General features: G+C 74.1%; 55 protein-coding genes and 1 riboswitch (1 of these 56 cut by a window edge). Of the genes, 31 read left to right on the top strand and 24 right to left on the bottom strand.

The features are described from left to right. Positions 1–919, top strand: partial view of a matrixin family metalloprotease gene (locus tag ACI8AP_RS12185; RefSeq protein WP_456589607.1) — the 3' portion only. It extends 29 nt beyond the left edge of the window; 919 of the gene's 948 nt are visible here — the last part of the coding sequence; its start codon lies beyond the left edge, outside the window; its stop codon occupies positions 917–919. A 12-nt stretch (positions 920–931) separates the two neighbouring features. Here the strand turns inward: ACI8AP_RS12185 and ACI8AP_RS12190 are convergent, their stop codons facing one another. After that, positions 932–2203 carry an MFS transporter gene (locus ACI8AP_RS12190; protein WP_456589608.1) on the bottom strand — a complete coding sequence of 424 codons (1272 nt, stop codon included), beginning with the start codon at positions 2201–2203 and terminating at the stop codon, positions 932–934. A 333-nt stretch (positions 2204–2536) separates the two neighbouring features. Between ACI8AP_RS12190 and ACI8AP_RS12195 the strand changes: the two genes are divergently transcribed. After that, on the top strand, positions 2537–3190 hold the full coding sequence (locus ACI8AP_RS12195; RefSeq protein WP_456589609.1) for a YqgE/AlgH family protein: 654 nt from the start codon (positions 2537–2539) through the stop codon (positions 3188–3190). A 137-nt stretch (positions 3191–3327) separates the two neighbouring features. Here the strand turns inward: ACI8AP_RS12195 and ACI8AP_RS12200 are convergent, their stop codons facing one another. The 3 genes from ACI8AP_RS12200 to ACI8AP_RS12210 all read right to left on the bottom strand — a co-directional run bounded on the left by ACI8AP_RS12200 (position 3328) and on the right by ACI8AP_RS12210 (position 6092). Then, entirely contained in the window at positions 3328–4089 is a 762-nt protein-coding gene (locus ACI8AP_RS12200; RefSeq protein WP_456589610.1) for a hypothetical protein, read from the bottom strand. A gap of 192 nt (positions 4090–4281) precedes the next feature. Beyond that, positions 4282–5358 (bottom strand): inositol-3-phosphate synthase, encoded by a 1077-nt coding sequence (locus ACI8AP_RS12205; protein WP_456589611.1) that lies wholly within the window; start codon positions 5356–5358, stop codon positions 4282–4284. Between the two features lie 113 nt (positions 5359–5471). Beyond that, positions 5472–6092 carry a helix-turn-helix transcriptional regulator gene (locus tag ACI8AP_RS12210; protein WP_456589612.1) on the bottom strand — a complete coding sequence of 207 codons (621 nt, stop codon included), beginning with the start codon at positions 6090–6092 and terminating at the stop codon, positions 5472–5474. Positions 6093–6262: 170 nt separating this feature from the next. On the opposite strand from ACI8AP_RS12210, the gene ACI8AP_RS12215 reads away from it, so the two are divergent. The 3 genes from ACI8AP_RS12215 to ACI8AP_RS12225 all read left to right on the top strand — a co-directional run bounded on the left by ACI8AP_RS12215 (position 6263) and on the right by ACI8AP_RS12225 (position 10884). Further along, the gene (locus ACI8AP_RS12215) at positions 6263–6679 is read left to right on the top strand and encodes a DUF5318 family protein (protein ID WP_456589613.1); all 417 of its coding nucleotides are present in this window, start codon (positions 6263–6265) and stop codon (positions 6677–6679) included. A gap of 452 nt (positions 6680–7131) precedes the next feature. Continuing rightward, on the top strand, positions 7132–9360 hold the full coding sequence (locus tag ACI8AP_RS12220; RefSeq protein WP_456589614.1) for a transglycosylase domain-containing protein: 2229 nt from the start codon (positions 7132–7134) through the stop codon (positions 9358–9360). 114 nt (positions 9361–9474) lie between these two features. Further along, on the top strand, positions 9475–10884 hold the full coding sequence (locus tag ACI8AP_RS12225) for a glycosyltransferase family 87 protein (RefSeq protein WP_456589615.1): 1410 nt from the start codon (positions 9475–9477) through the stop codon (positions 10882–10884). Here the strand turns inward: ACI8AP_RS12225 and ACI8AP_RS12230 are convergent. Further along, positions 10864–11667 carry a deoxyribonuclease IV gene (locus ACI8AP_RS12230; protein WP_456589616.1) on the bottom strand — a complete coding sequence of 268 codons (804 nt, stop codon included), beginning with the start codon at positions 11665–11667 and terminating at the stop codon, positions 10864–10866. The two genes, ACI8AP_RS12225 and ACI8AP_RS12230, sit on opposite strands and share 21 nt — an antisense overlap. A gap of 353 nt (positions 11668–12020) precedes the next feature. Between ACI8AP_RS12230 and rpsF the strand changes: the two genes are divergently transcribed. From rpsF to ACI8AP_RS12260, 6 genes are all read left to right on the top strand, one after another. Continuing rightward, positions 12021–12308 (top strand): 30S ribosomal protein S6, encoded by a 288-nt coding sequence (rpsF, locus tag ACI8AP_RS12235; RefSeq protein ID WP_236826531.1) that lies wholly within the window; start codon positions 12021–12023, stop codon positions 12306–12308. Between the two features lie 2 nt (positions 12309–12310). Then, a complete protein-coding gene (locus ACI8AP_RS12240) occupies positions 12311–12799 on the top strand; it encodes a single-stranded DNA-binding protein (RefSeq protein ID WP_456589617.1) in 489 nt (162 codons plus the stop codon). A 99-nt stretch (positions 12800–12898) separates the two neighbouring features. After that, complete coding sequence (gene rpsR / locus ACI8AP_RS12245; RefSeq protein ID WP_073422051.1) at positions 12899–13135, top strand: 30S ribosomal protein S18; 237 nt, start codon at positions 12899–12901, stop codon at positions 13133–13135. 11 nt (positions 13136–13146) lie between these two features. Continuing rightward, positions 13147–13593, top strand: coding sequence for a 50S ribosomal protein L9 (rplI, locus tag ACI8AP_RS12250; protein ID WP_456589618.1), 447 nt, complete (start codon positions 13147–13149; stop codon positions 13591–13593). 789 nt (positions 13594–14382) lie between these two features. Beyond that, positions 14383–15753, top strand: a complete 1371-nt coding sequence (gene dnaB, locus ACI8AP_RS12255) for a replicative DNA helicase (RefSeq protein WP_456589619.1) — start codon at positions 14383–14385, stop codon at positions 15751–15753. A gap of 247 nt (positions 15754–16000) precedes the next feature. After that, positions 16001–17929, top strand: coding sequence for an Ig-like domain-containing protein (locus ACI8AP_RS12260; protein WP_456589620.1), 1929 nt, complete (start codon positions 16001–16003; stop codon positions 17927–17929). 130 nt (positions 17930–18059) lie between these two features. On the opposite strand, the gene ACI8AP_RS12265 is transcribed toward ACI8AP_RS12260, so the two are convergent. Together ACI8AP_RS12265 and ACI8AP_RS12270 are read right to left on the bottom strand one after the other, a co-directional pair. After that, positions 18060–19256 (bottom strand): fatty acid desaturase family protein, encoded by a 1197-nt coding sequence (locus ACI8AP_RS12265; RefSeq protein ID WP_456589621.1) that lies wholly within the window; start codon positions 19254–19256, stop codon positions 18060–18062. A 26-nt stretch (positions 19257–19282) separates the two neighbouring features. Further along, positions 19283–20392 (bottom strand): ferredoxin reductase, encoded by a 1110-nt coding sequence (locus ACI8AP_RS12270; RefSeq protein ID WP_456589622.1) that lies wholly within the window; start codon positions 20390–20392, stop codon positions 19283–19285. 92 nt (positions 20393–20484) lie between these two features. On the opposite strand from ACI8AP_RS12270, the gene ACI8AP_RS12275 reads away from it, so the two are divergent. After that, the gene (locus ACI8AP_RS12275; protein ID WP_456589623.1) at positions 20485–21717 is read left to right on the top strand and encodes a PucR family transcriptional regulator; all 1233 of its coding nucleotides are present in this window, start codon (positions 20485–20487) and stop codon (positions 21715–21717) included. Continuing rightward, positions 21714–23033 (top strand): CoA transferase, encoded by a 1320-nt coding sequence (locus ACI8AP_RS12280; protein WP_456589624.1) that lies wholly within the window; start codon positions 21714–21716, stop codon positions 23031–23033. Before ACI8AP_RS12275 ends, ACI8AP_RS12280 begins: the two co-directional genes overlap by 4 nt. 49 nt (positions 23034–23082) lie before the next feature. Here ACI8AP_RS12280 and ACI8AP_RS12285 read toward each other — a convergent pair whose 3' ends face one another. Together ACI8AP_RS12285 and ACI8AP_RS12290 are read right to left on the bottom strand one after the other, a co-directional pair. Then, positions 23083–23700: a class I SAM-dependent methyltransferase gene (locus tag ACI8AP_RS12285; RefSeq protein WP_456589625.1), complete on the bottom strand. Its 618-nt coding sequence runs from the start codon at positions 23698–23700 to the stop codon at positions 23083–23085. Between the two features lie 53 nt (positions 23701–23753). After that, positions 23754–25091 carry a DNA polymerase IV gene (locus ACI8AP_RS12290; protein WP_456589626.1) on the bottom strand — a complete coding sequence of 446 codons (1338 nt, stop codon included), beginning with the start codon at positions 25089–25091 and terminating at the stop codon, positions 23754–23756. A 124-nt stretch (positions 25092–25215) separates the two neighbouring features. Between ACI8AP_RS12290 and ACI8AP_RS12295 the strand changes: the two genes are divergently transcribed. Together ACI8AP_RS12295 and ACI8AP_RS12300 are read left to right on the top strand one after the other, a co-directional pair. Next, complete coding sequence (locus tag ACI8AP_RS12295) at positions 25216–25770, top strand: NfeD family protein (protein WP_456589627.1); 555 nt, start codon at positions 25216–25218, stop codon at positions 25768–25770. Continuing rightward, positions 25767–27287 (top strand): flotillin family protein, encoded by a 1521-nt coding sequence (locus ACI8AP_RS12300; RefSeq protein WP_456589628.1) that lies wholly within the window; start codon positions 25767–25769, stop codon positions 27285–27287. Before ACI8AP_RS12295 ends, ACI8AP_RS12300 begins: the two co-directional genes overlap by 4 nt. A gap of 6 nt (positions 27288–27293) precedes the next feature. Here ACI8AP_RS12300 and ACI8AP_RS12305 read toward each other — a convergent pair whose 3' ends face one another. From ACI8AP_RS12305 to thiM, 4 genes are all read right to left on the bottom strand, one after another. Then, complete coding sequence (locus ACI8AP_RS12305; RefSeq protein WP_456589629.1) at positions 27294–27965, bottom strand: TenA family protein; 672 nt, start codon at positions 27963–27965, stop codon at positions 27294–27296. Then, positions 27962–28774: a bifunctional hydroxymethylpyrimidine kinase/phosphomethylpyrimidine kinase gene (thiD, locus tag ACI8AP_RS12310; protein WP_456589630.1), complete on the bottom strand. Its 813-nt coding sequence runs from the start codon at positions 28772–28774 to the stop codon at positions 27962–27964. Before thiD ends, ACI8AP_RS12305 begins: the two co-directional genes overlap by 4 nt. Then, on the bottom strand, positions 28771–29433 hold the full coding sequence (thiE, locus tag ACI8AP_RS12315) for a thiamine phosphate synthase (protein ID WP_456589631.1): 663 nt from the start codon (positions 29431–29433) through the stop codon (positions 28771–28773). Before thiE ends, thiD begins: the two co-directional genes overlap by 4 nt. After that, complete coding sequence (thiM, locus tag ACI8AP_RS12320; protein WP_456589632.1) at positions 29433–30239, bottom strand: hydroxyethylthiazole kinase; 807 nt, start codon at positions 30237–30239, stop codon at positions 29433–29435. Before thiM ends, thiE begins: the two co-directional genes overlap by 1 nt. Next, positions 30233–30326: riboswitch (TPP riboswitch) on the bottom strand. It overlaps the preceding gene by 7 nt. Before the next feature lie 81 nt (positions 30327–30407). Here thiM and ACI8AP_RS12325 point away from each other — a divergent pair. The 3 genes from ACI8AP_RS12325 (at position 30408) to ACI8AP_RS12335 (ending at position 31919) form a co-directional block, all read left to right on the top strand. Beyond that, positions 30408–30911 (top strand): DUF3291 domain-containing protein, encoded by a 504-nt coding sequence (locus tag ACI8AP_RS12325; protein ID WP_456589633.1) that lies wholly within the window; start codon positions 30408–30410, stop codon positions 30909–30911. Further along, positions 30908–31561 (top strand): Type 1 glutamine amidotransferase-like domain-containing protein, encoded by a 654-nt coding sequence (locus ACI8AP_RS12330; protein WP_456589634.1) that lies wholly within the window; start codon positions 30908–30910, stop codon positions 31559–31561. The genes ACI8AP_RS12325 and ACI8AP_RS12330 overlap by 4 nt, the downstream gene beginning before the upstream one ends. A gap of 103 nt (positions 31562–31664) precedes the next feature. Continuing rightward, positions 31665–31919, top strand: a complete 255-nt coding sequence (locus tag ACI8AP_RS12335; RefSeq protein ID WP_456589635.1) for a hypothetical protein — start codon at positions 31665–31667, stop codon at positions 31917–31919. Positions 31920–31931: 12 nt separating this feature from the next. Here the strand turns inward: ACI8AP_RS12335 and ACI8AP_RS12340 are convergent, their stop codons facing one another. Further along, positions 31932–33515 (bottom strand): helicase, encoded by a 1584-nt coding sequence (locus tag ACI8AP_RS12340; protein WP_456589636.1) that lies wholly within the window; start codon positions 33513–33515, stop codon positions 31932–31934. Positions 33516–33887: 372 nt separating this feature from the next. Between ACI8AP_RS12340 and ACI8AP_RS12345 the strand changes: the two genes are divergently transcribed. Both ACI8AP_RS12345 and ACI8AP_RS12350 read left to right on the top strand, forming a co-directional pair. Beyond that, positions 33888–34724, top strand: coding sequence for an alpha/beta fold hydrolase (locus ACI8AP_RS12345; RefSeq protein ID WP_456589637.1), 837 nt, complete (start codon positions 33888–33890; stop codon positions 34722–34724). Beyond that, positions 34721–35056, top strand: coding sequence for a YnfA family protein (locus tag ACI8AP_RS12350; RefSeq protein ID WP_456589638.1), 336 nt, complete (start codon positions 34721–34723; stop codon positions 35054–35056). Before ACI8AP_RS12345 ends, ACI8AP_RS12350 begins: the two co-directional genes overlap by 4 nt. 23 nt (positions 35057–35079) lie before the next feature. Here ACI8AP_RS12350 and ACI8AP_RS12355 read toward each other — a convergent pair whose 3' ends face one another. Further along, on the bottom strand, positions 35080–36294 hold the full coding sequence (locus tag ACI8AP_RS12355; RefSeq protein ID WP_456589639.1) for a DUF222 domain-containing protein: 1215 nt from the start codon (positions 36292–36294) through the stop codon (positions 35080–35082). 279 nt (positions 36295–36573) lie between these two features. On the opposite strand from ACI8AP_RS12355, the gene ACI8AP_RS12360 reads away from it, so the two are divergent. The 4 genes from ACI8AP_RS12360 to pgm all read left to right on the top strand — a co-directional run bounded on the left by ACI8AP_RS12360 (position 36574) and on the right by pgm (position 40107). Then, entirely contained in the window at positions 36574–36996 is a 423-nt protein-coding gene (locus ACI8AP_RS12360; RefSeq protein WP_456589640.1) for a DUF4190 domain-containing protein, read from the top strand. A 99-nt stretch (positions 36997–37095) separates the two neighbouring features. After that, on the top strand, positions 37096–37950 hold the full coding sequence (locus ACI8AP_RS12365) for a helix-turn-helix domain-containing protein (RefSeq protein WP_456589641.1): 855 nt from the start codon (positions 37096–37098) through the stop codon (positions 37948–37950). Then, positions 37947–38375 (top strand): VOC family protein, encoded by a 429-nt coding sequence (locus tag ACI8AP_RS12370; protein ID WP_456589642.1) that lies wholly within the window; start codon positions 37947–37949, stop codon positions 38373–38375. The genes ACI8AP_RS12365 and ACI8AP_RS12370 overlap by 4 nt, the downstream gene beginning before the upstream one ends. A 97-nt stretch (positions 38376–38472) precedes the next feature. Then, a complete protein-coding gene (gene pgm / locus ACI8AP_RS12375; RefSeq protein WP_456589643.1) occupies positions 38473–40107 on the top strand; it encodes a phosphoglucomutase (alpha-D-glucose-1,6-bisphosphate-dependent) in 1635 nt (544 codons plus the stop codon). Positions 40108–40121: 14 nt separating this feature from the next. Here the strand turns inward: pgm and ACI8AP_RS12380 are convergent, their stop codons facing one another. The 6 genes from ACI8AP_RS12380 to ACI8AP_RS12405 all read right to left on the bottom strand — a co-directional run bounded on the left by ACI8AP_RS12380 (position 40122) and on the right by ACI8AP_RS12405 (position 45822). Then, positions 40122–40688: a hypothetical protein gene (locus ACI8AP_RS12380; protein ID WP_456589644.1), complete on the bottom strand. Its 567-nt coding sequence runs from the start codon at positions 40686–40688 to the stop codon at positions 40122–40124. A 10-nt stretch (positions 40689–40698) separates the two neighbouring features. Then, on the bottom strand, positions 40699–41043 hold the full coding sequence (locus ACI8AP_RS12385) for a PadR family transcriptional regulator (protein ID WP_456589645.1): 345 nt from the start codon (positions 41041–41043) through the stop codon (positions 40699–40701). Positions 41044–41161: 118 nt separating this feature from the next. Further along, positions 41162–42679: a glycerol kinase GlpK gene (glpK, locus tag ACI8AP_RS12390; RefSeq protein WP_456589646.1), complete on the bottom strand. Its 1518-nt coding sequence runs from the start codon at positions 42677–42679 to the stop codon at positions 41162–41164. A gap of 26 nt (positions 42680–42705) precedes the next feature. Continuing rightward, entirely contained in the window at positions 42706–43443 is a 738-nt protein-coding gene (locus ACI8AP_RS12395) for an MIP/aquaporin family protein (protein WP_456589647.1), read from the bottom strand. 155 nt (positions 43444–43598) lie between these two features. Further along, positions 43599–45101, bottom strand: coding sequence for a glycerol kinase GlpK (gene glpK / locus ACI8AP_RS12400; protein ID WP_456589648.1), 1503 nt, complete (start codon positions 45099–45101; stop codon positions 43599–43601). Further along, complete coding sequence (locus ACI8AP_RS12405; protein WP_456589649.1) at positions 45094–45822, bottom strand: IclR family transcriptional regulator; 729 nt, start codon at positions 45820–45822, stop codon at positions 45094–45096. The genes glpK (ACI8AP_RS12400) and ACI8AP_RS12405 overlap by 8 nt, the downstream gene beginning before the upstream one ends. A 228-nt stretch (positions 45823–46050) precedes the next feature. Here ACI8AP_RS12405 and ACI8AP_RS12410 point away from each other — a divergent pair, with 228 nt between their 5' ends. Beyond that, the gene (locus ACI8AP_RS12410) at positions 46051–47778 is read left to right on the top strand and encodes a glycerol-3-phosphate dehydrogenase/oxidase (RefSeq protein WP_456589650.1); all 1728 of its coding nucleotides are present in this window, start codon (positions 46051–46053) and stop codon (positions 47776–47778) included. Between the two features lie 36 nt (positions 47779–47814). On the opposite strand, the gene ACI8AP_RS12415 is transcribed toward ACI8AP_RS12410, so the two are convergent. Continuing rightward, positions 47815–48720, bottom strand: a complete 906-nt coding sequence (locus ACI8AP_RS12415) for a GGDEF domain-containing protein (protein WP_456589651.1) — start codon at positions 48718–48720, stop codon at positions 47815–47817. 156 nt (positions 48721–48876) lie between these two features. On the opposite strand from ACI8AP_RS12415, the gene ACI8AP_RS12420 reads away from it, so the two are divergent. Together ACI8AP_RS12420 and ACI8AP_RS12425 are read left to right on the top strand one after the other, a co-directional pair. After that, positions 48877–49812: a hydroxymethylglutaryl-CoA lyase gene (locus ACI8AP_RS12420; RefSeq protein ID WP_456589652.1), complete on the top strand. Its 936-nt coding sequence runs from the start codon at positions 48877–48879 to the stop codon at positions 49810–49812. Beyond that, positions 49812–50327: a flavin reductase family protein gene (locus ACI8AP_RS12425; protein ID WP_456589653.1), complete on the top strand. Its 516-nt coding sequence runs from the start codon at positions 49812–49814 to the stop codon at positions 50325–50327. The genes ACI8AP_RS12420 and ACI8AP_RS12425 overlap by 1 nt, the downstream gene beginning before the upstream one ends. A 50-nt stretch (positions 50328–50377) precedes the next feature. Here the strand turns inward: ACI8AP_RS12425 and ACI8AP_RS12430 are convergent, their stop codons facing one another. After that, positions 50378–50812, bottom strand: coding sequence for a hypothetical protein (locus tag ACI8AP_RS12430; protein ID WP_456589654.1), 435 nt, complete (start codon positions 50810–50812; stop codon positions 50378–50380). Beyond that, the gene (locus tag ACI8AP_RS12435; RefSeq protein ID WP_456589655.1) at positions 50805–51167 is read right to left on the bottom strand and encodes a hypothetical protein; all 363 of its coding nucleotides are present in this window, start codon (positions 51165–51167) and stop codon (positions 50805–50807) included. Before ACI8AP_RS12435 ends, ACI8AP_RS12430 begins: the two co-directional genes overlap by 8 nt. A gap of 178 nt (positions 51168–51345) precedes the next feature. On the opposite strand from ACI8AP_RS12435, the gene ACI8AP_RS12440 reads away from it, so the two are divergent. The 4 genes from ACI8AP_RS12440 to ACI8AP_RS12455 are packed head-to-tail and all read left to right on the top strand — an operon-like array spanning position 51346 to position 55069. Further along, entirely contained in the window at positions 51346–52302 is a 957-nt protein-coding gene (locus ACI8AP_RS12440) for a siderophore ABC transporter substrate-binding protein (protein ID WP_456589656.1), read from the top strand. Positions 52303–52312: 10 nt separating this feature from the next. After that, positions 52313–53305, top strand: coding sequence for an ABC transporter permease (locus tag ACI8AP_RS12445; RefSeq protein ID WP_456589657.1), 993 nt, complete (start codon positions 52313–52315; stop codon positions 53303–53305). Further along, on the top strand, positions 53302–54297 hold the full coding sequence (locus ACI8AP_RS12450; RefSeq protein ID WP_456589658.1) for an iron chelate uptake ABC transporter family permease subunit: 996 nt from the start codon (positions 53302–53304) through the stop codon (positions 54295–54297). The genes ACI8AP_RS12445 and ACI8AP_RS12450 overlap by 4 nt, the downstream gene beginning before the upstream one ends. 13 nt (positions 54298–54310) lie before the next feature. Next, entirely contained in the window at positions 54311–55069 is a 759-nt protein-coding gene (locus ACI8AP_RS12455; RefSeq protein ID WP_456589659.1) for an iron ABC transporter ATP-binding protein, read from the top strand. Positions 55070–55224: the final 155 nt, after the last annotated feature.

The following is a 55224-nucleotide window of genomic DNA, read 5'->3' on the forward strand; positions in this document are numbered from 1 at the left end:
CGACGACGCCCGGCTGCCGGCCTCCGCGACCGGCCGGACGCCGCAGTGGGTCCTCGACGAGCTGGCCGGCCCGGCCCCCGCGCCCCCTCCGGCGCCCCGCCGGCGACGCCGGGGCCGGTGGGCCGTGCCGTTCGTCGCCGTCGCAGTGGCGACGGGGATCGCCCTGACCGATCCTCCGGCGTGGCCCTGGGCGGCGGACGGCCTCCCTGCGCCGGGGACGGCCGCCCCCGCCGTCCCCGCGCGGCCGACCGACCGCCCTACGCCATCCGGGGCCACGACGCCGTTGGGTAGTCCGCCGGCACCGCCGGCAGCGGGCGGGGCGCACGCCTACGCGGCGCTGCAGGAGGACGGGGTGACGCCGGTCGCCTACGACCCCTGCCGCGAGATCCACTACGTCCTGCGCCCGGCCGCAGCGCCGCCGGGCACCGAGGAGCTGGTGCACGACGCCGTCACCGGGATCAGCGAGGTCACCGGTCTGCGGTTCGTCTTCGACGGCTACACCGACGAGCCGATGGGCGGGCAGCGGGCGCCCTTCCAGCCCGATCGCTACGGGGACCGCTGGGCGCCGGTGCTGATCGGCTGGCAGACCGAGGCAGAGGACCCCACCCTCGCCGGCGACGTGGTCGGAGCTGCCGGGAGCACCGCGGTCTCCCTCGGCGACGGACCCCGGGTGTACGTCACCGGCACCGTGAGCCTGGACGCCGGCCAGGCACCGCGCCTGCTGGCCGAACCGGGGGGCGCCGCCGCCGTCCGGTCGGTGGTGCTGCACGAGCTGGGGCACCTGGTGGGGCTCTCCCACGTGGACGACGACCGGGAACTCATGTACCCCGAGGCCCGGCGCGCGGTGGCCGAGTTCGCCGACGGGGACCGCACCGGCCTGGCCGCGCTCGGCCGGGGACCGTGCGTGCCCGAGCTCTGAGCGACGGGCGGGTCAGCGCCGGACCATGCGCGCGTGCAGCAGGGCGGTGGCGACGTAGCCCGCGCCGATGACGCCGAGCAGCGGAGGCGAGACGCCGGACGCCGGGAGGGTGAACGCCCCCGCCAGCAGCGCGGCGACGTAGCTGACGTTGAACACGGTGTCGTAGACGGAGAAGACCCGTCCCCGGTGGTCGTCGTCGATCGACTCCTGCAGCGTCGTGTCGACGCAGATCTTCACCCCCTGACCCAGGAGGCCCAGGACGAACCCGGCCGCCACGGCGGCCGGGGGCTGCACCAGCAGGCCCAGGCCGACCTGGAGTGCTCCGCCGACGGTCAGCAGGAGCCCGATCCACCGGTGCTTGCCGATGCGCCGCACGGCGGACGGCGTCACGGCTGCGGCGGTGAGCGTGCCCACGGCGATCGCGGCGACGACCTGCCCGAGCCCCACCAGGCCGCCGGGGAAGGCGCCGGCCTCGCCGACGAAGGTGTTCCGGTAGAGCAGCAGGGCCATCAGCGTCAGCAGGCCGAACCAGACGCGGTGCAGGCCGATCGCGGTGAGCGCGGCGGCGGCCGGGCGGTGCCGCCAGGCGTGCCGGGCGCCGGCGAGCATGCCGGCCAGCACCTGCGCCGCGGACAGCCGTGCCGAACGCGCCATGTGGTCGGGCCCCAGGTACCCCCGCCGGAAGCCGGCGACGACGGTCGCTGCCGCGAGGTAGGGCAGGGCCGCCGACAGGGCCACCGTGGCGTACCCGGCGTCGTCGGAGCCGGTCAGCTGGAGGAGGACGAGGGCCGCCCCGCCCCCGACCACCGTGGCCACGGCGCCCGACGTCGTCGAGAGGGCGTTGGCCGGAACCAGCGACGTGTCGTCGACCGTGTGCGGGAGCCCGGCCGAGAGCGTCGCGAGCACGAACCGGTTGACCGAGAAGACGGCGAGCCCGGCCACGTAGAAGCCCGTTCCCTGGACGCCGGCGACCACCAGCGCGGCCACCACCGCCACGAGGCCCGCCCGCAGCACGTTGGCGAGGAGGAGGACCTGGCGCCGGCTCCAGCGGTCCAGCCAGACGCCGGCGAACGGCCCGACGAAGGAGTACGGCAGCAGGAGGACGGCGAAGCCGGCGGCGATGTCGACCGGGTCGGCGGCGCGCTGGGGGTTGAACAGCACCGTGCCGGCGAGGGCGGCCTGGAAGACGCCGTCCCCGAACTGCGAGAGCAACCGTGTGCCCAGGAGTCTCCGGAAGTGCCGGCGCGCCAGGACGCCCCGCACGGTCGTCCCCGCCTCCGCCACCCGGCCACCCTAGTGAAAGGACCCCCTGCCCCCCGCCCCTCGCAGGCTCGCGGCGGGACCCTGCAGGGGGCCGCCGTCCCCCTCCCCGCTCGCAGGCTCGCGGCGAGCCTCTGGACGGGGCCGCCTGCTCCCCGCCCCTCGGAGGCTCGCGGCGGGACCCTGCAGGGGGCCGCCGTCCTCCTCCCTGCTCGCAGCTCGCGGCGAGCCTCTGGACGGGGCCGCCTGCTCCCCGCCCCTCGCAGGCAAGCGGGGGCCGGCCGGTCCCCTGCCATCCGCGCGGCCGGGAAGCGACCGTCGGCGTCGAGGTGGGGCACACTGGGGAGGATGTCGCCGGTGCCTCCCCCGCCCGAGCCCGAGTCCGGTCCGCCCTCGCGGCCCGCGACCGGTCGCCGTCGTGCCGCTGCGGTCCCCCAGCTGTCGGTCGGCTGCCTGGACGACGTCCGGGCGGGCGCCCTCCTGGTGGCGATGCCGGCGTTGACCGAACCCACGTTCGCCGGCTCGGTCGTCTACGTCCTCGACCACTCCGACACCGGCACGCTCGGTGTCGTCCTGGGGCAGCCCAGCCAGGTGGAGATCCGCGACGTGCTGCCGGGCTGGTGCGATCTCGCCGTCGCCCCCGGGGTCTTCCACGTGGGCGGGCCGTGCGAGACCGACACGGCGCTGTGCCTGGCGACCGCGGCCGCCGACGTGGTGGCGCCCGCCCTGCGTCCCGTGGCGGGTGACGTGCACCTCGTCGACCTCGACACCGACCCCGAGGAGCTCGTCGGCCGACTGCGTGGGCTGCGGGTCTTCGCCGGCTATGCGGGCTGGTCACCCGGTCAGCTGGCCGACGAGATCGCCGAGGGAGCGTGGGCCTGCGTCCCGAGCCGGCCCGGTGACGTGCTCAGCGACCTCTCGGGCCCGCAGCTCTGGCGCCGGGTGGTGGGACGGCAGACCGGTCGCCTCGCGGTGCTCTCGTCGGCGACGCCGGATCCCACCGTCAACTGACGCCCCACCTGCCACGCACCGGCAGCGCGATCAGCCGCCGTCTGGTAGGAAGGGACCCGGGAAGGGGCGGTCTGGGGAAGAGGCCGCCCCTTCCCGCTGTCTTCCGGCGGTGACGATCCCCGCCCCGGCCGGCCCGGTCAGATGCCGAACGCCTCGGCGATCTCCGGGTGGTCCGCCGCGGCTGCCGTCTCCCCCGCCGTGGGCAGCGCCAGCCGGCGGGTCCCGTGCTCCGCGAGCGTGACGGTCACCTCCATGCTGCCGTCGGCCAGCGGCGTCCGGTACTGCACGAGCGTCCGATCGGAGTCGTCGACCGCGACGGTGCGCTCGTCCCGGAGCCGGTACACCGTGGTCGGCCGGCCGTCGATCGCCTGCTCCCCGTGCCACTGGTACGGGCCGGTCAGGAAGTCCCCGGGCTCGTCGGGGCGCTCCGCGGAGAGGTTCTGCAGCACCCGGATGACCACGTCGAGCAGCGGCGGTTCCGCCTGCTCCGTCGACAGGGGCCGGCGCAGGTAGGTCGCGGCCGGCGCGCCGTCGGCGGCGAGCGCCTCGGTCAGCCCCGGCACGTCACCGGACCAGAGGTGGTCGCGGTCGAAGAAGAGGGTGCGGGTGTCCCGGTCCTCGCTGTCGACCTCGGTCACCGCCTGCACCTGGCCGACCGCGCGCTGGAAGTCGATCTGGCCGGTCAGCGTGAGCACCGCGTCATCGGAGAACGGCACCGTCACGACGAAATCCGCGCCGCCCTCCTCGTGGTTGCGGTGCAGCAGCTCCGCCAGCACGGCGGCGTCCTCCTCGGTGACCGGCTCACCGGCCTGCCGCGGCTCGGTCGTGCACCCGGCGAGGATCAGGAGTGCCAGCCCCGCCGCGCTCGCTCGGGGGACGAGGCGGGGGCGGGCAGGCATGACGGAAGCGTAGTGAAGGGACCGCCCCGCCCCCGCCACTCGCAGGCTCGCGGCGGGTCCCTGCAGGGGGGCCACCCATCCCCCGGCAGGAAACGCGACAGGGCCCGCATCCCCGGAGGGATGCGGGCCCGGTGACCGTATGGAACGGCCTCCCTGCAGGGCCCCGCCGTGAGCGGAGCGAGCGGGGGGTCCTTACGCGACGTCGCCGCGGATGAAGGCCTCGACGGCGTCGCGGGCCTCGCTGTCGCTGTACTGCACCGGCGGGCTCTTCATGAAGTAGGAGGACGCCGACAGGATCGGCCCGCCGATGCCGCGGTCCTTGGCGATCTTCGCGGCGCGGACGGCGTCGATGATGATGCCGGCCGAGTTGGGGGAGTCCCAGACCTCGAGCTTGTACTCCAGGTTCAGCGGGACGTCGCCGAACGCGCGGCCCTCGAGGCGGACGTAGGCCCACTTGCGGTCGCTCAGCCACGGCACGTGGTCCGACGGGCCGATGTGCACGTTGCCCACGCCCATGTCCCGGTCGACCTGGCTGGTGACGGCCTGGGTCTTGGAGATCTTCTTGGACTCCAGTCGCTCGCGCTCGAGCATGTTCTTGAAGTCCATGTTGCCGCCGACGTTGAGCTGCATCGTGCGGTCCAGCTGCACGCCGCGGTCCTCGAAGAGCTTGGCGAGCACCCGGTGGGTGATGGTGGCGCCGACCTGGCTCTTGATGTCGTCGCCGACGATCGGCACACCGGCGGCGGTGAACTTGTCCGCCCACTCCTTCGTGCCGGCGATGAACACCGGCAGGGCGTTGACGAACGCGACGCCGGCGTCGAGCGCGGCCTGCGCGTAGAACTCGGCGGCCTGCTGCGACCCGACGGGGAGGTAGCAGACGAGCACGTCCGCGCCGGACTCGCGCAGGGCGGCGACGACGTCGACCGGCTGCTCGTCGGACTCCTCGACCATCTCGCGGTAGTACTTGCCGAGCCCGTCGAGGGTGGTCCCGCGCTGCACGGTCACGCCCAGCGGCGGGACGTCGCAGATCTTGATCGTGTTGTTCTCGCTGGCGACGATGGCCTCGGAGAGGTCGCGGCCGACCTTCTTGGCGTCGACGTCGAACGCGGCCACGAACTCGATGTCGGAGACGTGGTACTCACCGAAACGGACGTGCATCAGGCCCGGGACGGACGTGGTCTCGTCGGCGTCGCGGTAGTAGTGCACGCCCTGCACCAGCGAGGCGGCGCAGTTACCGACGCCGACGATGGCGACCTTGACTGACCCCATGACTCTCCTTACTCCTGGACCGTGGTGGTCCCCTGGGCGCGGACCAGGTGTGGTCCGTTGCTGTCTAGGCGGGCTGGCCCGCCGATAGGTGCTGGGTGGTGCAGTGACCGTTGCTAGGTCGGGACGTGCTCCGCAGCGGCCGGCCCGTCGTCCTCGCCCGAGTGGTGACCCGGCCGGTCGCCGGATTCCGCCCGTTCGCTGTCGATGAGCTCGGAGAGCCAGCGGACCTCTCTGTCCACCGACTCCAGACCGTGGCGCTGCAGTTCGAGCGTGTAGCGGTCGAGCCGTTCGCGGGTCCGGGCCAACGAGGCCCGCAACCCTTCCCGCTGCCGCTCCACGGTGCGCCGGCGGCCTTCGAGGATCCGCAGCCGGACGTCGCGCGCCGTGTGGCGGAAGAAGGCCAGGCGGACGCCGAAGAGACCACCGTCGTCGTAGGCCTCCGGGCCGGTCTGGCTGACCAGCTCGTGGAAGCGCTCCTTGCCTTCCGCGGTGATCGTGTAGACCACCTTCCCGCGCCGGCCGGTCAGCGGCGGTGCGTCGGCCGGCAGCAGGGCACGCGGCGTGGGCTCGTCGGTGGAGATCAGCCCGGCCGCCTGCATCCGCCGCAGCGCGGGGTACAGCGAGCCGTAGGAGATGCTGCGCAGCCCGCCGAGCACCGCGGCGAGCTGCTTGCGCAGCTCGTACCCGTGCATCGGGGCCTGGTGCAGCAGGCCGAGGATGGCGAACTCGAGCACGTCGCCCTCCCCGGTCGCGCCTTCAGTCGATGTATCGGCACGATACATCGGGCGTTCCTGCTGCTCCACCCCGGAGCCGTGGGGCGCGTGTGTCACCCGAGGTGAGACCCGAGGTGAGACCCGTGTTCGGCAGTCCCACGGACGCGGGGCCGGTGCGTACATTGGCCGCCGTGCCCGGACGTCGTTCCGTCGTGGACTACTCGCTGCAGCGGCGAGCCGTCCTCGCGGGAGTACATGCGGGCCGTACCGGGTTGTTCGAGGTGTGCGACGCCAGTCCGTACCTCTCGCGGGCGGCCAAGTACCACGGAGAGCCGACCGACACCGCCTGCCCGGTGTGCCGACGGGAACGTCTCACCCTGGTGAACTACGTGTACGGCGAGCACCTCGGGCCGGTGGCCGGCCAGGCCAAGACCGAGGTCGAGCTCGCCCGCATGGACGCCGCCCAGGACGAGTTCTCGGTGTACCGGGTCGAGGTGTGCCGCGGCTGCGGCTGGAACCACCTGGACTGCTCGTACGTCCTCGGAGCTGAGCCCGAGCCGGGCCGACGGCCCCGCCGCGGCCGGCGCCGGGCGGCACCCGAGCAGTGACGGGCCGGTCGGCAGGACCCCCGTCCCACGTGCTCCACCTGGCCCGCAACGCGGCGGGCCTGCTCCGCTGCCACAGCTGAAGACGAACCGCTGCGTCCGGGCAGGTGCCCGGCGTCGCCCACGACAGTCCAGGAAGGGGTGCGCTCGTGCCCAGCCACGACGAGACCTCGCCCGTCGCACCGCGGGCCGGCTCGGTGCGCCGGCCGCCGGCCGCCCGTACCCGCAGCACCGGCGGGGGTGGCGGTTCCGGCCGACCGCCCGCGGGAAGACGTCCTCCCGCGTCGCGTGGCGGCACCGGCTCCTCGCGTGGCGGGGCCGGCTCCTCGCGCGGCGCGACCGGGGCCTCGCGCGGTGGCTCGGGACGCCCCCCGGGCCGCCCGGCCGCCAAGGGCAAGGCGTCCCGAAGCACGAAGCAGCGCCGCAATCGCCGGCTGAAGATCACCGCCGCGGTGATGGGTGGGCTGCTCGCGCTGCTCTGCGTCTTCGTCGGTGTGGTCTATGCCAGCACCGAGGTGCCGAGCCCCGACTCGGTCTCCACCAAGCAGACCACGGTCATCCACTACGCCGACGGTGTCACGGAGATGGCGCGGCTGGGTGACGAGAACCGCACCAACGTGCCGCTGGACCAGATCTCCGAGCCCGCTCAGCGCGCCGTGCTCGCCGCGGAGAACCGGAGCTTCTACACCGACCCGGGTATCTCCTTCACCGGCATCGTCCGCGCGGCGTGGAACAACCTCACCGGGGGCTCCACGCAGGGTGGCTCGACGATCACCCAGCAGTACGTGAAGAACGCCTTCCTGACGTCCGACCAGACGTTCAGCCGCAAGTTCCAGGAGCTGTTCCTGGCGATCAAGCTGGACAACAACTTCTCGAAGGAGCAGATCCTCGAGAACTACCTCAACACCATCTACTACGGCCGCGGCGCCTACGGCATCGAGGCCGCGGCGAACACCTACTTCGGCGTCTCGGCGGCCGAGCTGACCCCGCAGCAGGGCGCCGTGCTCGCCGTCCTGATCCGCAGCCCCTCCGGCAACGACCCCGAGACGAACCCCGAGGGCGCGCAGAAGCGCTGGGGCCTGGTGCTCGACGCGATGGTCGAGGAGGGCTGGCTGACGGCCGAGGAGCGGGCGGCCTCGGTCTACCCCGAGGTGCTGCCCCGGGGCGACTCCCCGCTCGGCACCCCGGAGGGCCCGGAGGGCCACATCGTCAAGGAGGTGCGGCGGGAGCTCCAGGCGCGCGGTTACGACGAGCAGGAGATCAACGCCGGCGGTCTGCAGATCACGACCACGATCAGCAAGCCGGCGCAGGATGCCGCCGTCGCGAGTGCGCGGGCGGCGCTGGACGGTCAGCCGGACAACCTCCGGTCGGCCCTGGTGTCCATCGATCCCCGCACCGGTGGGGTGATCGCCTACTACGGCGGCGAGAACGGCGTCGGGACCGACTTCGCGCAGGCCGTGCGGCAGCCCGGTTCGTCGGTGAAGCCCTACGTCCTGGCCACGGCGCTGGAGCAGGGCATCGGCATCCGGGCGCGACGCGACGGCAGCTCGCCGCAGACCTTCCCCGACCGCCCGGGCCAGCCGGTCACCAACTCCGGCGGCACCAGCTGCGCGGCCTGCACGCTCACCGAGGCGATCACCCGGTCGCTGAACACCACGTTCTACGGCCTGGCGTACGAGGTCGGCCCGGAGAACGTTCGGGAGACGATCCGCGCGGCCACGGGCCTCCCCGAGACCTGGGAGAGCGGCAACCTCGAGGGCTACACGACGCTGGCCAACGCCGACGGGCTGACCGGCTCCTCTATCGGCATCGGCGAGTACGAGATGCGCCCGATCGACCAGGCCCAGGGCTTCGCCACGCTGGCGGCGGGTGGCGTCTTCCGGGACGCGCACTTCATCTCCCGGGTCACCGACAGCGAGGGGACCGTGCTCCTGGAGAACGCCCCACCGCCCGGCGAGCAGGTGCTGCCGGCCGACGTCGTCAACGACGTGACCGTCGCGCTGGGGGACGTCGCCTCCTACTCCCGCCGGTCGCTCGACGGTGGCCGGGAGGTGGCCAGCAAGACCGGTACGCAGGGGCTGAACCGCGAGGACAACTCCGACGCCTGGATGGTCGGCTACACCCCCTCGGTCTCCACCGCGGTCTGGATGGGCACCGAGTACCGCGAGCCGATCCGGACGACCCAGGGCCAGATCATCTACGGCGCGGGGCTGCCCGGTGCCATCTGGCAGGACTACATGAACGCGGTGCACGCCGGCACCCCGGAGGAGGACCTGCCCGACCGGCCGCTCATCACCGGCGACACCGGTCAGGGCGTTCCCGAGCCGACGACCGAGGCGCCCGCGCCGGTGGACACCCCTGCGGCCCCGCCGTCCACGTCGACCCCGAGCGCACCGACCTCGAGCGCCCCGGCCACCACGACGCCGAGTACCGGCGGCACCGGTGGCACGGACGGCACCGGTGGCACGGACGGCACCGGTGGCACGGACGGCACCGGTGGCACGGACGGCACCGGTGACACGGACGGCACCGGGGGAACCGGCGGCACGGGCGGGACCGGCGGGACCGGGGGCACCGGGGGAACCGGGGGAACGGGCGGCACCGGGGGAACGGGCGGCACCGGGGGAACCGGCGGCACCGGGGAAGGCACGCCCGGCCCCGTCGTCCCGCCGCCGGTCGACTGACCGATCACGCACACTGCTGCCATGCGCAGCACGCCCACGGGCCCGTCCGCCACCGCGGACGGGCCCGTGCTCGTTCCACGTGGAACTCAGCGCGGGTCAGCGCCGGATCGCGTGGTGCCCTCCTGGACCGATCCGGTGGTCCGGCAGGCCAGCGAAGCCGTCGGGGGCCCGTGGGGCCGCTTCGCCCTCACCGGCCGTGCGCTCTTCTGGACGCCGCTGCGCGTGTGCCTGCTGTTCGCCACGCTCGCGCTGGCCGTGGCCTGGGTGAAGCAGGCACCGTGCGCCGACGGCGACTGGTCGGGCTCCGTCCAGTACACGCACTTCTGCTACTCGGACACGGTGCCGCTGTTCGGGCTGCACGGGCTCGGCGACGGCGCCCTGCCCTACCTGGACTCCGCCGTCGAGTACCCCGTGCTCACCGGTGGGTTCATGGCGCTGGCCGCCACCGTCGCCGCCGGCTACGACCGGGCCGCGGCGGCGTCCGGGCTGCTGCCCGCCGTCCCCCCGGTGCAGAGCTACTACGTGGTCACCTGTCTGCTGCTGACCGCGTGTGCCCTGCTCGTGCTGCGGGCCACTCTGGCGCTGGCCGGCCGCCGGCCGTGGGATGCGGCGATGATCGGGCTGTCCCCGCTGCTGGTGGTGCATGCCTTCACCAACTGGGACCTGTTCGCGGTGGCGCTGGCCACTCTGGGGATGTGGGCCTGGGCCCGGCGCCGCCCGGTGCTCGCCGGCGTCCTCCTCGGCCTGGGTGCCGCCGCCAAGCTCTACCCGGCCTTCCTGTTGGCAGTCCTCTTCCTGCTCTGCCTGCGGTCGGGGCGGCTGCGGGTATGGCTGCGCACCGCGGTGGCTGCCGTGCTCGCCTGGGCGGTGGTCAACGTGCCGATCGCGGTGCTGGCGCCGGAGAACTGGTCGCGCTTCTTCCGGCTGAACAGCGCGCGGCCGGCCGATCCCGACTCCCTGTGGAACCTGGCGCTGCACGTCGCCGGCGACCAGCTGCTCGACGGCCCGCTGGCCGAGGGGCAGACCCCGACGGTGCTCAACGCTGCCGTCGCGGTGGCGCTGCTGGCCGGGCTCGCGGCCGTCGCATGGCTGACCTTGGCCGCGCCAGTGCGACCGCGGGTCGCCCAGATCGCCTTCCTGCTGGTCGCGGTCTTCCTGCTCACCAACAAGGTGTGGAGCCCGCAGTACTCCCTGTGGCTGCTCCCCCTGGCCGTGCTCGCCCGGCCCCGATGGCGCTCGCTGCTGGCCTGGCAGGCCACCGAGGCGCTGCTCTGGGTGCCCCGGCTGCTCTGGTACCTGGGCACGGAGAACCGGGGGATCGACGTCGAGTGGTTCCTCCTCGCGGTGACCGTCCGCGACGCGGCCGTCGTCGTCCTCATGGCGCTGGTCGTGCGGGACGTGCTGGATCCGGACCGGGACGTCGTGCGCACCAGCTGGCCCGGGGTGGACGACCCGGCCGGTGGGCCGCTGGAGCACGCTCCCGACCGGTTCGTGCTGCGCCGGTCAGCCCAGCGCGTCGCGTAGCAGCCCGATTTCGGCCGCGTGCGCCGCAGCGTCGCCCGGGGTCTCCAGGATCACCGGGCAGCCGGCAGCGCGCGCCACCTCCACCAGCACTTCGCGGGAGATCTCCCCGCCGTCGAGCGGCGCGTGGCGGTCGCGTCCGGAGCCCGCGGCGTCCCGGCTGTTGTTCAGGTGGACCAGGTCGATCCGGCCCGTCACCGCGCGGACGGCGTCGACGGCCGCGCCGAGGTCCCAGCCGGCGGCCCAGCCGTGGCAGGTGTCCAGGACGAAGCCGGCCCCGTACTCGCCGACGGCCTCCCACAGCCGGCCGAGCGCGTCCAGGTCGCGGGCCATCGCGTTGCCGCCCCCGGCGGTGTTCTCGATCAGCACGGGCACGGGGAAGCCGCCCTGCTCGGCCTGACGGGCGAACGTCTTGCGCCAGTTGTCGACGCCCACAGCCGGGTCGTCGCCGGCCAGCACGTGCCCGCCGTGGACCACGAGGCCGCGCGCGCCCACCTCCGCCGCGGCCTGGGCGTGCTTGCCCAGCAGCGTCCGGCTGGGGATGCGGATGCGGTTGTTCGTCGTCGCCACGTTGAGCACGTAGGGGGCGTGGACGAACAGCGCGAGGCCGGACTCGCGCAGCTGCGCGGCATCGGGGCGGGGAGGTGGCGCCTTCCACCCCTGGGGATCGGCGAGGAAGACCTGCACCGCGTCGGCGCCGACCTCCGCCGCCCGGGCCAGCGGGCCGGGGACGGGTGCGTCGTCCGCTCCGGTGCCCACGTGTACGCCGATGGGGTGCACGGCCATGCTGATCTCCGGTTTCTCGACGGGATGCGGGTTCACCCGTATCGCGCACGTCACGTCATCGTCGAGGCCGTGACCGGGGTGATCCGCCGGTCGTGGTGTCGCCTCGACGTGGAGCTAGCAGAACATGGCAACGGGTCGCCTTCGTCGCTCGGCCCGCCGGGGCCGCCCCGAGCTCGCGAGGGGGTGGGGAGGGACGGGGTCCCCCACCTGCGGACAGCGCCTGGCCCGCCCTGCTCCGCCGCTGGTAGCCTGGGTGCGCGCGTTCCGGCTCCTGCCGGGGCGCGCGACGCGTGTACGACCCTCCTGCTGCAGATTCCCTGCAGCCGCGAAGACCAGAGGAGGTGGGGTTCTCCGTGCGTCACTACGAACTGATGGTCATTCTCGACCCCGACCTGGAGGAGCGCACGATCGCTCCCTCGCTCGACCGGTTCCTGACCGTCGTCACCAACTCCGGTGGCACCGTCAAGACCGAGATCTGGGGCCGTCGCCGCATGGCCTACGAGATCAAGAAGCACGTCGAGGGCATCTACGCGGTCGTGGACATCCAGGCCGAGCCGGCCGCGGTGGCCGAGCTCGACCGGCAGCTGAACCTCAACGAGTCGGTCCTGCGCACGAAGCTGATGCGGCCCGAGGTCCACTGACCATGGCCGGCGAGACCGTCATCACCGTCATCGGCAACCTCACCGCCGATCCGGAGCTGCGCTTCACGCCGTCGGGCGCTGCCGTCGCCAACTTCACCGTGGCCTCGACGCCGCGGACCTTCGACCGCCAGTCGCAGGAGTGGAAGGACGGCGAGGCGCTGTTCCTCCGCTGCAACGTGTGGCGGCAGGCCGCGGAGAACGTGGCCGAGTCGCTGACCCGTGGATCGCGGGTCATCGTCAGCGGTCGCCTCAAGCAGCGCTCGTTCGAGACGAAGGAAGGCGAGAAGCGCACCGTCGTCGAGCTCGAGGTCGACGAGATCGGCCCCTCCCTGCGCTACGCCACCGCCAAGGTCACCCGCGCCTCGCGCGGTGAGGGCGGCGGCGGCTTCAGCGGCGGCGGCGGTGGCGGCGGTGGTGGTTTCGGCGGTGGCGGCGGGGCGAGCGACCCGTGGTCGACGCCCGCCGGGCCGTCGGACGAGCCGCCCTTCTAAGAGGACCCTCCTGCCCCCCACGCCTCGCTCCGCTCGGCGTGGGCCCCTGCAGGAGGGCCACCCCAGGTCACCCACGCACTTCCCTCACTGGAGATATCAGTGCCCAAGCCCCCTGTTCGCAAGCCCAAGAAGAAGGTCTGCCAGTTCTGCAAGGACAAGGCGACCTACATCGACTACAAGGACACGACCCTGCTGCGGAAGTTCATCTCCGACCGCGGCAAGATCCGTGCCCGCCGCGTCAGCGGCAACTGCAGCCAGCACCAGCGGGACGTCGCCACGGCCGTGAAGAACAGCCGTGAGATGGCCCTGCTGCCCTACACCTCGACGGCGCGCTGATCATGAGCACGATGAAGCTGATCCTCACGCAGGAGGTCACCGGTCTCGGGTCCTCCGGTGACACCGTCGAGGTCAAGGGCGGCTACGGCCGCAACTACCTCCTGCCCCGCGGGCTGGCCATCGTCGCCACCCGGGGTGCGGAGAAGCAGGTCGAGTCGCTGCGCCGGGCGCGTGCCACCCGCGACGTCCGGTCGCTCGAGGAGGCGCAGGCCGTGGCCGGTCGCCTGTCCGGGCTGACCGTCCAGGTGCCGGCGCGCGCCGGTGACGGTGGCCGGCTGTTCGGCCGGGTCACCACCGCCGACGTCGCCGCTGCCGTGACCGCCGCCGGTGGCCCGGAGCTCGACCGTCGCCGGATCGAGCTGCCCAGCAGCATCAAGACCACGGGCCAGCACACCGTCACCGTGCGGGTGCACCCGGAGGTCAACGCTCAGCTGACCATCGAGGTCGTCGCCAGCTGATCGAGGCCCCTCTGCCGCCCGCCGCTCGCGACGGGACCGGGCAGAGGGGCGCCCCGTCCGCGCTCTCCCCGTGCTCGCTCGGGGTGAGCCATCGGACGAAGGCACCGCCCACGAGGGGCGTCGGACGCAGGTCCGGCGCCCCTCGTGGCGTCTGCGGGGCCTGGTCCCCTGACGCCTCCGCCGTGCCCCTGCCGGACCCCCCTGCTCGGCGTGGCCGGCCCGCCGGGTGCCCTGAGGACCGCTCTCGCGCCGTCCGACCGGGGCAGGGTGCCCGGGAGGGCGGGGATCAGCCGGAGCCCGCCACGGGGGCGCTGGGGCGGTCATCGCGCGCCGTCCACGAGGTGGCCGGCCGGTCACGACGCCACGTCCGGAAGGTGGCCGGCCGGCCTCGCGGAGGGGACCGGTGCACCGGTGTGGCTCCTGGTACGACACCTCGGATTTTCTTTCTGGGTTTTCTCCGTCCACACCCGGTGGGCAGCGTCCCTGCAGGTCAGCTGGCGGGTGACCGCCGGCGCGGAGCGGCTGTCCCCGTACTCCTCCACATGTCGACATGCGTCCGTCCACCGACTTGTCCACAAGTTGTGCAGATCGGTGTGCACACCGGTGGTGGACGTGGCCCGCGCTGCTTCCTAACGTCCTCTCCGGCCACCGAGCGGACGTGACTGTCAGTCCCCTCCGGTAGGCAGGAGCCGAACAGGTGTTCGGCATGGCGCCGTCCGCCGAGCTCGCGTACTTCCCCTGCGCGTGGTGGTGATGCGGGCGCGCCCGCAAGGAGATGGAGGTACCCCCGTGGCGGTGGCCGACGAGTTCAGCCGACCGTCCGCGACAGCGCCGGCGTACGACCGGCAGCCGCCGCAGGACGTCGCGGCGGAGCAGTCGGTGCTCGGCGGCATGCTGCTGAGCAAGGACGCGATCGCAGACGTCGTGGAGGTGCTGCACGGCAACGACTTCTACCGGCCGGCGCACCAGGTGATCTTCGACTGCATCCTCGACCTGTACGGGCGGGGTGAGCCGGCCGACGCGATCACCGTGGCCGCGGAGCTCAACCGCACCGACCAGCTGTCGAAGATGGGCGGCGCGGTCTACCTGCACACGCTCATCCAGTCCACGCCGACGGCGGCCAACGCCGGCTACTACGCCGCGATCGTCGCCGAGCAGGCGGTGCTGCGACGGCTGGTGGAGGCCGGTACCCGGGTCGTCCAGCTGGGCTACGGCGCAGCCGGTGGGAAGGGCGACGTCGACGACATCGTCGACCGGGCCCAGCAGGAGATCTACGACGTCACCGAGAAACGCATGAGCGAGGACTACTCGCGCCTCGAGGACGTCCTCCAGCCGACGATGGACGAGCTGGACGCCATCGCCTCCCGCGGCGGCACGGCCCGCGGTGTGCCCACGGGCATCCGCGACCTCGACGAGCTGACCAACGGCCTGCAGGCGGGCCAGATGGTCGTCATCGCGGCCCGTCCCGGCGTGGGCAAGTCGACCCTGGGGCTGGACATCGCCCGGTCGGCGACGGTGAAGCACGGGCTGCCCGCGGTCATCTTCTCGCTGGAGATGAGCAAGCACGAGATCACCATGCGTCTGCTGTCGGCGGAGGCGAAGGTGCCGCTGCACCACATGCGCGCCGGCTCCCTCTCCGACGAGGACTGGGCCAAGCTCGCGCGCCGGATGGGGGAGGTCGCCGACGCCCCGCTCTACATCGACGACTCGCCGAACATGACGATGATGGAGATCCGGGCGAAGGCGCGGCGGCTCAAGCAGCGCAACGACCTCAAGCTCGTGGTCATCGACTACCTGCAGCTGATGACGTCGGGCAAGCGCGTCGAGAGCCGCCAGCAGGAGGTCTCGGAGTTCTCCCGTGCGCTCAAGCTGCTGGCCAAGGAGCTCGAGGTCCCGGTGATCGCGATGTCGCAGCTGAACCGTGGGTCGGAGCAGCGCCAGGACAAGAAGCCGATGCTCTCGGACCTCCGCGAGTCCGGCTCGATCGAGCAGGACGCCGACATGGTGATGATGATCCACCGCGAGGACATGTACGAGAAGGAGTCCCCGCGGGCCGGCGAGGCCGACATCATGCTGGTCAAGCACCGCAACGGCCCGACCGCCAACGTCACGGTCGCCTTCCAGGGCCACTACAGCCGCTTCGTGGACATGGCGAACTGAGCCGCCCGGCTGTACGGCTGGGCGGGGCCCGGGACCGGTCGGTCCCGGGCCCCGCGGCATCTGGGGGGCACGGGGTCCGGTCGTGCTCGGCAATCCGTGCTGGTAGCCCCCGTGATGGGCTGCGAGCACCGTGCACGGACCCATCCGCGCAGCGCAGCGCCACGGTCTGCACCGATGCAGCTGGCAACCATTGTGGCTCGTGTCACCAGTGGGTTAGGAAGAGGTCCCCTCAGGCATAGGAGACCCGTTGTCCTCACATCCCTGGCGCCGGACGACCGCGTCGGTCATCAGCGCCCTGGCTGCGGCGGTGACCGTCACGGCCACCGCCTCCCCCGCGCTCGCCGCCCCCGCACCGGCCCAGCCGGTATCGGTCTTCCCCACGAACGACCTGACCGTTCCCGACCGGCAGCAGCTCACCGGCCTGCGGGTCGCCCTGCCGACGGAGAACTGCGGCACCGTCGTCACCTGCGGTCTCGTCGAGCGGCTCAACCAGCTCGACGGCTTCGACCTCGACCCGCGCATCGCCGTCCGCTTCAGCGCCCCGGTCGACCCGGCCCAGGTCGCCGAGCGGATCACCGTGCGGCAGGAGCGCGGCGGGTGGCGCACCGGCGTCGACCGCGTCGTCTGGGACCCGGCCACCAACACGCTGTACGCCCACCCCGTGGAGCAGCTCGCACCGGGCACCACGTACCGCATCGACGTGCAGGCCGGGCCGGCGAACTCGGCCACCACCGAGACCTTCACGACGCTGAGCGCCACCGACGGACTGCTCGACCTGAACCGGCAGATCCAGTCGAACCGCGCGCTGCGCGAGCTCGGGATCGCGCGCCCCGGGCTGGAGATCGACGGCGTCGTCCCGGTGACGGGCTCGACGGTCACCTTCGTCCCCGACCGGCCGGCTCCCGCCACGCCGGGGGGCACCCCGGCCGGGCCGAGCGTCCAGCCGATCAACCTCCTGCCCGCCGGCAGCACGCTGGTGTTCGGTTCCTACCAGGCACCGTCCTGGCTCACCCCCGACGGCGCCATCACCCAGACGCCGACCCGGGACGACGGTCCGGCGCCGGTCGAGGCCGACCGCCTGCCCTTCGTCGCCGTCCTCCCGCCCGGCCCCGCGCCGGACGGCGGCTGGCCCACCGCAGTCTTCGGGCACGGCTTCACCGGCTCGACGACCAGCGTGTTCCTCGCCGCCCTCACCAACGCCCGCAGCGGCATCGCGACCATCGGGACCAACGTGGTCGGGCACGGGTACGGCCCGGAGAGCAGCTGGCAGATCACCACGGCAGCGGGCGAGACCCGGACGTTCCCGAGCTACGGCCGGGGCATCGACCAGGACGGTGACGGGCTCTTCGGCAGCACCGAGGGCTCCTCGGCCACGGGGGCGGCCGGTGCGGTCTCGTCCCGGGACGCGCTCCGCCAGACCGCGGCCGACATCATGACGCTGGTCCGCTCGCTGGGCGGAACGGACGTCGACGGCGACCGGCGCGGCGACCTGTCCGGCGCGCGGGTCACCTACTTCGGGCAGAGCTTCGGTGGCATCTACGGCACCATGCTCGCCGGCGCCGACCGGGCGATTGCCCGCTCGGTGCTCAACGTGCCCGGGGGCCCGATCAGCGAGATCTCGCGCCTCTCGCCGGCCTTCCGGCCGCTCACCTTCCAGGCGCTCCAGGCCGCGGGTCTGGCGCCCAACAGCCCCGACGCCAGCCGCTGGTTCTTCGAGGAGCAGCTGCCGCTGCGCGGTGAGGGCCCGGTGACCGCGACCGCGCCCGGTGCCCTGGCCATCCAGGACTACCTGGCCAAGGCGACGTGGCTGACCCGACCCGGCAGCCCGGAGACGTTCGCGCCGCTGATCCGGCACGACCGGGTGCTGGTCCAGGTCGCGTTCGGTGACCAGACGGTGCCGAACCCGACGTCCTACACGCTGGTCGACGCCGGTGACCTGTGGTCGCGGACGAGCCTCTTCCGCAACGACGAGGCCACCACCGCCGCGCTCAACCCGCACGGCTTCCTGCTGGACGTCGCGCGGTTCCCGGTGGCCGCGATGCAGGCCCAGGGGCAGGTCGCGGCATTCCTCGGCCGCGGGGAGGTCGTCGACCCCGATCTCGACGGCCCGGTGTGGGAGGTGCCGATCAGCGACCCGACGTTGCTGTGGTCGCTGAACTTCCCCGGCCAGGGCTGATGCCCTGAGCGCCGGGGGGCGTTGCACGCGAGAGGCCCAGGACCACGACGGTCCTGGGCCTCTCCCGTTCACGGCCCTGCCCCGAGGCCCACCCTGAGCGAGCGAAGGGTGAGGTGGGCGGGGTCCTTTCTCAGGCGGCGGCGCGCATCAGCTCGCGGCGGACCTTGGGCCCGCCGGTGGTCATCTTGTACAGCTTGGCCAGCTGCGCCGGGGCGTTCTTCGGCGTCGTCTCGGCGAGCCAGCCGTTGGGCAGCGAGAGCCGGATGACCTTGTGCCACGCGCTCGCGACCTGCTTGTACAGCGGGGCGGAGTGGTAGGTCAGGTCGTAGCGGTCGAAGATCTCCTTCACCCGCGGGGCGATCTCGGCGTACCGGTTGCTCGGGAGGTCGGGGAACAGGTGGTGCTCCACCTGGTGCGACAGGTTCCCGGTCATGATGTGCATGGCCTTGCTGCCGGAGATGTTCGCCGAGCCCAGCATCTGGCGGAGGTACCACTCGCCGCGGGTCTCCCCCTCGATCGAGGTCTTCTCGAAGGTCTCCACGCCCTCGGGGAAGTGGCCGCACATGATGACCGAGTGCGACCACAGGTTCCGCACGACGTTGGCGGTGAAGTTCGCGGCCAGCGTCGGCAGGAACGACGGGCCCGACAGCAGCGGGTGGACGACGTAGTCCTTGGCGGCCTGGTTGCGGATCTTCTTCAGCACCTGCTTGGCGGCAGCCCGGAACTTCGGGTCGTTGCGCCGCTTCTTGGTTGCCAGGTTCTTGCCCAGCTCCAGGTCGTACGCGGCGATCCCGTACTCGAAGAAGCAGGCGTTGATGAAGTTCCACAGCGGCTGCGCCAGGTACAACGGGTGCCACTTCTGGTCCTCGTCGACGCGCATGATGCCGTAGCCGAGGTCGTTGTCCTTGCCGACGACGTTCGTGTACGTGTGGTGCAGCTCGTTGTGCGAGTGCTTCCACTGCGCGGCCGGGCTGGCCATGTCCCACTCCCACGTCGTGGAGTGGATCTTCGGGTCGCGCATCCAGTCCCACTGGCCGTGCAGGATGTTGTGCCCGATCTCCATGTTCTCGAGGATCTTGGCGATCGAGAGGCCGGCGGTGCCGAGCACCCACGCCGGGGGGAACTTGGAGAACAGCAGGACGGCGCGGCTGCCCAGCTCGAGCTTGCGCTGCACGTCGATGACCGTGCGGATGTACTTCGCGTCGTCCTCACCGAGGCTGTCGCGCACCTCCTGCCGGATGGTGTCGAGCTCCTTGCCGATGAGCTCGATGTCCTCGGCGGTCAGGTGGGCGATCGGGTTCTCGGGCTTCTTCTGCAGAACGGTCATGTGTCCGGCTCCTCGGTTCGGCTGGATCAGTGGTCGATGGCGCAGGCGCCGGCGGGGGCGCTGATGCAGGTCTGGACGAGAACGCCGTCGCCGACGTCCTCCGCGGTGGTGATCTCCCCGTTGCGCAGGTCGCGGACCGCGCCCTCGCGCAGGGGGAGCACGCAGCCGTAGCAGATGCCCATCCGGCAGCCGCTCGGCATGAGGACGCCGGCCTCCTCGGCGGCGTCGAGGATGGGGGTCGCGCCGTCGGCCTCGACGCTCGCGCCGTTCCTGGTGAAGGTGACGGTGCCGCCCTCGCCGGTGACGGCGATCCGCGGGCGGAAGCGCTCGGTGTAGAGCCGGTCGGCGATGCCGACCGAGGCCCAGTGCTCCTCCAGCGCCTCCAGCATGCCGACGGGGCCGCAGGCCCAGGTGGCGCGCTCGTGCAGGTCGGGCACCAGTTCGGCGATCGACCGCGCGTCGAGCATGCCGGCGCTGTCGGTGTGCTGCTCGATGAGCCGGATCCGGCCCTCGGCGGCCATCTGCCGCAGCTCGTCGCCGAAGACGACGTCGTCGGCGGTGGGCGCCGAGTGGACCAGCACGGTGTCGGCCAGGGAGTCGGCGTGGTTGCGCAGGATGCCCATGACCGGCGTGATGCCGGACCCGGCGGTGACGAACAGCGCCTTGGCCGGCACCTGCTCGGGCAGGCAGAACTCCCCGGTGGCCTGGTCGAGCTGGACGATCGTGCCCGGCTGCACGCGGTGCACCAGGTAGTTGCTGACCTTGCCGTCGGGGATGGCCTTCACCGTGATGGTGAAGCAGCCGTCGGCCCGGCCGAGGACCGAGGTGATCGAGTAGGCGCGCCACTGGCGGACCCCGTCGATGTCGACGCCGGTGCGGACGTACTGGCCGGGCGTGTGCGGCAGCCAGTCGCGGCCGGGGCGGATCACGATGCTCGCCGCGTCCCGGGTCTCCCGCTGCACGGCCTCGATCCGACCGCGCAGAGCCGCACCCGAGCGGAGCGGGTCGAACAGGTCGAGGTAGTCGACCGGCAGCAGCGGGGTGGTCACCAGCTCGGCGAGCCTGAACACCCGGTCGCGCAGCGCGCTCCGCGTCGGCGGGCGAGCCGCAGCGGGGCGAGGGGCGGTTGCTGTCATGTACTCAGCTTTCCCAGTCCGAGCACCAGATACCTGTGCTCCGGATGTGAATCCAGCGGTAGCTTCTGTTCCGGCTGAACAAAGGAGACCCGATGTCCCCGGACCCGGCACCGTTCCCGGAGACCGTCGCGGAGGCGATGCGCGCCGAGCTGACGGCTGTCGCCGAGCGGGCGGTGGAGGAGATCATCGTGGGCGTCCCCAGCTACGCGGACGCGTTCGCCGGCCCGATGGGTCGCAAGATCTCCGCCGCCGTCGAGATGGCGTTGCGGGGCTTCCTGCAGGTCGCCGCCGCCGGGGGCAACGTGGACGCCGGCACCCCCGGGGGCCCGGTCGTCGAGGCCGCGTACGCCCTGGGCCGCGGTGAGGCGCGCAGCGGCCGCTCGATGGACGCGCTGCTGGCCGCCTACCGGGTGGGTGCGCGGGTGTCATGGCGGGACATGAGCGCCACCGCCGTCCGCACGGGAATGGACCCCGAGTCGCTCGCCCGGTTCGCCGAGCTGGTGTTCGCCTACATCGACCGGCTCTCCGCGGCGAGCGTCGCCGGGCACGCCGACGAGCTGGCCTCCAGCGGGCGCGCGCGCCAGCGCCTGCTCGAGCGGCTGGCGCGCGGGCTGCTGACCGGCAGTCCGCACACGGAGCTCACCGAGCTGGCGCAGCGGGCCGACTGGACGCCGCCGCGCACGCTGACCGTCGCGCTGCTCCCCGAGGGGCGGGTCCGCGGCGCGATGGTCTCCCTCGATCCGCGCACCCTCGTCGCGACCGAGGACCTGCCCGGGCTGGACCCGGCCGGGGAGACCGCGGTGCTGCTCGTGCCGGACGCCGACGGCGCCCGACGCGGCGCCCTGCTGCGCGGCCTGGCGGGCCGCCGGGCGGTGGTCGGGCCGGCGCGCCCGTGGTGGAGCGCGCAGGCGTCCTACGGCCGCGCGGTGCGTGCCCTGCGGCTGGGCATGGCCGGGGCGGAGGACGGGCCCGTGGACACCGATGCCCGGCTGGCCGAGCTGCTGCTGCGCGCCGACGAGGAGGCGCTGGCGGATCTGCGGGCCCGGGTCCTGGCCCCGCTGGAGGCGGTGGGCGAGGCCGCCCGGGAGAAGCTCACCGAGACGCTGCGCTGCTGGCTGCTGCACCACGGCCGGCGCGACCAGGTCGCCGCGGCGCTGTTCGTGCACCCGCAGACGGTCCGCTACCGGATGACGCAGCTACGTCAGCTCTACGGGCGCGGCCTGGAGGACCCGCAGACGGTGCTGGAGCTGACGATCGCGCTCGGTATCCCGCTGGCACCACCAGCGGGTGGGGCGCCGTCCCGCGGGCCCGGTGGGCCCGGGTGACCCTCCCGCCGGGCGCGGCCCGGCTGGTCGACGAGGTGGGGACGGCGATCGGCGCCGCATGGGACGTCGGCGTTCCACTGGTGCGCGCACGCACGGGGCTGGCCGGCCGCCTGGACGTCCCGGGGCTCGCGATCGGTGCGGTCGCCGCGCAGCTGCTCGCCGCCCGTGACGTCGGCGAGGTGGCGGAACGACCGCTCCACCTCGACGCGGGGCACGTGGCCGCATCCTTCGCCGGCGAACGGCACGTGAGGTTTCACGGGAAACCAGCCGGCGGCGGGTTCGCCCCGCTGTCCCGCTTCTGGCGGACCGCCGACGGCTGGGTCCGGCTCCACGGCAACTACCCGCAGCACCGCGCTGCCGCGACGGCGGTGCTGGGTGAGGACGTGGCGTCCGCCGCGCTCCGGTGGCGTGCCGAGGAGCTGGAGACGGCGGTGGTCGAGGCAGGTGGGGCGGCGGCGGCCGTCCGCAGCGAAGCCGTCTGGGCGGCGCACCCCCAGGCGGCGGCGGTGCGCGAGCAGCCCCTCGTCGCGGTGACCCACGTCGCCGAGCATCCGGGGCGCTGCGTCGCGCTGCGCGGGATGCGCGTGCTCGACCTGACGCGGGTCATCGCCGGCCCGGTGGCCACCCGGGCGCTCGCGGCGCACGGAGCCGACGTCCTGCGGGTCGACTCCCCGCAGGCGCCCGACGACCTCGGTCTGCTGCGCGACACCGGCGCGGGGAAGCGGCACGTGCTGCTCGACCTGGCCGACCGGCACGACCGCACCCGGGTGGAGGAACTGGTCGCCGGAGCCGACGTCGTCGTCCAGGGCTACCGGCCGGGGGCGCTCGACGGCCACGGCCTCGATCCCGGGTCACTGGCCGAGCGGCACCCGCACCTCGTCGTGGTCCGGCTGTCGGCGTGGGGCACGCGCGGCCCGTGGGGGAGCCGCCGGGGCTTCGACTCGCTGGTCCAGGCGGCGACCGGCATCGCGACGGCATACGGCGAGGGCGACGTGCCGGGCGCGCTGCCGGTGCAGGCGCTCGACCACGCGACCGGCCACCTGGCCGCAGCCGCCGTCCTGGGGCTGCTCGGCCGCCAGCGCACCGAGGGCGGCGGCTGGTGCGCGGACCTCTCGCTCGCCGCGACGGCCCACTGGCTGCTGGACGCCCGCCCCGGGGACGAGCGGCCGGGACCCCCGATCGATCCCGGGCCATGGTTGGTCGAGCTGCCGTCGCCGGCCGGGCCCGTCACGGTCGTCGCCCCGCCGGGGCGTCCTCCGTGGACGGCGGGAGCGCTGCTGCCGCCGAGCACCCGGCCGCGGTGGCTGCCCCGCTGACACCGTCCGACCCGTGGGACGAGGGGCACGACGGCGCCCGGGCGGCTGCTCAGGCGGGGCGCAGCACCGCCACCAGGAAGTCGGAGTCGGGGGTGAACGGCCGCAGGTCCCACGTGGAGAGCAGCAGGTCCGGCTCCCAACCCGCCGCACGGGCGTCGGCGAGGAAGTCGTCGAACGCGTAGCCGCGGCCCGCGCCGAAGCCGATGACGGCCCGGCCGTCCGGCGCGATGTGGGCGCGCAGCCGGCGCAGCACCGCGCCGCGGGTGGACGGCGCGAGGAACGCCATCACGTTCCCGGCGCTCACGATGGCGTCGAAGGGCTCGTCGATGCCCTGCTGCGCGGGGAGGTCCAGCTCGGCGAGGTCGCCGACCAGCCACCGCGGACCCGGGTGGTCCTCCTCGGCCGCGGCGATCAGCACCGGGTCGACGTCGACGCCCACCACCTGGTGTCCAACCTCGTGCAGGTGGGCGCCGACCCGTCCGGGGCCGCAGCCTGCGTCCAGGACCCGCGATCCGCGCGGCAGCATCGCGTCCACGAGCCGCGCCTCCCCCACCAGGTCCATCCCCTGCTCCGCGAGGGTGCGGAACCGCTGGACGTACGCGGCGGAGTGCTCGGGGTCCTCCTGGGTCATGCGGGTCCAGGCGCTGGGTTCGGGACGACCGGTCATGGAGCCGTTCTACACGGGCGCCGGCCGCACCCGGAGCGCGCCGCCCGTCGCGGTCAGCCGGGTGCCCTCCAGTCGGGTGGCTCGGCGGGGTGCAGTGCCGGGTCGTCGGCGGCCAGCGTGCGCACCGGGCCCGGCGGCGTCAACGGGCCCTCGAACCGCACCGTCACCCGGCCCAGCCCGCGGCCCCACACCCAGCCGGCCCCCAGCTCCTCGTGCCGCACGTCCTGCCCCGGCCACCAGCGCTTCTCGACCGGCAGCTCCGGCTCCGCGGCCGCCTCCGGCTCGGGCGCCGCGGCCTCGTCGGGCGCGTCGTCCTCGGTCGCGAACAGGTCGCCCTGCGCGTAGAGGGACAGCCCCGACACACCCACCCCGAGCAGGCGCAAGCCCCCACCGGTCCCCGCCTCGGTGAGCAGGCGGCGGGCCGTGGCGGCGATCAGCCGGGCGTCGTCGGTGGGCTGGGCCAGGGTCTGGGACCGGGTGATCGTGGTGAAATCGTACCGGCGCAGCTTGAGGGTCACGGTGCGGCCGGAGTGCGCCGAGGCGCGCAACCGGCTGCCGACCCGCGCCGCCATCGAGTCGATCTCCCGATTCAGCACGGCGAGGTCGGTGAGGTCGCGCTCGAACGTCTCCTCGTGCGACACCGATTTCACCCCCCGGTCGGGGACGACGGCGCGGTCGTCCTCGGCGCGGGCCAGGGCGTGCAAGCCGGCGCCGTGGGCGCGGCCGGCGAGCGCCACGAGGTCGGGCAGCGACTTGGCGGCCAGGTCGCCGACCGTGCGCACGCCGACCTGGTGCAGCCGCTCCGCCGTCGCCGGGCCGACGCCACCGAGCCGCGTGACCGGCAGCGGGTGCAGGAGGTCGAGCTCGCCGCCCGGCGGGACGACGACGAGGCCGTCGGGCTTCTGCAGGTCCGAGCCGATCTTCGCCATCAGCTTCGAGCTGCCCACGCCGACCGACCCGGTGACGCCCCCCGTGGCAACGGCGATGCGCTCCTTGAGCCCCCTGGCTAGTTCCGTCACACCGGAAACGGAGAGGTCGTGCCCGGGCCCGGCGGCGAGGTCGACGTACGCCTCGTCGATCGAGACGGGTTCCACCAACGGGGAGAGCTCGCGGAGCAGGTCCATGACGACGTCGGAGGTGCGGCGGTAGGCGGGGAACCGGCCACCGAGGAACGCCGTCCCCGGAGGGCACCGCCGGCGCGCCTCCGCGGTGGACATCGCCGACCGCGCCCCGTACGCCCGGGCCTCGTAGGAGGCGGTGGCGACGACGCCGCGACCGCCGACGCCACCGACCACGACCGGCCGGCCGCGCAGCGAGGGCTTGTCGCGCTGTTCGACGGCGGCGAAGAAGGCGTCCAGGTCCAGGTGCAGGATGCTCGCCTCCCGCCTCATGCCCCCGATGATCGCCCGCCCCGCGCAGGCGGGGGTCGCCGGGCTCCCCCGGGCGAGCGACTTCCTTGCCCGGGCGGTCACGGAACTGCCAGGCTCCCCGACGACGACACGCGGAGGGAGCTGGGTGGACACGACGACGGTGACGTTCCTCGTCGTCGGCGCGCTCGGCCTCGTCGTGCTGCTGCTGGCGACGGTCGTGGGGGAGATCGGCGACCTCGGCGGCGACGTCGACGGTCCCTTCTCGGTCCCGGCCATCGCCGCACTGCTGGGCGGCATCGGTTTCGGCGGCGCCGCCGCGACCGCGCTGCTGCCCGCCGGGCTCCCGACCGGCGTCACCGCCCTGCTCGCCGCCGTGGCCGGGCTGGTGGTCGCCCTGCCCCTGGCCTGGGGCGCGGTGCGCCTGTCCCGGGCGCTGCGCGACATGCCGACGCAGGAGACGCTGACCCGCCACCACCTCGCCGGGGCGCAGGGCGTCGTCGTCTCGGCCGTCCCCGCCGGCGGCTTCGGCGAGGTCCGGCTGGCGCTGGCCGGCCAGCCCCTCAAGTTCTCTGCCCGCAGCGACACCTCGCTGCCGGCCGGCACCCCCGTCTACGTCGTCGAGGCACTCAGCGAGACCGCCGTCCAGGTCGTCTCCACCGCGACGGATCCCCTCACCGAGCCCGGAGGCACCCACCCGTGACGCTGCTCTACGCGATCGGCGGCATCGTCGCCCTGATCATCCTGCTCGTCCTGCTGGTGCTGTCCCGGATCAAGGTGGCCGGCCCCAACCAGGCGTTCATCGTCACCGGGCGCCAGGGTCGCCAGGTCACCGACACCAGCGGCGTCGTCTCCCGCGACCAGTCCGGCCAGAAGGTCGTGATGGGCGCGAGCGTCTTCGTGCTCCCGGTCGTGCAGAAGCTGCACACGATGGACCTCTCCAGCCGCCGGATCCCGGTCGGTATCCGCGGTGCGGTCAGCAAGCAGGGCGTGAAGTGCGACCTCGAGGGCGTCGCCATCGTGAAGGTCGGCGGCACCGAGAGCTCGATCCGCGCGGCCGCCCAGCGCTTCCTCAACCAGCAGGAGGGCATCGACACCTTCACGTCGGAGGTGCTCGCCGGTGCGCTGCGCTCGATCGTCGGCCGGCTGACCATCGAGGAGATCATCCGCGACCGGGCCGCCTTCGCCTCCGCCGTCGCCGAGGAGGCCGAGTCCTCGCTCACCGGCCAGGGTCTCGTGCTGGACACCTTCCAGCTGCAGGACATCCAGGCGGAGGGGTCCTACCTGGCCGACCTGGGCCGCCCGGAGGCCGCCCGGGTGCTCAAGGAGGCGAGCATCGCCGAGGCGCGCGCCCGGCAGGCCGCGCAGCAGGAGCAGTTGCTGGCCGACGAGGCGATCGCGATCGCCCAGCGCCAGCTGGCGCTCAAGCAGGCGGAGATCACCGCCGAGACCGACGCCGCGAAGGCCCGCGCGGCGGCCGCCGGGCCGCTGGCGCAGGCCGCGCAGGACCAGGCGGTCCTCATGGAGCAGGAGAAGGTCGCCGAGCGGACGGCGGCGCTGACCGAGCGCCAGCTCGACACCCAGGTCCGCCGCCCGGCCGACGCCGAGCGCTACCGGGTCGAGCAGGAGGCCGAGGGGCGCAAGAACTCCGCCATCCTCACCGCCGAGGCGGAGCGCCAGGCCACCATCGCCGCCGCCCAGGCCGCCGCCGAGCAGGCCCGGCTCTCCGGGGAGGGCGAGCGGGCGCGGCGCTCGGCGCTCGCCGAGGCGGAAGCGATCGAGGGCGCCAAGCGCGGTGAGGCCGAGAAGCAGCGCCGCCAGGCGATCGCCGACGCGGTCGAGCGCGAGGGCGCCGCCGAGGCGGCCGCGATCCTCGCCCGCGGTCAGGCCGAGGCCGAGGCGCTCGATGCGCGCTCCGACGCCTTCGCCAAGTACGGCGAGGCGGCGATCCTGGAGATGCTGGTCAAGGTGCTGCCCGAGGTCGTGGGTGCGGCGGCCGCCCCGCTGTCCAGCGTGGACAAGATGACCGTCATCTCCTCCGACGGGGCGGGCTCGCTGGGGAAGTCGGTCGCGGCGAACGTCGCCCAGGGGCTGCAGCTGTCCGGTGACCTCACCGGCATCGACGTGGCAGCGCTGCTGCGCCGGCTCAGCGGCTCGGCGGCGCAGGGCGTGACCACCGTGCCGATCTCGTCGGACGGGGACGGCGCCTCCCGGGGCTGACGCCGGTCAGATCGCGACGGCCCACGCCTCGCCGGCGTGGGCCGCGCGCCAGGACTCCAGCTCGTACCGGGTGGCGATGGCGAACGCGGTGAGCATGGCGGCCTCCTGGTCGGGCGCGGTGCGCGCCGCGGCGTCGGTCAGCCGTCGGGCGGCGGCCGCGGCCTCCTGGAACGGGGCGGCGTCGTAGGTGGCCACCCACCGGCGGTACGGGTGGTCGGCGGCGGCCCGCGCGGCGGGGGCCAGCCGGGCGCCGACGTCGGCGTACACCCAGTAGCAGGGCAGGACGGCCGCGGCGGCGACCGGGTACGGCGCGGTCGCCGCCGTCGCCACGAGGTAGGAGGTGTACGCCAGGCAGGTCGGCGACGGCTCCGGCGGGGCGCCGGCCTCCCCCAGCAGCTCCGAGCCGAGCAGGTCGGCGTGCAGCTGCGTCTCCACGACCGCGCAGTTCTGCGCCGAGCCGGCCCAGAACGCGGCCGCCTCCGGGTCCGGGGCGCGGGCCGCCAGCAGCGCCAGCGCGCGGGCGTAGCCGCCCAGGTACAGGGTGTCCTGCTCCAGGTAGTGGCGGAACGCCTCGGGTGCCAGGGTGCCGGCGGCCAGCTCGGCGAGGAAGGGCAGCTCGTCGATCGCCCGGCGGAGGTCGGCGGTCGCCGCCCAGGCCCGGTCGCCGAAGCCCCTCACGCGGGCCAGATCCCGGCGAAGTGGTGCACCGGGCCGTGGCCGGACCCGATCCCCAGCGCGCCGCCCCCGGCCAGGGCCCGCTGCAGGTAGTCGCGGGCGGGCTCCACCAGGGCTGCCCAGTCCGGGGGCGCACCGGCGCGGGCCGCCAGCGCGGTCAACGCCGACGAGAGGGTGCAGCCGGTCCCGTGCGTCGCCGTCGTGGTCACCCGGGGGCGGCGGGTCTCCGTCGTCCCGGCGGACGTGGCCAGCACGTCGACGCTGTCGGGGCCGCCGAGGTGGCCGCCCTTCAGCAGCACCGCGCCGGGCCCGAGGTCGAGCAGTGCCCGCGCCTGCTCGTGCAGCCCGTCCACGTCGGTGGCCGGCTCGCCGTCGAGCAGCGCGGCGGCTTCGGGCACGTTCGGGGTGATCAGGTCCGCGAGCGGCAGCAGCTCGGTGCGGACGGCGGCCACCGCGTCGTCGTCGATGAGCCGGTGCCCGCTGGTCGCCACCATCACCGGGTCGCAGACGACCGGGCCGGGGCGCCGCTCGGCCAGCACGCCCGCCACCGCCCGCACCACGTCGGCGCTGCCCAGCATGCCGAGCTTGGTGGCGTGCACGTCGACGTCGTCGAGCAGGGTGTGCAGCTGCTGGGCCACGAAGTCGGCTGGCACCGGGTGGACCCCGGTGACTCCCCGGGTGTTCTGCGCCGTGAGCGCGGTGAGCACCGCCGTGCCGTACGCGCCGAGCGCGCTGAAGGTCTTCAGGTCGGCCTGGATGCCCGCTCCGCCGCTGGGGTCGCTGCCAGCCACGGTGAGCGCCGTGGGCGTCATCGCGCACCCACCGGGGCGAGCTCGGCACGGAGCGCCGCGGCCGCAGCGCGTGGGTCGGGGGCGGCGCAGACCGCGGAGACCACGCAGACGCCGTCCACCCCGGTGGCGGCCACGGCGGCGGCCCGGGCGGCGTCGATGCCGCCGATCGCCACGGCCGGCAACCCGCCCGCGTGCGCCGCGCCCGTCAGCTCCCGCACCGCGTCGAGGCCCAGCCCGGGGCCCGCCTCCGGCTTCGTCGGCGTCGCCCACACCGGGCTCAGGCCCACGTGGTCGACGGTGCCCGGCGGCAGCCGCAGGGCGGCGGTCAGGTCGGCGGTGCTCTCCACGGAGAGGCCGAGCAACCGGTCGGGTCCGAGCGCCGCCCGCACCTCGGCCGCCGGCAGGTCCTCCTGCCCGATGTGCACGCCGGAGGCGCCGGCCAGCAGGGCGACGTCGAGGGCGTCGTTCACCAGCACGGCCACGTCCGGCCGGTCGGCGAGCGCGGCCTGCACCGAGCGGGTCAGCGCCAGCAGGTCCCGGCGGGAGGCGTGCTTGTCGCGCACCTGGACGGCGGTGACCCCACCGGCCACCGCCGCGCGGACCACGTCGGCCACCGACCGTGGCCGGCACAGCTCCGTGTCGGTGACCAGGTAGAGCGTCGGGTCGAACGCCGGTCGCATCAGTCGCTCCGCACGTCCGCGCCCGCGAGGTCGTCGGGGCCGACGGCGTCCAGGGCGTCGAGCCAGGCGGGCGCGAACGTGCCGGGCCCCGTGGCGGTCTCGGCGGCCCGCTCCGCGGCGAGCGCGACGTGCGCGTGCCCTGCCACCGCACCGGTCAGGGCGTCGCCGGTCGCGGCGACGTAGGCCGCCACCAGGGCGCCGAGCGCGCACCCGGCACCCGTGGTGCGGGTCAGCAGCGGTGAGCCGCCGCCCACCCGGATGGTCCGCGCGCCGTCGGTGATCAGGTCCACCGCGCCGCTGACGGCCACCACACCCCCGGTGCGTGCCGCGAGCTGTGCGGCGGCGGTCGCCGCGTCATCGGCGCCGGCGGTGCTGTCGACCCCGCGGCCGCCGGCGCCGGCGCCGGCCAGCGCCATGACCTCCGAGGCGTTGCCGCGCACCACGACCGGCGAGAGCTCGACCAGCTCGCCGGCGAGCGCCGTGCGGTAGGCCAGCGGACCCACGGCCACCGGGTCGAGCACCCAGGGGGTGCCCGCCGCGCCGGCCGAGCGGGCGGCCAGCCGCATCGCCGCGGCGGTGCGCTGGTGCACGGTGCCCACGTTGACCAGGACGGCGGAGGCGACGGCGGCGAAGTCCTCGGCCTCCTCCGGGGCGTCGACCATCGCCGGCGCCGCGCCGACGGCCAGCAGGGCATTGGCGGTGAGCGTCTGCACCACCGTGTTGGTCAGGCAGTGGACGAGCGGTGCGTTCTCGCGCAGCGCCGCGCGGGCGGCGCGCAGGTCGACGACTTCCACAGCATCGGACATGCCGGTGACATCCCTTCGCCAGTGCGAACTGGAGCAGGTTCGACGGGTGTGTTCTCAGTCCCGGGCGGGACACCCCGTGCCACGTACGGGCTCGAACCTAGCGCAGCGGGCCGGGGGCCGTCACCACCGACCTCGTCGACGGACGGGCGGGTGCCCTACGGTCGGCCCGTGGACCACCACCTCGCCCAGGTCAACGTCTCCCGCCTGCTCGCCCCGCTCGACAGCCCCGTGCTGGCCGATTTCATGGCCGCCCTGGACGAGGTCAACGCCGAGGCCGACCGGGCGCCCGGCTTCGTCTGGCGGCTGCAGACCGAGGACGGCAACGCCACCTCGGTGCAGGCGTTCGGCTGGGACGCCGCCGGCAGCCACGGCGTGATCGTGAACCTCACCGTCTGGCGGGACGTCGAGTCGCTGGCCGCCTACGTCTTCGGCGGGCGGCACGTGCAGATCATGCGGCGGCGCCGGGAGTGGTTCTCCCGCGCCGCCGAGGCGACGACCGCGCTGTGGTGGATCCCGGCGGGCACCCTGCCGACCACCGACGACGCGGAGGCGCGCATCCGGCACCTGCGAGCGCACGGCCCGACCCCCGAGGCGTTCACCTTCCGCACGCACTTCCCGCCGCTGGAGGGAGCCGTGGCGCCGTCGTCGGACGACTGGCTCTGCCCGGCATGAGGCTGCTGCTCACCTCCGCCGGCCTCTGCGACCCGACGCTGGTCGCGGCGACGGAGGAGCTGGCCGGACGCCCGCTGAGCGGGCTGCGGGCCGCCGTCGTCCCCACGGCGGCCAACGTCATCGCGGGCGACAAGGGCTGGCTGATCGCCGACTTCGTGAACTTGCAGCGCGCCGGGTTCGCCGAGGTCGACATCGTCGACGTCTCGGCGCTGGAGGCCGAGGTGTGGGAGCCGCGACTGGAGGCGGCCGACGTCCTGGTGCTCACCGGTGGGGACACCACGCACCTGCTGCGGTGGCTGCGCCGCTCGGGCCTGGCCGACCGGCTGCCCGATCTGCTCGGTGAGCGGCTGCTGATCGGGATCAGCGCCGGCAGCATGGTGCTCGGGCCGCACCTCGCGCTGAGCCAGTCGGAGCAGCCGCGACCGGAGGACACCGTGGGCCTCGGCCTGGTCGACGTCCTGGTCGTGCCGCACCTGGGCTCGCCGTACTTCCCGAACGCGTCGGAGGAGGCCCTCCGGGAAGCGGCGCGCGACCTGGGGCACCGCGTGTTCGGGCTGGCGGACGGCACCGCGCTGGCCGTCGACGGCGACCGCGTGGCGGTCGTCGGCGCGGGTCCGCACCTGGAGCTCGAGCCGGCCGCGTCGCGATGAGCGCAGCCGCCACGGAGCCCGCCCGCGCGGTGCGTCGCGGTCTGCCGGATCGGGTCGGTGGTGGTCCCTTGCCCGCTCGTCGGTCGCCCGCCACGCTGGGCGGATGGTGCAGAGCGGAACGAGCGTGGGCACGGTCGTCCGGTGGGACGGCGACGAGGGGGGCGGCCTCGTCGAGTCGCCGGACCTCCCCGGCCACTGCTGGGTCGAGGTGGGAGCGCTGCATCCCAGCGCCCGTGGCTCCCTTCGCGCGGGGCAGGTCGTGGAGGTCTCCTGGACCGAGACGGGCGTCGGCGACCATCCCGTCCGGGCCGACCTGGTGACGCCTCGCGACGACCTGCAGGCCACGCCGGGAGCCTGAGCCCGGTGGAGCTCAGGCCTCGGTGAGGGCGGTGCTGGGCAGCCAGTCGGCGTCGAGCAGCTCGGCGATCTCCCGCAGCGCCGAGGTGTCCGCCCCGGCCGTGGAGCCGCTGACCGCCAGCCGCTCGACCATCATCCGGGCCACTTGCTCCTCGACCGTGTCGGCCGCGAACGCCACCCGCCACGGAGAGGCCTTCCCGTCGCGGTGGGTGCGCCCGGTGACCTGCCGGGCCTGGATGCCGGAGAACCGCGGCTGGTGGAACAACCCCACGCGGGGCGCCTCCGACGCCGTCGACCCGTCGGGCAGCAGCTCACCGGCGTGCAGGCTGATCGACGCGGTCACCGTGAAGACGCACACCGCCGCGTCGCCGCGCTGGAACCGCAGCCGCTCGGCCTCGACGTCGAAGCGGTCGCGCCCGTAGATGCCGGCCACCGGGATGCCGGCGTCCAGCAGCGCCTCGCGGATCGGATCAGCCGCCGTCTCCACGAACTCGACCGAGACCGCGACCTGCCGCTCCGCCTCCACCTGCGCCTTGATCCAGTCGACCGTCGCCTGCACGCGGATCAGCCCGGCCTTCTGCCGGAACCGCAGCAGGGCCGCGCGACCGCGGGCGGACTGCCGGCCGCGCCGGGCCAGTTGCATCTCTGCGCGGAACTCCGACCACTCGGCCTCGTACTGCGCCCGCTCGGCCGGGCTGAGCAGCACCGGCGTCCCCGTCACCGACACCGGTCCCCACGGGGCCGGGCGGTGCAGCGTCGCCGGTGGATCGGCGTCGGCGAGCCAGGACTGCAACCGGGCGAGGTCGGCCCGGCGCTCGTCGGCGTCCTCGGTCCACTGCCAGCCGTAGCGGCCACGTTCCACGTGGAACGTGTGCCGCTCGAGCGCCTTCGGCAGGTCGGCCCAGTCCTTGATCGACTCCTCGTGCCGGGCGGCGAACTCCGGCGCCAGGTAGGGCAGCTCCAGGGGGGTGTGCGCCGGCGTCGCGGTCGCGGCCAGGACGTACGGGGTGTCCTTGACCCGCGCGGCGCCGGAGACGGCCTTCCAGTGCTTCCACCGCTGCGTCGTCGTGTGCCGCACCATGTGCGCCTCGTCGGCGACGACGACGTCGAAGCGCAGCTTCGCCACCTTGCCCAGCCGGTCCCAGGTGGTCACGCACCAGCGCAGGCCACCGTCGCCGAAGCCGGCGATCGAGCGCGCCCAGTGCGGGATGGTGATGGCGGCCGGCCGGTCGGCGATGACCAGCGCGGTGCGGACGTCGCGCTGCTCGGCGATCGCCTTGACCGCCAGGATCGCGGTTCCGGTCTTGCCGACGCCGGGATCGTCACCGAGGAGGAAGACCCTGCCCCCGGCGGCCGCATGGGCCGCCACCACGTCGGCGCCGTCGCACTGCTGGTCCCGTGGCGTGAGCGGCCGGGCCTCGGGAAGGGGGCGGGGCGCCTCGTTGAGCTCGTCCTCGAGGAAGCGCTCGAGGCTGTAGGGCGGCGGGTCGTAGGGCGCGAGCTCGGGCGGCAGGGACCGGCCCACCCACACGTGGGCCTGCAGGCCCGGGTGCCAGACCGCTCCCGGCGCGGGCGCGCGGAACGGCACGGCCAGCACCCACACCCTCTCCCCCGGGCCCGCGCTGGGCAGCTCGGGCGCGGCCTTCTTCGGCGTGGGCTTCCGCGCTGCCGGCTTCCGTGGCGCGGCCTTCCTCGTGGTCCCCGTCGACCGTCGAGTGCTGGTCGCGCTCCGGCGTCGTCCTGGCATCTGCTCCCCCTCGTGGACCTCCCGGCACGGTAGAGGCGGGAAGCGACGCCGCCCCGCAGGAGCCGAGCGCGCCGCCGTCGGATCGTCGTGGACGTGTCGTCCCCGGATGGCGACCCCGCCACGTCGACGGCGGGTGCCTCGCGCTGGACGGCGACACCGGCGAGACGGAGGTGGTGCTGGACTGAGCGGGGCGCGGCGCCGGGCGTCTGGTGGAATCGCCGGGTGACGTTGAACCCCGAGGAGGCCCTCGCCGCCCGGACGCTGGGCGAGGCCGGACCGCGCGTCGTCTTCGTGCACGGGCTCTTCGGCCAGGGGAAGAACTGGACGACGATCGCCAGGGGGCTGGCCGACGACCACCGGGTGACCCTGCTCGACCTGCCCAACCACGGTCACTCGCCGTGGACCGAGCGTGTCGACTACGTGGACATGGCCGAGATGGTCGCCGCCGAGCTGGAGTCCTTCGGCGAGCCGGCCACCCTCGTCGGTCACTCCATGGGCGGCAAGGTCGCGATGCAGCTGGCGCTGCGCCGGCCGGAGCTGCTGCGCGCACTCGTGGTCGTCGACATCGCCCCGGTCGAGTACCCGCTGCAGGGCGGGCGGACCGAGGACCCCGACGAGGAGGCCTCGCCGTTCGCGGCCTTCATCGCCGCGATGCGGGCGATCGACCTGGGTGCGCTGGAGTCCCGTTCCGACGCCGACGCCGCCCTCCGCACCGCCGTGCCCAGCCGGATGGTGCGCAGCTTCCTGCTGCAGAGCCTCGGCCGGGAGGAGTCGGGGGACGGCTGGCAGTGGCGGCTGAACCTGGAGTTGCTCGAGCGAGACCTCGGCGAGCTGCGCGGCTTCCCCGATCCCCCGCCCGGTGCCGTGTTCGACGGGCCGGTGCTGTGGATCGCGGGGGCGAACTCCCACTACGTGCTCCCCGAGGACCGGCCGCACATGGACGCGCTCTTCCCGTCCACCCGGCTCGTGCGGATCAAGAACGCCGGCCACTGGGTGCACTCGGAGCAGCCCGAGGTGTTCCTCGAGACCCTCCGCCGGTTCCTGGCGGCCGTCGAGTGACCGTCGCCCGGTCCCTGGTCCTCTTCGCCCTCGCGGCCGTCGCCGAGATCGGCGGTGCCTGGTTGGTGTGGCAGGGGGTCCGGGAACACCGCGGCTGGGCCTGGATCGGCGCCGGCGTCATCGCGCTCGGGCTGTACGGGTTCGCCGCCACGCTCCAGCCGGACGCGAACTTCGGCCGGATCCTCGCCGCCTACGGCGGGGTCTTCGTGGCCGGCTCGCTGGCCTGGGGCATGGTCGTCGACGGCTTCCGGCCGGACCGGTACGACGTCGCCGGCGCACTGATCTGCCTCGTCGGCGTCGCGGTGATCATGTACGCCCCGCGCGGGGTGTGAGCCGAGCGGCGTCGCCGCAGCGGTCACGGGCCGGCGCGGCTCAGGATCTCCGTGCCGTCGGGCCGGTAGGTGCGCCAGCGGCCGGTGCCGGGATCTCGTCGAATCGTGAACCCGCCCTCGTGGCAGGACGTGTGGTGCCGCTCGCAGAGCAGGGCGCCGTTGTCGCAGCTCGTCGGCCCGCCGTGTGCCCAGTGCACGACGTGGTGGACGTCGCACCACTCCGGCGGTGCATCGCAGCCGGCGAAGACGCAGTGCGCGTCGCGAACCTCGATGGCCCGGCGGATCGCCGCGGATGAAGTCCGCTGCGCTCGGCCGACGTCCAGGGGCAGCCCGTCCGGGCCGGTGATGACGCGGGCGATACTGGCGTCGCAGGCCAGCCGGCGTGCCGTCTCGGGGTTGATGGGACCGGACCAGCCCAAGGAACCACCAGCGACACCGGGAGCGCCGCGCGCGGCGCACAGGGCGAACCAGTCGATCGTCACGCGCACGTGTGGCCGCTCCCCGCGGACGTCGGGGAGCGAGCCGCCGTCGAGAGCCCCGCGAGCCAGCGCGACCAGCGCGTCGGCCTGCCGCTCGGCGTGGGACCGGAGGTCACCGGCAGGGCGGTCGCCGTTCATGAGAGCGGCGAGCGCGGTGTGCAGGTACTCGCCGCCGACGGCATCGAGGTCACCGCGCAGGTGCACCCGGCCGTCGAGCCCGGACGCCATGGTGAACCGGCGGCGCACGTCGGCGGCGTCGTCCAAGGTCCCGTCGGGGTCCACTCCGGCGACCCACTCCTTCACGCCCCGCGCGGTCTCGTGCGGGGCTGTGGCCCGGGCCAGGTCGGCCAGGATGCCGTCGGTCTCGCCGAGGTCGATACCGATCTCGGCGGCCTTGGCGATCCGGCCGGGCGTCATGGCCTTCGTGATGACCCGAGCGTGCGCGGCACTGATCGCCCCGGCGGCGAAGGCCGCCGCTGTTTCCGGGAGCTGCTCGAGCCGCCGGCCGGTGGAGACCGTCGCGGTGGCCTGCTCGGGCGCCATGCGGCAGCTGCCCCGCAGCCAGGCCTTCATGGAGACGGCGCCGTCACGGCGGTAGGCCTCCCGGCGGTCGGCCGCACGGACCGCCGTGGTCAGCGCGGCCGCCATGCGGTTCGTCGCGGCCACCAGGCTGCCGACGAGGTCGAGCAGACCGTCGTCGGAGAACTCGGCGAGATCGGTGGCGGCCAGCTCGTCGAGGGCGGACAGCAGCTCGGACACCGTGCCCTCCTCCCGGTCCGCGACCTCGTCGTTGCACCCAGGCTAGGCCGCGGGTACGACAGAAAAGGCCAGTTCAGCGGCCGTATCGCGTCCTTGATGTGCACGGGCGCGGCGCTCGCCCGGCGACGACATGGCGGTGGCACGCCTCGCCCGTCCCTGCCTCATCGGGGTGGCCTGGACCGCGCGCCGCGTCGGCACCACCGCCGCGGCGCGTCAGGATGACGCCGACGCCTCGGGACCGGAGCCCCCGGCCGGCGCGCAGCCACCAGGAGTGAGTCGATGGCGTGCCCAGGTCCGCACCAGCCGGGCGCCGGCGACCCGTACGGCGCCCCCGGCCCCGCCACCTGGGGACAGGCGCAGGCCCCCTACGGCGGCTACCCCCAGGCCGGCGTTTACCGGGGCCCGCCGCCACCGCACGGCCCCGGCTACCCGCCCTACAGTCCGCCGTACGGCTATCCCTACGCGCTGCCCCAGCGCACCAACGGCATGGCCATCGCCTCGATGGTGCTGGGGATCCTCTGGCTGTACTGGATCGGCAGCATCCTGGCACTGGTCTTCGGCTACACGGCCAAGCGGCAGATCCAGGAGCGCGGCGAGGCCGGTGGCGGCATGGCGACGGCCGGCATCGTGCTCGGCTGGATCGGGGTCGGGTTCTTCGCCCTGTTCGTCCTCTTCGGGATCGCCTCCACCGCCGGCTACTGAGGCCGCCTCGGCGCCCCGGACCGCCGCCCTGCGCGGGTTCGGCCTGCCGGTGTCCGCAACGCCCTGGAGCCACGCCCTCGTCGCTGCGATGCTGGTCGGGTGCGGCAGGAGTCGGTGGTGCACCGCCCGCACCCGGCGCTGCGCCGGTACGTCGCGGCGGCCCTGGGCTACCGGCACGAGGGGTTCCCGCCCGGCGAGCACCTGGGCCTGCCCTCCCCCTGGCTGACCGTCGTCCTCACCCTGGACGACCCGCTGGAGATGGCCGCCCACCCCGACCCCGCCCAGTCCCCCGGCCGGTTCGACGCGCTCGTCGGCGGCCTGCACACCCGTCCGGCGCGGATCGTGCACCCCGGTCGGCAGGCCGGCATCCAGCTCTCGCTCACGCCGCTGGGGGCGCGCGCCCTGCTGGGCCTGCCCGCCGGCGAGCTGGCGTCGCTGGACGTGCCGCTGACCGACCTGCTGGGCCCGGCCGGCACCGAGCTGGTGGACGGGCTGCGGACCGCCGCGGGGTGGCCCGCACGGTTCGCCGCGCTGGACGCGGCGCTGCTGCGCCGACTCCGGGACGTCGACGGCGTCCCGGCGGAGGTCGCGGAGGCCTGGCGGCTGACGACGGCGGCCGGGGGGCGGCTGCGGGTGTCCCAGCTGGCCGCCCGGGTCGGCTGGTCCACCCGGCACCTCGAGCAGCGGTTCCGCGCCGAGACGGGGCTGGGACCCAAGGAGGCAGCCCGGGTCGTGCGCTTCGACCGGGCCCGCCGTGCGCTCGCGGGGCGGGTCTCCCGCGGCCTGCCGCCCGATCTTGCCGGGCTCGCCGTCGCCGCCGGCTTCAGCGACCAGGCGCACCTGACCCGGGAGTGGCGGGCCTTCTCCGGGCTGCCGCCCACCCGCTGGCTGGCGGCGGAGTTCGGATACGTTCAAGACACCGCCGCGCTCGCCACGGCACTGTCGTCGCCATGACGACGACGCAGCAGACCGACCAGCAGCAGACGGCGCCGGCCCCCGTGGTGTGGCCGGCCTTCCGGGCCCGGGACGCCCGCGGGCTCATCCGCTTCCTCGTGGACGTCCTCGGCTTCGAGGAGACCGTGGTGTACGGCGAGGGCGACCGGGTCGACCACGCCCAGCTCGACTGGCCCGAGGGCGGCGGGGTCATGCTCGGCTCCGTCCGGGACGACGGCGGCCAGTGGCCGGTGGAGGCGACCGGCTGCTACGTGGTCACCGCCGATCCGGACGGCGTGCACGCGCGGGCCGTCGCCGCCGGGGCGGAGATCGTGCGGGCCCCCTACACCACTGACTACGGCTCCCGGGACGTCACCATCCGCGACCCCGAGGGCAACGTCTGGCAGTTCGGCACCTACCGCGGCGAGCCGCGCCGGTCGAGCTGACCGGGGCAGGAACCGCGCACCGGCCCGGGTCGGAGCACCGGCCCGGGCCGGCGCGCACATCTCGCGCGGACCCGTCGCGCAGGCCAAGATCAATCACATGAGCGACGCCCGCGCCGGACAGCCCGCCCAGCCCGCCGACCTGATCGACGTCGCCTCGCTGGTCAGCGCGTACTACACCGTCGAGCCGGACCCGGCCGAGCCGACGCAGCAGGTCGCGTTCGGCACCTCGGGCCACCGCGGCTCGGCGTTCGACGCGGCGTTCAACGAGGCGCACATCCTCGCCACGACGCAGGCCATCTGCGAGTACCGCGCCGAACAGCGGTACGACGGGCCGCTCTTCCTCGGCCGGGACACCCACGCGCTCTCCGAGCCGGCCTGGGCGACGGCGCTGGAGGTGCTGGTGGCCAACGACGTCACCGTTCTGGTCGACGCCGGCGAGCGCTACACCCCCACCCCGGCGATCAGCCACGCGATCCTGCGGGCCAACCAGGGGAAGCGGACGGGGCTCGCGGACGGCATCGTCGTCACCCCGTCGCACAACCCGCCGCGCGACGGCGGCTTCAAGTACAACCCGCCCTCCGGCGGGCCCGCCGACACCGACGCCACGGGGTGGATCGCCGGGCGGGCCAACGACCTCCTGCGGGCCGGGCTCTCCGGCGTCCGCCGGGTACCGGTGGAGCAGGCGCGCGGGACGGCGCAGGCCTACGACTTCCTGGGCACCTACGTCGACGACCTGCCGCAGGTCATCGACCTCGACGCGATCCGCGACGCGGGCGTGCGCATCGGCGCCGACCCCCTCGGTGGTGCCAGCGTCGACTACTGGGCGGCCATCGCCGAGCGCCACCGGCTCGACCTCACCGTGGTCAACCCGCTGGTCGACCCGACGTGGCGGTTCATGACGCTGGACTGGGACGGCAAGATCCGGATGGACTGCTCCTCCCCCGCGGCGATGGCCTCGCTGGTCGACCGCCGGAACGAGTTCCAGATCGCCACCGGCAACGACGCCGACGCCGACCGGCACGGCATCGTCACCCCCGACGCCGGGCTGATGAACCCCAACCACTTCCTCGCCGTCGCGATCGCCTACCTGCTCAGCCACCGGCCCGGGTGGGCCAAGGACGTCGCCGTCGGCAAGACGCTGGTTTCCAGCTCGCTGATCGACCGGGTCGTCGCCGACCTGGACCGAAAGCTGGTCGAGGTCCCGGTCGGCTTCAAGTGGTTCGTGCCGGGGCTGCTGGACGGGTCGGTCGGCTTCGGTGGCGAGGAGTCCGCCGGCGCCTCGTTCCTGCGCCGGGACGGCGGTGTCTGGACGACGGACAAGGACGGCCTCCTGCTCGCGCTGCTGGCCGCCGAGATCCAGGCCGTGACGGGCCGGTCCCCCTCGAAGCTGCACAAGCAGCTCACCGACCACTTCGGCGAGTCCGCCTACGCCCGGATCGACGCGCCGGCGACCCGCGCGGAGAAGGCGGCGCTGGGCAAGCTCTCCCCCGAGGACGTCGCCGCCACCGAGCTGGCCGGGGAGCCGATCACCGCGAAGCTCACCCGCGCCCCCGGCAACGACGCCCCGATCGGCGGGCTGAAGGTGACCACGGAGAACGCCTGGTTCGCCGCCCGCCCCTCGGGGACCGAGGACGTCTACAAGATCTACGCCGAGTCCTTCCGCGGGCCGGAGCACCTCGCGCAGGTGCAGGAGGAGGCGCGCGCCGTCGTCGCCACCGCGCTCGGCAGCTGACGCCTCCGCCGCGGTCAGCGGGCGAGCAACCCGCCCACGGCCATGGCGGCGAGCATCAGGAACGGGAGGCCGAACAGGACGAGGCCCGCCCACCGCGGGAGCGGCACCATCTCGGCACCGGTCCGCGGGTCGACGACCTTGTCCCCGGAGGCGTCGTGCCGGACGGTGCGGACGATCCGGGCGACGCAGGCGGCGAGCACGAGCGCGGCGACCACGCAGACGGCCCACGCGGGCAGGTCGAGCACGGAGGTCTCCCCGGCACCGAGGGCCCACAGGGAGTCGGCGAGCAGGAAGCAGGCCAGCCCGATGGACGCCGCCGTTCCCAGGTCCCGCCAGGTCAGCCCCCGCAGCGTGTCCCGCCAGCCGCGGCTGGGGGCGGCCCCGAGCACGTCGGCGACCCGGTCGGCGTACTCCGTGGCCGGGCCGAACGCCTCCCGCGGGTGCTCCCCGGTCTCGGCGACGTGGCTCTGCACCTCCGCGAGCACCTCGCCGATCCGGGCACCGGGGACGTCGCGCATCCGCAGGCGCAGCAGGAGGGCGTCGTGCCAGGCCTGCTCGCTGCTGTTCAGGACCTTCCCCATGGTGGGCTCCTCAGGCGGGGACGCACGGGGACGAGAGCAGGCCGGCGGCCCGCTCGGTGAACGTGCGCCACTGGTCGGCGCGCTCGCGCAGCGCCTGCTCGCCGGCGGTGGTCAGGGTGAAGAATTTGCGGCCCGGCCCGCCGTCGCCGGCCTCCCAGGACGAGGAGACCAGCCCCTCGGTCTCCAGCCGGGTCAGGATCGGGTACAGCGTGCCGCCCTTCACCGAACCGAGGCCGGCCTCGGCCAGCCGGGCGGCGATCGCGTAGCCGTACGTCGGGCCGTCGGCCACCACGCGGAGCACGCACAGCGAGAGCACGCCGCGCATCCACTCCCCGGGCCAGCGGTCCTCCGTCACGTGCTAGACAGTACGACTGACTAGTCAGGCGCACAACCTACTGAGAGGCCCGTCCCCCTCGGCCCCGTCCGGAGGCTCGCCCCGAGCCTGCGAGGGGTGAGGAGGACGGGGTCCTTCTTCAGCTGACGTCCTCGTCGACCCAGTCCAGCGACTTGGTCACCGCCTTCTGCCAGTTGCGGTAGTTGCGCTCCCGCTCCTCGGCAGGCATCTGCGGCTCCCAGCGCTTGTCCTCGGCCCACTTGGCGGTCAGCTCGTCGAGGTCGGACCAGAAGCCGACGGCCAGGCCGGCGGCGTAGGCGGCGCCCAGCGCGGTGGTCTCGGCGATCTTCGGCCGGATCACCGGGACGTCGAGCAGGTCGGCCTGGAACTGCATGAGCAGCTCGTTGCCGACCATGCCGCCGTCGACCCGCAGCTCGGTCAGGTCGACGCCGGAGTCGGCGTTCATCGCGTCCAGCACCTCGCGGGTCTGGTAGGCGGTCGCCTCCAGCACGGCCCGGGCGAGGTGCCCCTTGTTGACGTACCGGGTGAGCCCGACGACGGCGCCGCGGGCGTCGGCGCGCCAGTGCGGCGCGAACAGCCCGGAGAACGCCGGGACGAAGTACGCCCCGCCGTTGTCGTCGACCGAGCGGGCCAGGTCCTCGATCTCCGGGGCGCTCTTGATCATGCCCAGGTTGTCCCGGACCCACTGCACCAGCGAGCCGGTCACGGCGATCGACCCCTCCAGGGCGTACACCGGCTTGGCGTCGCCGAGCTGGTAGCACAGCGTGGTGAGCAGGCCGTTCTCCGAGGGGACGGCCTCCTCCCCGGTGTTGAGCAGCATGAAGTTGCCGGTGCCGTAGGTGTTCTTGGCCATCCCGCGCTCGAAGCAGACCTGGCCGAAGGTCGCCGCCTGCTGGTCGCCGAGCGAGCCGGCGATCGGCACGCCGCCCAGGAAGCCGGCCTTGCGGCCCCTGCCGTACTCCTCGGAGTTGGAGCGGATCTCCGGGAGCATGGACGTCGGGATGCCCATCTCCTCGGCGATGGACTCGTCCCAGGCGAGCGTCCGGTAGTCCATGAGCATCGTGCGCGAGGCGTTGGAGACGTCCGTGAGGTGCTGGCCGCCGTCGGCCCCGCCGGTCATGTTCCAGATCAGCCAGGAGTCGATGGTGCCCATCAGCAGCTCGCCGCGCTCGGCCCGCTCCCGGGCGCCGTCGACGTTGTCGAGGATCCAGCGCACCTTCGGGCCGGCGAAGTAGGTGGCCAGCGGCAGCCCGACCTTGTCCTTGTACCGGTCGGCGCCGCCGCCGAGCGCGCCGAGCTCGTCGATGATCTTCGTCGTGCGGGTGTCCTGCCAGACGATGGCGTTGTAGACCGGCTGCCCGGTCGCCCGGTCCCAGACGACGGCGGTCTCGCGCTGGTTGGTGATCCCGATGGCGACGACGTCGGAGGCGCCCGCGTCGCTGCGCGCTATCGCCTGCCCGACCACCTCGCGGGTGTTCCGCCAGATCTCCAGCGCGTCGTGCTCGACCCACCCGGCCCGCGGGAAGATCTGCTGGTGCTCCTTCTGCCCGACCGACACCACCGCGCCGTCGTGGTCGAAGATCATGCAGCGGGTGCTGGTGGTGCCCTGGTCGATGGCTACGACGTACTGCGGCATGGGGAGTTCCTCTCGATCGGAAGTGGTCAGAGCGGGACGTGCGACAGGCCGCCGGCGAGGACGGCACCGAGGAGCGGGCCGACGATCGGGACCCAGGCGTACCCCCAGTTGCTGTCCCCCTTGCCCCGGATCGGCAGGACGGCGTGGGCGATGCGGGGCCCGAGGTCGCGGGCGGGGTTGATGGCGTAGCCGGTGGGGCCGCCGAGGGAGGCGCCGATGCCGACGACCAGCAGGGCGACGGCCAGCGGGCCGAGCTGGGTGGGCGTGTCCCCGAACCGCAGGATGATGTAGACCAGCACGAACGTGCCCACCATCTCGCTGATCACGTTGTCCTTGACCGTGCCGGTGGCCGGCCCGGTCGCGAAGGTGCCCAGCTGGGTGCCGGCGGCCTCGGGGTCGTTGTAGTGCCCGTAGTACGCCAGGTAGGCCACGACCGCGCCGAGGAAGGCCCCGACCAGCTGCCCGGCGAAGTAGGTGAACGTGGTGGCGACGGTGACGGGGACGCCGATGGCGTACGTGTCGGTCCCGCTGACCAGCAGGCCGACGGTGACGGCCGGGTTGATGTGGGCACCGGAGCTCGCTCCGGCGAAGACGCCGGCGAAGACGGCGAGCCCCCAGCCGAAGATGATGACGATCCAGCCGCCGCCGTTGCCGAACGTCTTGGGCAGGGCGACGTTGGCGACCACCCCGACGCCGAGCAGCAACAGGATGCCGGTGCCGAGTACTTCACTCCCGAAGACGGTCCAGAGACCGAGGGTGTCCACGTGTAGGCGCTCCTCGAGGCGGGCCCGCCGTACAGCGGACCGTGGATGTCGGGGACGCGGCGGTGGTCACCACCGCCGAGCCCGTTCTGCGGACCGTAGGAGGGCTCCTGTGACCTGGACAACAGTCGCGGTTCGACATCATCGGACGGTGACGATCACGGCGCGCCCCACGCGATGCTGAGCTGCACCGCGCGCTCCCAGCGCGGGTACTCCGCGGTCAGCGCCTGCGCCCGCCCGGGCGACGGCGTCCACTGCGCCGCGCGGTGCCAGTTGCGGCGCAGCGCGGCGACGTCGGACCAGACCCCGACCGCCAGACCCGCGGCGTACGCGGCACCGAGCGACACGGTCTCCCCGACCATCGGGCGCACCACCGGGGTGTCCAGCACGTCGGCGATGAACTGCATCAGCAGGTTGTTGGTGGTCATCCCGCCGTCCACCCGCAGCGCCGGCAGCGACAGCCCCGAGTCGGCCGCCATCGCCTGGATCACGTCCCGGGTCTGCCAGCCGGTGGCCTCCAGCACCGCCCGGGCCAGGTGCCCCTTGGTGACGTAGGAGGTCAGCCCGGCCACCAGCCCGCGGGCCTCGCCCCGCCAGTGCGGGGCCAGCAGGCCGGAGAACGCGGGGACGACGTAGCAGCCGCCGTTGTCCTCCACCGTGCGGGCCAGCGTCTCGACCTCCGGCGCGGTGCCGATCAGCCCGAGCCCGTCGCGCAGCCACTGCACCAGCGCGCCGGCGACGGCCACCGATCCCTCCAGCGCGTACCGGGGCGGCTCCCCGGCCAGCTGGTACGCCACCGTGCTGATCGAGCCCGAGCGCGTGCGCACCAGTTCCGTGCCGGTGTTCTGCAGCAGGAAGCTCCCGGTGCCGTAGGTGCACTTGGCCTCCCCCGGCGCGAAGCACGCCTGCCCGAACAGCGCCGCCTGCTGGTCGCCGAGCGCCCCGGCGATGGGCAACGGCTGCGCGAGCGCGGTCGCCGGGCCGAGCACGCCGACCGAGGGCCGGATCTCCGGGAGCATCGGGGCGGGGATGCCGAAGAAGTCCAGCAGGTCCGGGTCCCAGCGGCAGGCGCGGACGTCCATCAGCAGGGTGCGGCTGGCATTGGTCACGTCGGTGACGTGCAGGCCACCGTCCGGCCCGCCGGTGAGGTTCCAGATGAGCCAGGTCTCCATCGTCCCGAACAGCAGCTCCCCGCGCTCCGCCCGTTCCCGGGCGCGGGGCACGTGCTCGAGGATCCAGCGCAGCCGCGGCCCGGAGAAGTAGCCGGCGATCGCCATGCCGCTGCGCTCGGGCACCAGCGGTGCCTCCGGGCGCGCGCCGAGCTCGGCGACCAGGTCCGCCGTCCGGGTGTCCTGCCAGACCAGGGCCCGCAGCACGGGCCGGCCGGTGGCCCGGTCCCAGACGACGGTGGTCTCCCGCTGGTTGGCGATGCCGAGGGCGACCACGGTGCCCGCACCACCGACGTCGGCCAGCACCTGGTCGGCGGTCCACCGGGTGTTCGCCCAGATCTCCATCGGGTCGTGCTCGACCCATCCCGGGCGGGGGAAGTACTGCCGGTGCTCCCGCTGCCGGACGGCGACCATGCGCCCACCGCGGTCGAAGACCAGGGAGCGGGTCGACGTCGTCCCCTGGTCCACGGCGAGGACGTACCGGTCAGGCACCGCCGTACCCCAGTTCCCGGGAGACGGCGGTGGCCGCATCGGTGACCATGCCGAGGAGCAGGCTCCGGGGCGCGCCACGGCCGTCGAACAACGAGGTCACGGGGCCGTTCACGCCCAGCGCGGCCACGACCGGCCCGCCGGGCCCCCGGACGGGGGCGGCGATGCACCCGCGGCCGGGCTCGTGCTCCCCCCGGTCGGCCGCCCAGCCGCGGGTCCGCACCTCGGCCAGCCCGGCGGCGCGGTTCCCGGTGGCGGTCCGCGCCGGCCGGGGCTCGAGCGCGTGCGCCAGGAGGACCTTGCCCAGTCCCGTCGTCCGCGCGGGCAGCGCGACCCCCACCTCGAGCACCTGGGCCGAGTCGTCGGGCCGGAAGACGTGGTGGACGACGACCACCTCGTCCTCGCCGGCGAGCGTGGCCAGCCGCACCGTGTGCCCGCTGCGGGCGGCGAGTGCGTCGGCCCAGTTCGATGCGCGCGCGCGGAGCTCGTTGACGTCCAGGGAACTCCCCAGCCGCAGCAGGCCCGGGCCGATGCTGTACCGGCCGGTCGCCCGGTCCTGCGCCACGAACCCCACGTGCAGCAACGTGCGCAGCAGGCCGTGGGTGGTGGTCTTGGCCAGCCCGACGGTCTCGGCGATCTCGGTGACCCCGAGTGCGTTCCGCGCCCCGGCGATCACCTGCAGGATCGCCGCGGCCCGCTCGATGGACTGCACGGTGCCCGGCATGGCGCCCGACGGTAGGGCATCCGGGACGCTGTCGTTCCCTCTTCCGGTGCGACGATGTAGGACGCCGCACGTCGACGGGCGTCCGGGGTCGACCTACCGTGGCCGGTAGCCGGGGGTGGCGGAGGACGCCTGCCCGCGGCGGAGAGCAGTGACACGGAGGTGCACCGGTGCCCGGGCACCTCCCAGCGCGTTCCCGTCCGGTGGGCGGGCATCCCCCGGGGAGTGCAGATGACGGCAGTACGCCCGCTCGGGCCGGAGCAGCGCGCCCAGGCCTGGGCCGAGCTCGCGGAGGAGGGCTTCGAGGTCCTCGTCGTCGGCGGCGGGGTGACCGGGGCCGGGGTGGCGCTGGACGCCGCCACCCGCGGTCTGCGCACGGCCCTGGTCGAGGCCCGCGACTTCGCCAGCGGCACCTCCTCCCGCTCCTCGAAGCTGTTCCACGGGGGTCTGCGCTACCTGGAACAGCTCGACTTCGGCCTGGTCCGGGAGGCGCTGCACGAGCGTGACCTGTCGGTCAACCGGCTCGCCCCGCACCTGGTCCGGCCGGTGCCCTTCCTGTACCCGCTGACCCACCACTGGGAGCGGCCCTACGTCGCGGCGGGGCTGACCCTCTACGACGGGCTGGCCCGGCTCGGCGCGCTCGCCGACCCGATGCCGGCGCAGAAGCACCTCACCCGCACCGGCGCCCGGCGGCTGTTCCCGGCGCTCAAGCCGGACTACCTCGTCGGCGCCATCCGCTACTTCGACGCCCAGGCCGACGACGCCCGGCACACGCTCACCGTGGCCCGCACCGCGGCGGCGTACGGGGCCACCGTGCTGAACTCCGCCGAGGTGGTCTCCTTCGCCCACGCCGGCGGCCGGGTCGTGGGGGCCCGGGTGCGGGACGTGGAGACCGGCCGGGAGGTCGACGTCAGGAGCGAGGTGGTGGTCAACGCCACCGGTGTGTGGACCGACGACATCCAGACGCTGGTCGGCGGGCGCGGGCGGTTCCACGTGCGGGCCAGCAAGGGCGTGCACGTGGTCGTCCCCCGCGACCGGATCAACGGGGAGACCGGGCTGATCCTGCGCACGGAGAAGTCGGTGCTCTTCGTCATCCCCTGGGGCAGCCACTGGATCATCGGGACGACCGACACCGACTGGGCGCTGGACAAGGCGCACCCGGCGGCCAGCAAGGCCGACATCGACTACATCCTCGAGCGGGTCAACGAGGTGCTGGCGGTGCCGATCACCCACGACGACATCACCGGCGTCTACGCCGGCCTGCGCCCGTTGCTGTCCGGCGAGAGCGAGTCGACCAGCCAGCTCTCCCGCGAGCACGCCGTCGCCCGCCCGATGCCCGGCGTGATCGCCGTGGCCGGCGGCAAGTACACGACGTACCGCCCGATGGCCGCGGACGCGGTGGACGCCGTGGCCGTGGACGTGAGCCGCACCGTGCCCCCGAGCGTCACGGAGAACATCCCCCTGGTGGGCGCCGAGGGGTACGCGGCGATGCTGAACTCCCTCGACGGCCTCTCCCGGCGGTGGGACATCCCCCGGTTCCGCGCCGAGCACCTGCTGAAGCGGTTCGGGTCCCTGACCCCCGACGTCCTCGCGCTGGCCGAGGGGCGACCCGAGCTGCTGGACCCGGTGCCCGGGGCCGAGGAGTACCTCATGGTCGAGATGGTGTGGGCGGCCGCGCACGAGGCGGCGCTGCACCTGGACGACCTGCTGGCCCGCCGGACGCGCATCTCCATCGAGACCGCCCACCGCGGCGTGGTGTGCGCCGAGCCGGTCGCCCGCGCGGTCGCCGACGTGCTGGGCTGGGACGAGCAGCGGATCGCCAACGAGGTGGCCAGCTACACCGCACGGGTGGAGGCCGAGCGCCGCTCGCAGACCGAACTGGGCGACCAGGAGGCCGACGCTGCCCGGGTGGCCGCGCCGGACACCCGCGCCATCGCGGTGGGCCGCGCCCTGGGCTGACCGCAGCCCGCCGCGGCCCTGCTCCGCGGACGCGGGTCAGCGGCGGCGGCCGGCCCGGCGGCGGCGGGCCTTGTCGGCGTACATGTCGTCGTCGGCGGCCCGCACGACCCGCTCGTAGACCTCTTCCGGCTCCTCGCCGCCCCTGGCCGTGCCGATGCCGATGCTGATCCCCACGGGCACCCGGGTGCCGTCGAGGTCGAGCGGCTCGGTGACCGTGGTGCGCAGCCGGTCGGCCAGGGCCTCGGCGTCGCGGCGCTCGGTGTTCTCGCAGACGATGCTGAACTCGTCCCCGCCCAGGCGGGCCGCGGTGTCGCTGGCCCGCAGGACCGAGCGGAGCCGGTCGGCGAAGGAGACGAGGACCAGGTCACCCATCGGGTGGCCGAGCTCGTCGTTGATCGCCTTGAAGCCGTCGAGGTCGATGATCAGCACGCAGGTGGGGGTCTTCTCGCGACGGCCCCGGTCGAGCGCGTGCCGCAGCCGGTCCTGGAAGAGCAGCCGGTTGGGCAGGCCGGTGAGGGGGTCGTGCAGCGAGCGGTGCACCAGCTGCGCCTCGAGCGCCTTGCGCTCGGTGATGTCTTCCACGATCAGCACCAGGTGCGCCGCCTGCCCGTCGGGCGTCTCGGGCACCCAGGACGCGGTGATCTGCACCGGGATGTGCGAGCCGTCGGCCCGGGTGAGCCGGGTCTCGTGCCGCATCGGTCGGCCGGGCTCGGCGGTGAGGACGCCGTGCGCCTCCTGGGCAGCCGCGACGGCGTCGGGGTGGACCAGGTCCATCACCGAGCGCCCGTGCAGCTCCTCGGCGGAGCGGCCGACCATCTCCGCGAGTGCGGGGTTGACGTCGACGAGGAGGCCGCCAGGGGTCGTCAAGGCGATCCCCATCGGCGCGTTGGCGAAGACACTCCGCCGATCCGCCGGGGGCAGCGCGTCCGCCACCTCGCCCACTGCACACCTCCAGTGCCACCTCCATCTTGCGCGACGGGGACGACGGTTCGCTGGCCGGGCCGCCTGTCGCCGTTCCGAGACGCCTGATCGGGGGAACGACAGGGCGGAGGGGGAGGATGCGGGGGGAGCAACGTTGCCGGTGCCGAGGAGACGCAGATGAACGAGTTCGACCTGGTGCTGCCCAGCTCGGTCGACGTCCGCGAGGTGGGTATGCGCGACGGGCTGCAGCTGGAGGCACCCGTGCCGCTGGCCGGCAAGCTGGCGATGCTGGAGGCGCTGGTCGCCACCGGCGTCCGCCGGATCGAGGCGACGTCGTTCGTGTCCCCGAAGGCCGTGCCCGCGCTCGCCGACGCCGATCAGGTCGCCGCCGAGCTGGCGAGGTGGCCGGGGGTGCACTGGTCGGCCCTGGTCGCCAACCCGCGCGGTGCCGTCCGGGCGGTGGACGCCGGCGTCGCCGACCTCGAGTACGTCGTCTCGGCCTCCGACGGCCACAGCCGCGCCAACGCCGGGCGCGGCACCGCCGAGGCCGTCGCCGCGGTGGGCGAGATCGCCGCGCTGGCCCATGGCGCCGGTGGCTCGCTCGAGGTCATCATCGCCACCGCCTGGGACTGCCCGTTCGACGGCCGCACCCCGGTGGCCCGCACCGTCGACGTCGCCCGCGCCGCCGTCACCGCCGGCGCCGACCAGCTCTGCCTCGGTGACACCATCGGGACGACGACGCCGCTGCGGGTGGTCACCCTCCTCGACGCGGTCCGCCGGGCCTGCCCGGGCGTCCCCGTCGGCGTGCACTTCCACGACACCCGGGGTACCGGCCAGGCCAACGCGCTGGCCGCCGTGCAGGCCGGGGTCACCCAGCTGGACGCGTCGGTCGGCGGGCTGGGCGGCTGCCCGTTCGCCCCGGGCGCCAGCGGCAACATCGCGACCGAGGAGCTGGTCTACATGCTGGAGGAGTCCGGGGTGCGCACCGGCCTGGACCTCGACGCGCTGCTGGACGCTGCCCGGGTCACCGAGCAGGCCGTGGGCCACGAGCTGCCGAGCTCGCTGTACCGCGCCGGCGGCCGGTCGGTCCCGCGCTCCGGCGGAGCCCGCTGATGCCGGCCGACGCGGTCTCCGAGCCGCCGCGGATCGTCGATCCCCGGGTGATGCGGGACGTGCTCGGGCACTTCGCCTCCGGGGTCACCGTGGTCACCGCGGACACCCCCGACGGGCCGATCGGCTTCACCTGCCAGTCGTTCAGCTCGCTGTCACTGGACCCGCCGCTCGTTGCCCTCGCCCCGGCCCGCACCTCGCGCACCTGGGCCCGGCTGCGGGAGATCGGCCGGTTCTGCGTGAACGTGCTGGCCGAGGGGCAGGACGCCGTCTCGCAGAACTTCGCCCGGTCCAGCGCCGACAAGTTCGCCGGGGTCCCGTGGACGCCCAGCCCGCAGGGCTCGCCGGTGCTCGACGACGTCGTGGCCTGGATCGACGGGGAGCTGTGGGCCGAGTACGACGGCGGCGACCACACGATCGCCGTCGCCCGGGTGCTCGACCTGGGTGCGGCGCCCGACCGCCGTCCGCTGCTCTTCCACCGTGGCGCCTACGGCCTGCTGCGCAGCGGCGGGGACTGACCGCGGTTCCCCGGGCCGGCTCGGCGGTGACCTCCGAGCCGGCCCGCCGGTCACCGGGCCGGCCGTCGGCGCCGCGCCAGCAGCGCCAGCCCGAGGACGGGCAGCACGAGCGGCACGTAGCCGTAGCCCCGGCCGTAGCCGGACCACACCGTCTCGTCGGGGAAGGCCGCTGGGTCGGCCACCGACAGGGTGCCCACGACCAGGACGCCGACCAGCTCGACGACGATGGCGGCCAGCGCGGTTCGTCGGCCGCCGCGCCCCCCGCGGGCGAGGCCCACGGTGGCCACCGCGTAGACCGCCGCCGCGAACGCCGACAGCAGGTATGCCAGGGGAGCCTCGTCGAACCGGGTGGCCAGCTGCACCCCCGCGCGGGCCCCGGCCGCGAGGGCGAAGATCCCGTAGACCAGCACCAGCACGCGCGCCGGTCCGGCGGTGGTCCCCGTCGCGGCCGGCTCCGCGGGGCGGCCGAGCCCGCGCTCACGCACCGGTGGCCTCCCACAGCTGCAGCAGGCGCCAGAGCATGACGGCGACGGCGGCCGCCGCGACCGCCAGGACGGTGCCCGCCCAGCGGGTGCGCTCCGCCTGTGCCCACAGCACGCCGGCGACGGGGATGAGCAGCACGCCGAACAGGTAGCCCAGGAACGTCGGGGTGTCGGCGGGCGTGCCGTTCTCCATCCGTGCGAACGCGAGCACGGCCTGCACCACGAGCAGCGCCTCCAACAGGCCCGCCCCGGCCAGGTGCAGGACGCCGATCCGCCGGCCGGCGGCGCTGGAAGCGAGTCCCAGCACGACCACGACCACGGCGACGACGGTGGCGGCGACGACGAGGACGGGCGTCACCGCAGCCCTCCGCGGGAGAGATCGGGTGCCGGCACGGGGCTCATCCTCCCGCCGGGCCGTCCGTACCCCGGGATCGGGGGCCCGTGTGCCCCCCCCGCTGGTGACCATCCGGGACCGGTATGACACCTTAGGCCCGCCTAACTAAGGCGTGCCTGACCTTTGTCGTGATCGGAGACCCATGCGTACCAGCGCCCGGCCGCTCGCCGCCCTCGCCCTGCCCCTCTCCGCCGTCCTGGCGCTGTCGGCCTGCGGCGGCGACGACACCGAGGCCGAGACCGCGTCGACCGGGGGCTCCGCCGAGGTCACGGTCACCCACGCGCAGGGCGAGACCACCGTGCCGGTCGACCCCGAGACGGTCGTGGTGTTCGACCTGGGCAGCCTGGCCACGCTGGACAGCCTCGGCGTCGAGGTCGACGGCGTGCCGGAGGCCGCCTACCCCGAGTCCCTGAGCCAGTACGGGGGCGACGAGTACGCGAAGGTCGGCTCGCTGTTCGAGCCCGACTACGAGGCCGTCAACGCCCTCGGGCCCGACCTGATCATCGTCGGTGGCCGGTCGGCCGCGGTGTACCCCGAGCTCGAGCAGATCGCGCCGACCATCGATCTCAGCGTGGACAACACGAACTTCCTGGAGTCCTTCACCGAGCGCACCACCGCCCTCGCCGAGGTCTTCGGCGAGGAGGACGCGGTGGCCGAGCGCCTCGAGGCGCTCGACGCGCGGACGGCCGAGGTCGCCGAGGCGGCCGAGGGCGCGGGCACGGGCCTGATCGTCCTCACCACCGCCGGCGAGGTCAGCGCCTACGGCCCCGGCTCGCGGTTCGGTGGGCTGATCCACGACGTCCTGGGCGTGGCCCCGGCCGACGAGAACGTCAGCGACGCCACCCACGGTGACGCGATCTCCTTCGAGTTCATCGCCGAGACCAACCCGGACATCCTCTACGTCATCGACCGGGACGCCGCCATCGGCGAGGCCGGCGAGGCGGCCGAGCAGGTGCTGGACAACGACCTGGTCCGCAGCACGACGGCGTGGCAGGACGACGCCGTCTACTACCTCGACTCGACCGACTGGTACCTCACGCCGAACGGGCTGCCGTCGGTGGAGGCGATGGTCGAGGAGATCGCGGCCAGCGTCGAGTGACGCGACGAGCATGACCGGCACGCTCTCTCCGCGCGGCGTGCAACGGTGGCACATCGCGGTGGCGCTCCTGCTGCTGGCCGCCGCCTCGTTCGGCTCGCTGTTCATCGGGGTCAGCGACCTCACGCCGCTGGACCTCCTCGACCCCGACGAGGCGCAGGCGCGGGTGTTCCTCACCAGCCGGGTGCCCCGGCTGCTGGCGATCCTGCTGGCCGGCTCGGCGACGGCGGTGGCGGGCCTGGTGATGATGTCGCTGACCCGCAACCGGTTCGTCTCGCCGCAGACCGCCGGCACCACCGAGTGGGTGGGGCTGGGGCTGGTCGTCGCCACGCTGTGGTTCGGCGGCGCCTCGCTGCTCGGCAAGATGACGATCGCGACGGTGTTCTCGCTGGCCGGCACCTTCTTCTTCGTCTGGCTGCTGCGCCGCATGGTGCTCACCGACATCCTCGTGGTGCCGCTCGTCGGCATCCTGCTCGGTGGCGTGGTCAGCGCCGCCGCGGCCTTCCTCGCGTACCGGTTCGACCTGCTGCAGTCCATCGACGCCTGGATGAACGGCGACTTCTCCGGCGTGCTGTCGGGCCGCTACGAGCTGCTGTACCTGGTGCTGGCCGCGACCGTGGTGGCCTACCTCTTCGCCGACCGGTTCTCCGCGGCCGGCATGGGCGAGAGCTTCGCGATCAACCTGGGCGTCTCGTACACGAAGGTGGTCACGACCGGGCTGGCCATCGCCTCGGTGGTGACCGCCATCGTGGTGGTGACCGTGGGCAACATCCCGTTCCTGGGCCTCGTCGTCCCCAACATCGTCACGCTGGCGATGGGGGACAACCTGCGCCGCGTGCTGCCGGTGACGGCCCTGACGGGAGCGGCCTTCGTGCTGGTCTGCGACGTCCTCGGCCGGATCATCCGCTACCCCTACGAGGTCCCCGTCGGCATGGTCGGCGGGGTCATCGGCGGGGTGCTGTTCATCGCGCTGCTGCTGCGGGCGCGCAGCCGGGGGGTCTCGTGAGCGTCCTGGACCGCACCGGGTCACCGACCGCGGCGCAGCAGGCGACCCGCCGGCGTCGCACGCTGGTCGTGCTGGCGGTGCTCGCCGTCGTCGCCGTCGCCGCCTTCCTGACCGTCGGGGTGAGCGGGTCCTGGAGCTTCGCGCTGCAGATGCGCGGCCGGCGGGTCGCGGCGATGGTCGTGGTCGGGGTGGCGATCGCGGTGTCGACCGTGCTGTTTCAGACGGTCGCGAACAACCGGATCCTCACCCCCGAGATCATGGGGTTCGACCGGCTCTTCGTGCTGATCCAGACCCTCGGCGTCTTCCTGCTCGGCGCCTCGACGGTCACCTCGACCGACCCGCGGCTGCGGTTCCTGGTCGAGGTCGTCGTGCTGGTCGCCTTCGGCGCGGGCCTCTACCGCCTCCTGTTCGGGCGCACCGCGCGCGACGTGTACGTCCTGGTGCTGCTCGGCGTGGTGCTCGGCGGCCTCTTCCTCAGCCTCACGCTGCTGGTCTCCCGGCTCATCGACCCCAACGAGTTCCTCACGCTGCAGGACCTGATGTTCGCCAGCTTCAACTCCGTCGACGTGCGGCTGCTGACGCTGTCGGCCGTGGTCGTCGGGCTGGTCACGGTCGCGGTGTGGCGGCTGCTCCCCCGGCTGGACGTCGTCGCGCTCGGCCGTGACACCGCGATCGGCCTGGGCGTCGAGCACCGGCGGGTGGTCAACCGGGCGCTGCTGGCGGTGGCGGTGCTCGTGGGCGTCGCCACGGCGCTCGTCGGCCCGGTGACGTTCCTGGGGCTGCTCGTGGCGAACCTCGCCCGCCAGCTGCTGGGCACCCACCGGCACGCCTGGGTGCTGCCCGGGGCGGCGCTGCTCGCGGTGCTCGCCCTGGTGGGCGGCCAGCTGGTGCTCGAGCGGGTGTTCGGTTTCAACTCGGCGCTGAGCATCGTCATCAACTTCGTGGGCGGGATCGTCTTCATCGCCCTCCTCGTCCGGGAGTCCCGTCAGTGAGGGAGCACGGCCAGTGATCGAGATCGAGAGCGTCTGCAAGTCCTACGGCGGCACCCGTGTGGTCGACGACGTCTCGCTGACCGTCCCCGCCGGCGGCATCACCTCGCTGATCGGCGCCAACGGCGCGGGCAAGTCGACGCTGCTGTCGGTCGCGGCGCGGCTGCTGCCCCCCGACAGCGGCCGGGTGCTCGTCGACGGCATGGACGTCGCCCGGACGCCGGGCCCGGTGCTGGCCCGCCGGCTGGCGGTGCTGCGCCAGGAGAACTCGATGACCGTGCGGCTGACCGTCCGCGAGCTCGTCGCCTTCGGCCGCTTCCCGCACTCGGGTGGGCGGCTGACCGCCGAGGACCGCGCGCGCATCGACGAGGCGCTGGACTGGTTCGAGCTCGGCCCGTTGGCCGATCGGCACCTGGACCAGCTCTCCGGTGGGCAGCGCCAGCGCGCGTACGTCGCGATGGTGATGTGCCAGGGCACCGACTACGTGCTGCTCGACGAGCCGCTGAACAACCTGGACATGCGGCACGCCGTCCAGATGATGCGGATGCTCCGGGGGATGGCCGACGAGCTGGGCCGCACCGTCGTCCTCGTGGTGCACGACGTGAACGTCGCCTCGGCCTACTCCGATCGCATCGTCGCGATGCGCGACGGCCACCTCGTCGCCGCCGGGCCCACCGCCGAGCTGATGACCCCGGAGCTGCTGCGGAAGGTGTTCGACGTCGAGGTGGACGTCCACGACCTCGGTGGGCGGCGGGTCGCGGTCCCGTGGAGTTGAGCCCACCGTCGCCGGGATCGCCGCCCCGCTGTTGATCAGGTGACCTGATCGTCCGGGGGGGGGGGGGGCGGGGGGGGGGGGGGGGGGGGGCCGCCCCCGGGGGGCGGGGGGCCCGCGGGGGGGGCGGGGTGCGGGGGGGGGGGGGGGGGGGGGGG

This window comes from Blastococcus sp. SYSU DS1021 (assembly GCF_054050995.1).

What these genes read in the sequence shown, in the direction of transcription:
- thiD (WP_456589630.1), bottom strand. Translation starts at nt 28,774, where the DNA reads ATGACGCCCACGGCGCTCACCGTGGCTGGCAGCGACCCCAGCGGCGGA.
- ACI8AP_RS12405 (WP_456589649.1), bottom strand. Translation starts at nt 45,822, where the DNA reads ATGCCGGGCACCGTGCAGTCCATCGAGCGGGCCGCGGCGATCCTGCAG.
- rplI (WP_456589618.1), top strand. Translation starts at nt 13,147, where the DNA reads ATGAAGCTGATCCTCACGCAGGAGGTCACCGGTCTCGGGTCCTCCGGT.
- ACI8AP_RS12425 (WP_456589653.1), top strand. Translation starts at nt 49,812, where the DNA reads ATGCCGGCCGACGCGGTCTCCGAGCCGCCGCGGATCGTCGATCCCCGG.
- ACI8AP_RS12205 (WP_456589611.1), bottom strand. Translation starts at nt 5,358, where the DNA reads ATGGGGTCAGTCAAGGTCGCCATCGTCGGCGTCGGTAACTGCGCCGCC.
- ACI8AP_RS12265 (WP_456589621.1), bottom strand. Translation starts at nt 19,256, where the DNA reads ATGACCGTTCTGCAGAAGAAGCCCGAGAACCCGATCGCCCACCTGACC.
- ACI8AP_RS12270 (WP_456589622.1), bottom strand. Translation starts at nt 20,392, where the DNA reads ATGACAGCAACCGCCCCTCGCCCCGCTGCGGCTCGCCCGCCGACGCGG.
- thiM (WP_456589632.1), bottom strand. Translation starts at nt 30,239, where the DNA reads ATGTCCGATGCTGTGGAAGTCGTCGACCTGCGCGCCGCCCGCGCGGCG.
- ACI8AP_RS12290 (WP_456589626.1), bottom strand. Translation starts at nt 25,091, where the DNA reads ATGAGGCGGGAGGCGAGCATCCTGCACCTGGACCTGGACGCCTTCTTC.
- ACI8AP_RS12380 (WP_456589644.1), bottom strand. Translation starts at nt 40,688, where the DNA reads ATGGGGAAGGTCCTGAACAGCAGCGAGCAGGCCTGGCACGACGCCCTC.
- ACI8AP_RS12275 (WP_456589623.1), top strand. Translation starts at nt 20,485, where the DNA reads ATGTCCCCGGACCCGGCACCGTTCCCGGAGACCGTCGCGGAGGCGATG.
- glpK (WP_456589646.1), bottom strand. Translation starts at nt 42,679, where the DNA reads ATGCCGCAGTACGTCGTAGCCATCGACCAGGGCACCACCAGCACCCGC.
- ACI8AP_RS12420 (WP_456589652.1), top strand. Translation starts at nt 48,877, where the DNA reads ATGAACGAGTTCGACCTGGTGCTGCCCAGCTCGGTCGACGTCCGCGAG.
- ACI8AP_RS12445 (WP_456589657.1), top strand. Translation starts at nt 52,313, where the DNA reads ATGACCGGCACGCTCTCTCCGCGCGGCGTGCAACGGTGGCACATCGCG.
- ACI8AP_RS12370 (WP_456589642.1), top strand. Translation starts at nt 37,947, where the DNA reads ATGACGACGACGCAGCAGACCGACCAGCAGCAGACGGCGCCGGCCCCC.
- ACI8AP_RS12440 (WP_456589656.1), top strand. Translation starts at nt 51,346, where the DNA reads ATGCGTACCAGCGCCCGGCCGCTCGCCGCCCTCGCCCTGCCCCTCTCC.
- ACI8AP_RS12330 (WP_456589634.1), top strand. Translation starts at nt 30,908, where the DNA reads ATGAGGCTGCTGCTCACCTCCGCCGGCCTCTGCGACCCGACGCTGGTC.
- ACI8AP_RS12285 (WP_456589625.1), bottom strand. Translation starts at nt 23,700, where the DNA reads ATGACCGGTCGTCCCGAACCCAGCGCCTGGACCCGCATGACCCAGGAG.
- thiE (WP_456589631.1), bottom strand. Translation starts at nt 29,433, where the DNA reads ATGCGACCGGCGTTCGACCCGACGCTCTACCTGGTCACCGACACGGAG.
- ACI8AP_RS12335 (WP_456589635.1), top strand. Translation starts at nt 31,665, where the DNA reads ATGGTGCAGAGCGGAACGAGCGTGGGCACGGTCGTCCGGTGGGACGGC.
- ACI8AP_RS12240 (WP_456589617.1), top strand. Translation starts at nt 12,311, where the DNA reads ATGGCCGGCGAGACCGTCATCACCGTCATCGGCAACCTCACCGCCGAT.
- ACI8AP_RS12200 (WP_456589610.1), bottom strand. Translation starts at nt 4,089, where the DNA reads ATGCCTGCCCGCCCCCGCCTCGTCCCCCGAGCGAGCGCGGCGGGGCTG.
- pgm (WP_456589643.1), top strand. Translation starts at nt 38,473, where the DNA reads ATGAGCGACGCCCGCGCCGGACAGCCCGCCCAGCCCGCCGACCTGATC.
- ACI8AP_RS12230 (WP_456589616.1), bottom strand. Translation starts at nt 11,667, where the DNA reads ATGGCCGTGCACCCCATCGGCGTACACGTGGGCACCGGAGCGGACGAC.
- ACI8AP_RS12410 (WP_456589650.1), top strand. Translation starts at nt 46,051, where the DNA reads ATGACGGCAGTACGCCCGCTCGGGCCGGAGCAGCGCGCCCAGGCCTGG.
- ACI8AP_RS12220 (WP_456589614.1), top strand. Translation starts at nt 7,132, where the DNA reads ATGGGTGGGCTGCTCGCGCTGCTCTGCGTCTTCGTCGGTGTGGTCTAT.
- ACI8AP_RS12360 (WP_456589640.1), top strand. Translation starts at nt 36,574, where the DNA reads ATGGCGTGCCCAGGTCCGCACCAGCCGGGCGCCGGCGACCCGTACGGC.